59 protein-coding genes (1 of these 59 running past the window's edge) are annotated in these 56866 nt (G+C 70.1%); 40 read left to right on the forward strand and 19 right to left on the reverse strand.

The window, feature by feature from the left end:
• Nucleotides 1–307 (forward strand): hypothetical protein (locus MCBG_RS10250; RefSeq protein WP_198033289.1); only part of this gene is annotated, 307 nt, incomplete at its 5' end.
• A 12-nt stretch (nt 308–319) separates the two neighbouring features.
• Here the strand turns inward: MCBG_RS10250 and MCBG_RS10255 are convergent.
• On the reverse strand, nt 320–910 hold the full coding sequence (locus MCBG_RS10255; protein WP_223201166.1) for a hypothetical protein: 591 nt from the start codon (nt 908–910) through the stop codon (nt 320–322).
• A gap of 172 nt (nt 911–1082) precedes the next feature.
• On the opposite strand from MCBG_RS10255, the gene MCBG_RS10260 reads away from it, so the two are divergent.
• Entirely contained in the window at nt 1083–1421 is a 339-nt protein-coding gene (locus MCBG_RS10260; protein WP_043325291.1) for a hypothetical protein, read from the forward strand.
• Nucleotides 1422–1519: 98 nt separating this feature from the next.
• The gene (locus tag MCBG_RS10265) at nt 1520–1924 is read left to right on the forward strand and encodes a DoxX family protein (RefSeq protein WP_043325293.1); all 405 of its coding nucleotides are present in this window, start codon (nt 1520–1522) and stop codon (nt 1922–1924) included.
• 36 nt (nt 1925–1960) lie between these two features.
• Here the strand turns inward: MCBG_RS10265 and MCBG_RS10270 are convergent, their stop codons facing one another.
• A complete protein-coding gene (locus MCBG_RS10270) occupies nt 1961–3085 on the reverse strand; it encodes a glycoside hydrolase family 53 protein (protein ID WP_043325295.1) in 1125 nt (374 codons plus the stop codon).
• A gap of 11 nt (nt 3086–3096) precedes the next feature.
• Nucleotides 3097–4272 (reverse strand): cellulose binding domain-containing protein, encoded by a 1176-nt coding sequence (locus MCBG_RS10275; protein WP_043325296.1) that lies wholly within the window; start codon nt 4270–4272, stop codon nt 3097–3099.
• 203 nt (nt 4273–4475) lie between these two features.
• Between MCBG_RS10275 and MCBG_RS10280 the strand changes: the two genes are divergently transcribed.
• From MCBG_RS10280 to MCBG_RS10295, 4 genes are all read left to right on the forward strand, one after another.
• Entirely contained in the window at nt 4476–4754 is a 279-nt protein-coding gene (locus MCBG_RS10280) for a zinc ribbon domain-containing protein (RefSeq protein ID WP_043325298.1), read from the forward strand.
• A 21-nt stretch (nt 4755–4775) separates the two neighbouring features.
• Entirely contained in the window at nt 4776–6029 is a 1254-nt protein-coding gene (gene fmdA, locus MCBG_RS10285; protein ID WP_043325299.1) for a formamidase, read from the forward strand.
• A gap of 13 nt (nt 6030–6042) precedes the next feature.
• Complete coding sequence (locus MCBG_RS10290) at nt 6043–6372, forward strand: cupin domain-containing protein (protein ID WP_043330426.1); 330 nt, start codon at nt 6043–6045, stop codon at nt 6370–6372.
• A gap of 76 nt (nt 6373–6448) precedes the next feature.
• A complete protein-coding gene (locus tag MCBG_RS10295) occupies nt 6449–6862 on the forward strand; it encodes a nuclear transport factor 2 family protein (protein WP_043325300.1) in 414 nt (137 codons plus the stop codon).
• An 8-nt stretch (nt 6863–6870) separates the two neighbouring features.
• Here MCBG_RS10295 and MCBG_RS10300 read toward each other — a convergent pair whose 3' ends face one another.
• Nucleotides 6871–7848, reverse strand: coding sequence for a protein kinase family protein (locus tag MCBG_RS10300; RefSeq protein ID WP_043325302.1), 978 nt, complete (start codon nt 7846–7848; stop codon nt 6871–6873).
• 406 nt (nt 7849–8254) lie between these two features.
• Here MCBG_RS10300 and MCBG_RS10305 point away from each other — a divergent pair, with 406 nt between their 5' ends.
• From MCBG_RS10305 to MCBG_RS32410, 3 genes are all read left to right on the forward strand, one after another.
• Nucleotides 8255–9343 carry an epoxide hydrolase family protein gene (locus MCBG_RS10305; protein WP_043325304.1) on the forward strand — a complete coding sequence of 363 codons (1089 nt, stop codon included), beginning with the start codon at nt 8255–8257 and terminating at the stop codon, nt 9341–9343.
• A 76-nt stretch (nt 9344–9419) separates the two neighbouring features.
• Nucleotides 9420–9674 carry a hypothetical protein gene (locus MCBG_RS10310; protein WP_043325306.1) on the forward strand — a complete coding sequence of 85 codons (255 nt, stop codon included), beginning with the start codon at nt 9420–9422 and terminating at the stop codon, nt 9672–9674.
• Nucleotides 9675–10046: 372 nt separating this feature from the next.
• Nucleotides 10047–10841: a matrixin family metalloprotease gene (locus tag MCBG_RS32410; protein WP_140946253.1), complete on the forward strand. Its 795-nt coding sequence runs from the start codon at nt 10047–10049 to the stop codon at nt 10839–10841.
• A gap of 167 nt (nt 10842–11008) precedes the next feature.
• Here the strand turns inward: MCBG_RS32410 and MCBG_RS10320 are convergent, their stop codons facing one another.
• Nucleotides 11009–11905, reverse strand: a complete 897-nt coding sequence (locus MCBG_RS10320) for a hypothetical protein (RefSeq protein ID WP_043325309.1) — start codon at nt 11903–11905, stop codon at nt 11009–11011.
• Nucleotides 11902–12285, reverse strand: coding sequence for a PadR family transcriptional regulator (locus tag MCBG_RS10325; protein ID WP_043325311.1), 384 nt, complete (start codon nt 12283–12285; stop codon nt 11902–11904). The genes MCBG_RS10320 and MCBG_RS10325 overlap by 4 nt, the downstream gene beginning before the upstream one ends.
• A 91-nt stretch (nt 12286–12376) precedes the next feature.
• Here MCBG_RS10325 and MCBG_RS10330 point away from each other — a divergent pair, with 91 nt between their 5' ends.
• Nucleotides 12377–13624, forward strand: a complete 1248-nt coding sequence (locus MCBG_RS10330; RefSeq protein WP_043325312.1) for an FAD-dependent oxidoreductase — start codon at nt 12377–12379, stop codon at nt 13622–13624.
• A gap of 8 nt (nt 13625–13632) precedes the next feature.
• Entirely contained in the window at nt 13633–14109 is a 477-nt protein-coding gene (locus MCBG_RS10335) for a MarR family transcriptional regulator (protein ID WP_223201167.1), read from the forward strand.
• A 78-nt stretch (nt 14110–14187) separates the two neighbouring features.
• On the opposite strand, the gene MCBG_RS10340 is transcribed toward MCBG_RS10335, so the two are convergent.
• From MCBG_RS10340 to MCBG_RS10370, 7 genes are all read right to left on the reverse strand, one after another.
• Nucleotides 14188–14466, reverse strand: coding sequence for a phosphopantetheine-binding protein (locus MCBG_RS10340; RefSeq protein WP_051611113.1), 279 nt, complete (start codon nt 14464–14466; stop codon nt 14188–14190).
• Between the two features lie 49 nt (nt 14467–14515).
• On the reverse strand, nt 14516–15250 hold the full coding sequence (locus MCBG_RS10345) for an SDR family NAD(P)-dependent oxidoreductase (RefSeq protein WP_051611115.1): 735 nt from the start codon (nt 15248–15250) through the stop codon (nt 14516–14518).
• Nucleotides 15247–16569, reverse strand: coding sequence for an AMP-binding protein (locus MCBG_RS10350; RefSeq protein WP_223201168.1), 1323 nt, complete (start codon nt 16567–16569; stop codon nt 15247–15249). The genes MCBG_RS10345 and MCBG_RS10350 overlap by 4 nt, the downstream gene beginning before the upstream one ends.
• A gap of 11 nt (nt 16570–16580) precedes the next feature.
• Complete coding sequence (locus MCBG_RS10355) at nt 16581–17519, reverse strand: hypothetical protein (protein WP_043325317.1); 939 nt, start codon at nt 17517–17519, stop codon at nt 16581–16583.
• Between the two features lie 58 nt (nt 17520–17577).
• Nucleotides 17578–18381, reverse strand: a complete 804-nt coding sequence (locus MCBG_RS10360) for an ABC transporter permease (RefSeq protein WP_043325318.1) — start codon at nt 18379–18381, stop codon at nt 17578–17580.
• A complete protein-coding gene (locus tag MCBG_RS10365) occupies nt 18371–19129 on the reverse strand; it encodes an ABC transporter permease (protein WP_223201169.1) in 759 nt (252 codons plus the stop codon). The genes MCBG_RS10360 and MCBG_RS10365 overlap by 11 nt, the downstream gene beginning before the upstream one ends.
• A gap of 80 nt (nt 19130–19209) precedes the next feature.
• On the reverse strand, nt 19210–20298 hold the full coding sequence (locus MCBG_RS10370) for an ABC transporter ATP-binding protein (RefSeq protein ID WP_223201170.1): 1089 nt from the start codon (nt 20296–20298) through the stop codon (nt 19210–19212).
• A gap of 75 nt (nt 20299–20373) precedes the next feature.
• Between MCBG_RS10370 and MCBG_RS10375 the strand changes: the two genes are divergently transcribed.
• From MCBG_RS10375 to MCBG_RS10420, 11 genes are all read left to right on the forward strand, one after another.
• On the forward strand, nt 20374–22026 hold the full coding sequence (locus MCBG_RS10375; protein ID WP_084789477.1) for a condensation domain-containing protein: 1653 nt from the start codon (nt 20374–20376) through the stop codon (nt 22024–22026).
• Between the two features lie 525 nt (nt 22027–22551).
• A complete protein-coding gene (locus MCBG_RS10380; RefSeq protein WP_051611122.1) occupies nt 22552–23523 on the forward strand; it encodes a ParB/RepB/Spo0J family partition protein in 972 nt (323 codons plus the stop codon).
• A 215-nt stretch (nt 23524–23738) separates the two neighbouring features.
• Nucleotides 23739–23909: a hypothetical protein gene (locus MCBG_RS32415; protein WP_157539106.1), complete on the forward strand. Its 171-nt coding sequence runs from the start codon at nt 23739–23741 to the stop codon at nt 23907–23909.
• 155 nt (nt 23910–24064) lie between these two features.
• Nucleotides 24065–25219 (forward strand): nitroreductase family protein, encoded by a 1155-nt coding sequence (locus MCBG_RS10385; RefSeq protein ID WP_124778785.1) that lies wholly within the window; start codon nt 24065–24067, stop codon nt 25217–25219.
• Nucleotides 25219–26148 (forward strand): nitroreductase family protein, encoded by a 930-nt coding sequence (locus MCBG_RS10390; protein ID WP_043325326.1) that lies wholly within the window; start codon nt 25219–25221, stop codon nt 26146–26148. The genes MCBG_RS10385 and MCBG_RS10390 overlap by 1 nt, the downstream gene beginning before the upstream one ends.
• Nucleotides 26149–26158: 10 nt before the next feature.
• Nucleotides 26159–27337 (forward strand): YcaO-like family protein, encoded by a 1179-nt coding sequence (locus MCBG_RS10395; protein ID WP_043325328.1) that lies wholly within the window; start codon nt 26159–26161, stop codon nt 27335–27337.
• On the forward strand, nt 27318–28148 hold the full coding sequence (locus MCBG_RS10400) for a hypothetical protein (protein ID WP_124778786.1): 831 nt from the start codon (nt 27318–27320) through the stop codon (nt 28146–28148). Before MCBG_RS10395 ends, MCBG_RS10400 begins: the two co-directional genes overlap by 20 nt.
• Before the next feature lie 37 nt (nt 28149–28185).
• Complete coding sequence (locus MCBG_RS10405; protein ID WP_140946252.1) at nt 28186–29070, forward strand: hypothetical protein; 885 nt, start codon at nt 28186–28188, stop codon at nt 29068–29070.
• Complete coding sequence (locus MCBG_RS10410; RefSeq protein WP_043325333.1) at nt 29067–30638, forward strand: class I adenylate-forming enzyme family protein; 1572 nt, start codon at nt 29067–29069, stop codon at nt 30636–30638. The genes MCBG_RS10405 and MCBG_RS10410 overlap by 4 nt, the downstream gene beginning before the upstream one ends.
• A 10-nt stretch (nt 30639–30648) precedes the next feature.
• Nucleotides 30649–30918, forward strand: coding sequence for a phosphopantetheine-binding protein (locus tag MCBG_RS10415; protein ID WP_069087898.1), 270 nt, complete (start codon nt 30649–30651; stop codon nt 30916–30918).
• A 110-nt stretch (nt 30919–31028) separates the two neighbouring features.
• A complete protein-coding gene (locus MCBG_RS10420) occupies nt 31029–31577 on the forward strand; it encodes a flavin reductase family protein (RefSeq protein ID WP_051611124.1) in 549 nt (182 codons plus the stop codon).
• A gap of 90 nt (nt 31578–31667) precedes the next feature.
• Here the strand turns inward: MCBG_RS10420 and ileS are convergent, their stop codons facing one another.
• Nucleotides 31668–34787 (reverse strand): isoleucine--tRNA ligase, encoded by a 3120-nt coding sequence (gene ileS, locus MCBG_RS10425; RefSeq protein WP_043325338.1) that lies wholly within the window; start codon nt 34785–34787, stop codon nt 31668–31670.
• 445 nt (nt 34788–35232) lie between these two features.
• Between ileS and MCBG_RS32985 the strand changes: the two genes are divergently transcribed.
• From MCBG_RS32985 to MCBG_RS32420, 6 genes are all read left to right on the forward strand, one after another.
• Nucleotides 35233–36213: a hypothetical protein gene (locus tag MCBG_RS32985; RefSeq protein ID WP_124778788.1), complete on the forward strand. Its 981-nt coding sequence runs from the start codon at nt 35233–35235 to the stop codon at nt 36211–36213.
• A complete protein-coding gene (locus MCBG_RS10435) occupies nt 36210–37460 on the forward strand; it encodes an amidohydrolase family protein (protein WP_043325340.1) in 1251 nt (416 codons plus the stop codon). Before MCBG_RS32985 ends, MCBG_RS10435 begins: the two co-directional genes overlap by 4 nt.
• Nucleotides 37461–37537: 77 nt before the next feature.
• Nucleotides 37538–38767, forward strand: a complete 1230-nt coding sequence (locus tag MCBG_RS10440; RefSeq protein WP_198033290.1) for a nitroreductase family protein — start codon at nt 37538–37540, stop codon at nt 38765–38767.
• Between the two features lie 180 nt (nt 38768–38947).
• Nucleotides 38948–39157, forward strand: a complete 210-nt coding sequence (locus tag MCBG_RS10445) for a hypothetical protein (RefSeq protein WP_043325343.1) — start codon at nt 38948–38950, stop codon at nt 39155–39157.
• Between the two features lie 66 nt (nt 39158–39223).
• Nucleotides 39224–40003 (forward strand): aminoglycoside adenylyltransferase domain-containing protein, encoded by a 780-nt coding sequence (locus MCBG_RS10450; protein ID WP_043325344.1) that lies wholly within the window; start codon nt 39224–39226, stop codon nt 40001–40003.
• Between the two features lie 14 nt (nt 40004–40017).
• Entirely contained in the window at nt 40018–40194 is a 177-nt protein-coding gene (locus MCBG_RS32420) for a hypothetical protein (protein ID WP_157560777.1), read from the forward strand.
• A 29-nt stretch (nt 40195–40223) separates the two neighbouring features.
• On the opposite strand, the gene MCBG_RS10455 is transcribed toward MCBG_RS32420, so the two are convergent.
• The 4 genes from MCBG_RS10455 to MCBG_RS10470 all read right to left on the reverse strand — a co-directional run bounded on the left by MCBG_RS10455 (nt 40224) and on the right by MCBG_RS10470 (nt 45341).
• A complete protein-coding gene (locus MCBG_RS10455) occupies nt 40224–42155 on the reverse strand; it encodes an ABC transporter permease (RefSeq protein ID WP_223201171.1) in 1932 nt (643 codons plus the stop codon).
• Between the two features lie 535 nt (nt 42156–42690).
• Complete coding sequence (locus MCBG_RS10460; protein WP_043325346.1) at nt 42691–43440, reverse strand: ABC transporter ATP-binding protein; 750 nt, start codon at nt 43438–43440, stop codon at nt 42691–42693.
• Nucleotides 43441–43569: 129 nt separating this feature from the next.
• The gene (locus MCBG_RS10465; protein ID WP_043325347.1) at nt 43570–44253 is read right to left on the reverse strand and encodes an ABC transporter ATP-binding protein; all 684 of its coding nucleotides are present in this window, start codon (nt 44251–44253) and stop codon (nt 43570–43572) included.
• Complete coding sequence (locus tag MCBG_RS10470) at nt 44250–45341, reverse strand: ABC transporter permease (protein WP_043325348.1); 1092 nt, start codon at nt 45339–45341, stop codon at nt 44250–44252. Before MCBG_RS10470 ends, MCBG_RS10465 begins: the two co-directional genes overlap by 4 nt.
• 171 nt (nt 45342–45512) lie before the next feature.
• Here MCBG_RS10470 and MCBG_RS10475 point away from each other — a divergent pair, with 171 nt between their 5' ends.
• From MCBG_RS10475 to MCBG_RS10485, 3 genes are all read left to right on the forward strand, one after another.
• Nucleotides 45513–46727, forward strand: a complete 1215-nt coding sequence (locus tag MCBG_RS10475) for a sensor histidine kinase (RefSeq protein ID WP_043325349.1) — start codon at nt 45513–45515, stop codon at nt 46725–46727.
• A complete protein-coding gene (locus tag MCBG_RS10480) occupies nt 46724–47362 on the forward strand; it encodes a response regulator (protein WP_043325350.1) in 639 nt (212 codons plus the stop codon). The genes MCBG_RS10475 and MCBG_RS10480 overlap by 4 nt, the downstream gene beginning before the upstream one ends.
• Nucleotides 47363–47502: 140 nt before the next feature.
• Entirely contained in the window at nt 47503–48606 is a 1104-nt protein-coding gene (locus MCBG_RS10485) for an FUSC family protein (protein WP_043325352.1), read from the forward strand.
• Between the two features lie 20 nt (nt 48607–48626).
• Here the strand turns inward: MCBG_RS10485 and MCBG_RS10490 are convergent, their stop codons facing one another.
• Nucleotides 48627–49700, reverse strand: coding sequence for an XdhC family protein (locus MCBG_RS10490; protein ID WP_043325354.1), 1074 nt, complete (start codon nt 49698–49700; stop codon nt 48627–48629).
• A gap of 116 nt (nt 49701–49816) precedes the next feature.
• Here MCBG_RS10490 and MCBG_RS10495 point away from each other — a divergent pair, with 116 nt between their 5' ends.
• The 8 genes in view from MCBG_RS10495 to MCBG_RS10530 are tightly spaced (at most 11 nt apart) and all read left to right on the forward strand, a layout consistent with a single transcriptional unit that may run on beyond the window.
• Nucleotides 49817–50689, forward strand: a complete 873-nt coding sequence (locus tag MCBG_RS10495; protein ID WP_043325356.1) for an FAD binding domain-containing protein — start codon at nt 49817–49819, stop codon at nt 50687–50689.
• Between the two features lie 2 nt (nt 50690–50691).
• A complete protein-coding gene (locus MCBG_RS10500) occupies nt 50692–51240 on the forward strand; it encodes a (2Fe-2S)-binding protein (protein WP_043325358.1) in 549 nt (182 codons plus the stop codon).
• Nucleotides 51237–53627 carry an aerobic carbon-monoxide dehydrogenase large subunit gene (locus MCBG_RS10505; RefSeq protein WP_043325360.1) on the forward strand — a complete coding sequence of 797 codons (2391 nt, stop codon included), beginning with the start codon at nt 51237–51239 and terminating at the stop codon, nt 53625–53627. The genes MCBG_RS10500 and MCBG_RS10505 overlap by 4 nt, the downstream gene beginning before the upstream one ends.
• Nucleotides 53628–53638: 11 nt before the next feature.
• Nucleotides 53639–54505, forward strand: a complete 867-nt coding sequence (locus MCBG_RS10510) for an XdhC family protein (RefSeq protein WP_043325361.1) — start codon at nt 53639–53641, stop codon at nt 54503–54505.
• Nucleotides 54506–54513: 8 nt separating this feature from the next.
• Nucleotides 54514–55086, forward strand: coding sequence for a nucleotidyltransferase family protein (locus MCBG_RS10515; protein ID WP_223201172.1), 573 nt, complete (start codon nt 54514–54516; stop codon nt 55084–55086).
• Nucleotides 55083–55952, forward strand: coding sequence for an AAA family ATPase (locus tag MCBG_RS10520; protein WP_043325365.1), 870 nt, complete (start codon nt 55083–55085; stop codon nt 55950–55952). Before MCBG_RS10515 ends, MCBG_RS10520 begins: the two co-directional genes overlap by 4 nt.
• Complete coding sequence (locus tag MCBG_RS10525) at nt 55949–56746, forward strand: SRPBCC family protein (RefSeq protein ID WP_043325368.1); 798 nt, start codon at nt 55949–55951, stop codon at nt 56744–56746. The genes MCBG_RS10520 and MCBG_RS10525 overlap by 4 nt, the downstream gene beginning before the upstream one ends.
• Nucleotides 56728–56866: the 5' end (the start) of a vWA domain-containing protein gene (locus MCBG_RS10530; RefSeq protein ID WP_223201173.1), read on the forward strand. Its footprint extends 1112 nt past the window's final position; only the first 139 of its 1251 coding nucleotides appear in the window; its start codon is at nt 56728–56730; its stop codon lies off the right edge, out of view. Before MCBG_RS10525 ends, MCBG_RS10530 begins: the two co-directional genes overlap by 19 nt.

A 56866-nucleotide genomic window follows, 5' to 3' on the forward strand; every position in this document is an offset into this window, starting at 1 on the left:
TCTGGCGCCCTGGCTGCTCACCGCCGCGGTGCTGCGGCCCGCGACCGGGCAGATGCTCGCGCTCCGGTTCGACCCACGCGCGGAGCCGGTGTCCCGGTACGTCGCGGAGCTGGCCCGCCGTTTCCCCGGCGAACCCGCCACCGTCTCCGGTTACCTGGCCTGGCAGGGCGGCTCACCCGCCGGGCCGGCCCGGATGTATGCGGCGGCCGCGGTCTCGCTGCCCGGCCCGGTGGCGCACGGCGGGCACGGCCGTTCCGGCTTCCTGCCCGGCGGCACGGTGACCGCGGTGACCGGCCCGCTCGGCTGAGCCGCGACCGCGCTACCGCCCGGGCGGACTCCCGATGATCTTCGGACCGTCCTCGGCGGGCCGCCGCACGTCCTGGTGGTAGTACGCCCGCAGTCCGGCCCGGGCGGCCGCCGGGGCCCCGAGCCAGCGGAGCAGGTTGCGGCCGTCACTGCGGGGCGAACTCCCCGGAACGAGATTGCCCAGGCCGAGCAGCGCTCCGACGAACGCGGCGCTGAACAGCGCCAGGCGCGTCGACACCGTTGCCGTGTGCGTCGCCACGACGACGAGCGCCGCGGCGGCGCCCAGGTTCGCCACCGGGCCGCCGAGATGGAACAGCGCCATCCGCAGCGGCAACGCCGGCATCGACGCCGACGGCCGGACCGACACCTCGTTGCGCCATCCGGTGAAGGGCGCGATGTGGACCGCGACGACCGGCAGGCGCAGCAGCTTCGCCGCGACGAGGTGGCCGCCCTCGTGCAGGGCGAGGTGCAGCCACAACGACAGGCAGGTGAGGCCGGCGGCGGCGATCGCACCCGTCAGGGACTCGGTGACGAGCAGCGCGAGCGCCATCGTCTCCACCGCCAGCAGCAGAGACGCGGCGACGAGCCGGCGGCGCAGCTTCACCGGGCGATGGTACGGCCTGATCGACCCATTGGGCGGCCCCGGAAATCGGATGCCTGGCCCGATCCATGATCAGCAGAATGGGGGCGTCCACCGGCGACGGGAGGTGACCGGCATGCCAGAGAGGCGTTAGTCCCGCGCATGGTGCGCGGGCGGCCGGAAGGGCGGTCGTCACATGGCCCGTACCGACATCCACCGACCCGAGCGTGTGCAGCAGCGGGATCCGTACCTGCGCCGCTGGTTCACCGACATCCACCGGCACCACCTGGGCGCCTGCGATCTGGCCGAGTTCCTCGCCGCGCCCGAGTGGATCCGCACCCGCTGCCACCGCGAGGTGTCGGCGCAGGCGCCCAACCTCTGCGGCTGCCGGCTCTGCACGTTCCAGTCCTGCCGCAGGCTCGGCCGCCGCCAGGAGCGCGTCGCCTGGCGTTCGATCCGCCGGCGACTGCTCGCCGAGCACCGGGGCGGCGAGCGCGATCTCGACGTGCCCCCGATCCGCGGCAAGGCCTGGTAGCGGTCCGCCGGATCACCGATGAGTTCACATGTCCTGTCCGGTCTCAGCTGGTGCATCCGTTCGGATGCACCAGCTGATTCTTCAGGAGGACGAGAGCCATGAGCGTTGTCGACACCACTCCCCCGCCCGTCGCCCGTGGGCTGCACCGCACGCTGTGGGTGCTCCAGGGTTTCCTCGGCGTCTTCTTCATCGTCGCCTCGGCCGGCCCCAAGTTGTTCGGCGAGACGAACACCGTCCAGTCCTTCGAGGACATGGGCGCAGCGCCCTGGTTCCGCTACTTCATCGGCCTGGTGGAGCTGGCCGGTGGCATCGGGCTGCTGGTGCCGCGGCTCGCCGGCCTGGCCGCCGTCGGGCTGGCGCTGCTCATGGTCGGCGCCGCCATCACCCAGGCGTTCATCCTGGACGGCGGCGCGCTGGTCATCACCCCGGTGGTGCTGTTCTTCCTGTTCGTGTTCATCGCCTGGGGCCGGCGCGACTCGATAGGCCGCCTCTTCAGGCGATGAGCAGGCGGGTGCACCCGGGGTGCGGCCGGCGGCCGGTCACGGCGTCCAGCGCACCCCCGGGTTCACCCGCCCGGACCAGTCGAAGACGGCCATGTTGTCCCAGCCGTTCCCGGTGCCGTTGATGTTCGCCGGGTCCCAGCCGTTGCCGGGGACGGCGTACCAGGTCGGCTCCCAGTAGAAGACCCCGATGGCGCCGGCGTTGCGGGCGGTGTTCTGGACCCAGTCGAACTGCTGGGCCTGCCCGGCCCAGGTCGCGCTGATCCCGTCGCAGGTGACGTCGCCGATGACGTTCGGCTGGCCGTCCGCGTCGTCCCGGGTGAACGGGTACGCGGTCTCCACGATCACCACCGGCTTCCCGTAGCGGTTCCGCAGGTCGACGATGTTGTTGTAGAGGTTCGCCAGGCTGCCGTGCCACATGCAGTAGTACGACAGGGCGGTCATGTCCCACTGCACGCCCTGGGCGCGGATGCCGTCGTAGAACCAGCGGGCGTTGGCGTTGCTGTCGGCGTTGGCGGTGTGGATCATGACCGGGATGCCGCCGCCGCAGGCCTTCACCGCGTTGTAGCCCTGCTTCAGCAGGCCGGCCAGCGGGGCGAAGTCGTTGTTGACGACCTTCCCCTCGTTCCACAGCATCCCGACGTTGATCTCGTTGCCGATCTGCACGCTGTCCGGCAGCGTGCCCTGCCCGCGCAGGGCGGCGCAGACGTCGTACGTGAAGGCGTACACGTCGTTGCGCAGCTGGCTCAGGCTGTGGCCGGCCCAGGCGGCCGGCTTGTACTGCTTGCCGGGGTCGGCCCAGGTGTCGGAGTAGTGGAAGTCGATGAGGACCTTGAGGCCCTTCGCCTTGGCCGCTCTCGCCTGGACCAGCACCTTGCTCTTGTTGTTGTAGCCGCTGGCCGGGTTGTTCCAGACGCGCAGCCGGACGTAGTTGACGCCGGCGGACCTGAGGATGTCCAGCGGGTCACGGGCGACCCCGCCCGCGTCGTAGTACTTCGCCCCCAGGTCCAGGCTGCGCTGCAACGACGAGACGTCCGCGCCCCGCATGCTCAGCGTGTTCGCGGCGGCGACGGGCGCCGGCGTACCCCCGATCGTGGTGGTGAGGGCGAGGACGACGGCCGTGACGGCCCCGGCCAGGGCGCGGCGGCGGTGGCGTGTGGTCACAGGACTTCCTCTCAGCCGACTGTGCAGGGGGCGCCGTTGAGCGAGAAGCCGGTCGGCGGCGCGTCGCTGGCGCCCCACCGTCCCTGGAAGCCGAAGGTCGCGGATCCGTCCGGGGCGATGACGCGGTTCCAGTCGACGTTGCGGGCGGTCACCGTGGCGCCGGTCTGCCCGACCGTGGCGTTCCACGCGTTGGTGATCTGCTGGTCGCCGGGGAAGCCGAACGTGACGATCCAGCCGTCGACCGCCGCCGTCCCGGTGTTCTGGACCGTCACCGTGGCCACGAAGCCGCCGGCCCACTCGGACTGGTTCCGGTAGGTCACCCGGCAGGTCGAGGGCGGCGGTGGTGGCGGAGTGGTCGTCGTGGGCACGGTGACGGTGTTGGAGGCGATCGACACGTTGCCGGCGGCGTCCCGGGCCCGCACGTAGTACAGGGTGCGCAGCGGCGTCGACGGGGGCAGCGGCCCGGTGTACGTGGTCCCCGGCACGGTGGCGACGAGCGTCGAGGTGAACCAGCCGTCGAACCGGTAGACGTTGTACCCGAGCACGCCGACGTTGTCGGTCGACGGTGCCCAGGACAGCGTGGCGGTGGAGCCGGTCACCTCGCCGACTGTGAGGTTCTGCGGCGCGCTCGGCGGGGTGGTGTCCGGGCCGGTGTCGGTCACCGGGGTGACCACCGTCAGCGCGTCGGTGGCGGCCGAGCGGCGGCCGTCGCCGTCGCGGGCCGACACCCGGAACGAGTACTGCCGGCCCGGCTGGATGTAGTTGGTGATCGTGGTGGTGGTGACGTCGCCGAGGCTGAGGCTGTAGATCACGTCGTCGAACGCCTGGTAGTAGGTGATGTCGTACCCGACGACCGGGCAGCAGCCGCGCGTGGCGGCCGTCCAGGTGAGGGTGACCGAGGTGGTCCGCACCTGGGTGGCGGTCAGGTTCGTGGGCGGGCTCGGCGGGAACGGCGTGGTACTGGGCGTGCTGGGCGTCGACGTGGGCGGCGAGACGGTCCCGGTCGGGTCCGCGACGGGCGCCGCGGCCCCGCCGGGCGCCGGTGCGACAGCGGGGTACGCGGCGCCGGCGCCCGCCGGCGGCACCGCGGTCAGGGCGGTGCCGAGCACCGCCGTGGACACCACGACGGCCGCCGGCAGACCCGGCCGCAGACGGCGCAGAAGTGAGGACGAGGAGACGGCAGCCATACGCCGACGATGCCGCCAACGCATCGATGATCGCCAACGTATCCCACGCCTCGGTCGGGACGGCAACCCGGCGACCAAGGCACCACCTTTGCCTGATTCGTCGTTTTGCGCCGCCTATCTGAGCAATCAGCCACAATCGGAGAGACAGGGTGAGCCGCTGCGGAACGGCCACCGCACACACGAAGGCTGGACGGGAATCGGCGATGGCCACCTTCGAGTACCGCTGCCCGCAGGACGGCAGCTTCGACGTCGTGATGCCCGTCGGCACCGCGGGCCCGTCGACGAGCTGCCCCCGATGTGACGGCCCGGCGACCCGGGTGTTCTCCGCGCCCCGGCTCACCCGCACGCCGGCGGCGCTGCGCGAGGCCATCGACCGGACCGAACGCAGCGCGGAACAGCCGGCGGTGGTCGGGCAGGTGCCCGGCCGTCGCCCGGCGCGCCGCTCGACGAACCCGGCCCACGCCCGACTGCCCCGATGGTGACCACGAGAAGGGCTCAAGACCGTGCCTGAACTGCTGTTCCCCCTCGACTCCACGAAGAGGTTCACCGACCAGGAGAAGGTCGGGCACAACCGCTGGCATCCCGACATCCCGCCCGTGGCGACGGTACGGCCCGGACAGTCGTTCCGCGTCCACTGCCGCGAGTGGTTCGACGGCGCGATCCACAACGACGACTCCGCCGAGGACATCCGGGACGCTCCGCTGACCCGGGTCCACGCGCTCAGCGGCCCGTTCGCCGTCGAGGGCGCCGAGCCGGGCGACCTGCTCATGGTCGACATCCTCGACATGGGCCCGATCCCGCAGGAGTCCGGTCCGCTGGCCGGTCAGGGCTGGGGTTACACGGGCATCTTCCCCACCGGCAACGGCGGCGGCTTCCTCACCGAACAGTTCCCCGACGCGTACAAGGCGGTCTGGGACTTCACCGGCCGCAAGGCCACCTCTCGGCACATCCCCGGGGTCTCGTTCACCGGGATCGCCCACCCGGGACTGATGGGCACCGCCCCGTCCGCGTCGCTGCTCGCGACCTGGAACCAGCGGGAGGGGGCGCTGATCGCCACCGCACCCGACCGGGTGCCGCCCCTGGCCCTGCCCCCCGAGCCGCAGGACGCGATCCTCGGCAGCCTCACCGGCGCCGACTTCGACCGGGTGGCCGCGGAGGCGGCGCGAACCGCGCCGCCTCGGGAGAACGGCGGGAACCAGGACATCAAGAACTTCACCGTCGGCAGCCGGGTCTTCTACCCCGTGTACGTGCCGGGAGCCAACCTGTCCCTCGGCGACCTGCACTTCTCCCAGGGCGACGGAGAGATCACCTTCTGCGGCGCCATCGAGATGGGCGGCTTCGTCGACCTGCACGTCGACCTGATCAAGAACGGCATGCAGACGTACGGCGTCGCCGAGAACACGATCTTCATGCCGGGTGACACGCCGCCGCAGTACTCCCAGTGGCTGGCCTTCTCCGGGCTCTCGGTCACCCTCGACGGCGAACAGCGGTACCTCGACTCGCAGCTCGCCTACCAGCGCGCGTGCCTGCACGCCATCGACTACCTGACCCGCTTCGGCTACCAGCCGGAACAGGCGTACCTGCTGCTCGGCGCCGCACCGATCGAGGGCCGGCTCTCCGGCGTGGTGGACATCCCCAACTCCTGCGCGACCGTCTACCTGCCCACCGAGATCTTCGACTTCGACATCCGGCCCTCGGCCGCCGGTCCGACCCGGATCGACCCGGGCAAGGGCGCCCCGAAAGCCACCATGCCGTGAGCAGGTGACCCTCGTGCAGAAGTCATCCCTGACCGCACTGGCCCGCGAACAGCTCAAGCTCGCGCACGCCGCGCCCAACGGCCGCAGCAGCTCCAGCGTCTACGGCGGCCACGAGCACAGGCTCCGCCAGACGGTGATCGCGCTGACCGCCGGCCAGGCGCTCGGCGAGCACGAGAACCCCGGCGAGGCCACCGTCCACGTGCTGCACGGCCGGGTCCGGCTCGGCGCCGGCGAGACGTCCTGGGACGGCGCACCCGGCGATCTGCTGATCGTGCCGGACCGACGGCACACGTTGGAGGCGCTCGAGGACTCGGCGGTGCTGCTCACCGTCGCCAAGCGCTGACCGGCGAACCCGCCGTCCCCGCTGACCAGTACAGGCGGTCAGCGCTCCCGGATAATCGCTGTTACGTTTGTCGTCGATGGACACCGATGATCACCCCACGGGGAACGGCGACGCGGATCTCCCCGGCGTCGAAGCTCTACGCGCCGCCGAACGGCGTCTTCAACGTGCCCAACTGTCCTCCGACGTCGCGGCGCTGGATCGGTTGATCGATGACCGGCTCGTGTTCACCGGGCCGGACGGCCGCCTCTACTCCAAGCAGGACGACCTGCACGTGCACCGATCCGGGCAGCAGACGATCACCCGGGTGGACGAGGAGGACCTGGCGGTCCTCGTGGCCGGCGGCACCGGTGTGACGTGGTTCCTCGGCACCGTGGAGGGCACCCTCGCCGGCGAGCCGTTTCTCGCCCGGGTCCGCTACACGCGCACATGGATCCTCGACAATAACGAGGGGTGGCGGCTGCTCGCGGCACACGTCGGTCCGGCCGACTGAGGCTGCCGTCAGGTCGCGGCGAGCGCCTTGGTGATGTTCCACTCGGCCAGGTCGAGCATCCACTTCCGGTCCGGGAAGTCGGTGTCCGCGATCCGCAGTGGCCCTTCGATCAAGGACAACGTCTGCGCGTACCGGTAGAGCTCCAGCCGGTGGGGATCGAGATCGACCGGACGCAGCGCCGAATACGCTTCGCCGAAGCGCATCTGCAGCCAGGCATGATCCCATTCGACATCGAAGTACGTCAGCCCCTCGAAATCGATCATGACGGCCTCGCCGGCCGGCGTGACGAGCACGTGATCCGGGCCGAGTTCACCGTGCACCAGCCCGTACTCCACGCGCGGGGTGACCGCGCTCCTGAGACGGCGTACGTGGGCGGCGATCCGGTGATGGGCGTCGGCCAGCCGGGCGTCGCGGGCCGCTGCCGCGTCGAGGTGGCCGAGCGCTCGGTCGACGACAACGTCCTCCGTGCGCCGCGTCTGGGACGCCTCACCTCGCGCGACGGCCGCGACCTTGCCGTAGTGCGGTCCGAAGGCGGTGTGCATCCGGCGCAGGGCGTCACCGAGCGCGGCCAGCGGGGCGGCGGCGGTGGCCGGATCGTGTTCCAGCAACGTCTCCAGCCGCAGCGCGCCGGCGTCCTCGACGAGCGCGACGTCGGCGTCGAGGTAGCGGCCGTCCCGGTCGATCATCATCAGATGCGGGACACGCACACCCGCCGCGGTGAGCGCCGCGTGGCTGGCGGCGAAGAGATCCGCGCCCGACGCATCGGTGAACGGGTCGTCCGGGACGGTCGGTGACGGGGGCCAGTAGTTCTCGTCCGCGGCCCACACGTACAGCATCACGGTTGTCCGGTCGTCCAGCCGGAGCCGGTAGACGCCCTTCTTGGTGCCGCCCGTCAGCCGGTCCAGGGCAGCGAGCCGCCGGTCGGAGCCGAACTGGTCCGACACGAGGTCGTGCAGATCGTCCGGCTGCAGGAAGGTCCGCGTCATGGCCGCCTCTCGTCAGATCGAGGCAGCCAGGCTGCCAGGCCGGGGCAGCGGCACACAACCGAGTTGACGCAGCGGACTTCGCGGACCGGCCCGCCCCGGCGCTGACCGTGTTCGCGCTGCTGATGCAGGTCGGCTTCATCGGTGGTGCCACCGAGCAGCCGGCGCTTCCGCAGATGTTGGAGCCGTCCGGCGGCAGGCCAGGCGGTGGCTGCGGGGATCCGCCCCGGCCGGCAGCTGGTGGACAGGACATGCCCAGGGTGTAGGCCGTCATGGACAACGAGCCGTAGGCGTAGCCGTCGACGAGGACCTCGGTGTCGGGGATGTCTCGCCCGGATCGGAGATCGAGTCTGCAGCCTGCCCATTCGGGCGGCTGCCGAGTGACTCCTTGCGATGGAATCATGATCAGGTGACGCCCTTCCACATCGATGTGCCCGAAGCCGTCCTGGACGACCTGCGGGCTCGGCTCTCGCGGACAAGGCTCGCGCCGGCCGCCCCAGGAGAGCCGTGGGCCGCCGGCACCGACCCTGGGTACCTGGCAGGTCTGGTGCGGTACTGGCTCGACGGATTCGACTGGCGTGCGGTCGAGCGTGCCCTCAATCGGCACCCTCAGTTCGTCACCACGGTCCGGGGCACGCCGGTCCACTTCGTTCATGTCCGCTCGGCATCGCCCGACGCCACGGCGCTGATCCTGACCCATGGCTGGCCCAGCACGTACACGGAGATGCTGCCCCTGGTGTCCCGGCTCGCAGACTTCGACCTCGTCATACCGAGCCTGCCGGGCTTCGTCTTCTCCGGACCACTCGCCGAGGGCCCGACGACCGAGGCGGCTGTCGCGGACGTGTGGGCTGAGCTGATGACCCGTCTGGGCTACGACCGCTTCGGCGCCTACGGTGGCGACATCGGGTCCGGCGTGTCGACGTGGCTCGGCGCCCGCCACGCAGATCGGGTCATCGGGGTCTTCTCGCAGCACATCAAGTTCCCGCCGGCGGACCGCAGGGGCGACCTCAGCCCAGCCGAGGAGGCGTTCGTCGCCATGCTCGACGCGAAGGCCCAGGATGACTGGGGCTACGGAATCATCCAGGAGACACGGCCCGACACCCTTGCGGCCGCGCTGAGCGACTCGCCGTCCGGACTGGCCGCATGGATCATCGAGAAGTACCAGCGCTGGAGCGACTGCGGCGGCGACATCTCCCGCCGGTTCGGCTTCGACGAACTGCTGACCACCGTGATGCTGTACTGGGTCACCAACTGCATCGGCACGTCCTTCCGGCCCTACCGTGACGACCGCCTGGCCCCACCACTGCCGATCGTCGCCGTGCCCGCCGGTATCACGGTCAGCGTGGAGGACGCTGGCCTGCCCCGGTCGTTCGCCGAACGCACCTACGCCAACCTCACCCACTGGCGCGAGCCCACCGTCGGCGGCCACTTCTTCGCCCAGGAAGAGCCCGACCTGCTCGCTGCCGACCTGCGCGCCTTCTTCAGCGCGCTGCGGTGATCCAGTAGCTCAACCGGCGGCACCGCCGACCCGGACCGGTACCTGGTGGTGCCAGCTGGCGCGCCGCAGGAGCCGGGTGGCCGCGATCGTCGCCGCCCACGTCGACCAGCTACGCGCCCGCCGCTCGGAGATGGCGCGCGGGCATGCTGCGGTAACCGGCGCGGAAACGACGAAAGAGGCCGCCGCCTCCGTCCGCCCGAAGGCAGGTGGAGGCGGCGGCCTCATCGCGTACGGGGTTATCAGGAGCGTCACGCTGAACAGCCCTCTGTCGCTCGTGCCGCCGAAGCTCCTGCGTAGACACATGATCGACCAGACGCAATTTCCGCACTGAGGAGCTTCCTGCTGCCTCGTCCTGTCCAGTTGTCGCGCACGGGCGAAGGACCTGAATCTTGACTAAGGGAACCCGGCCTCGTACAGTGTCCATACATCCAAAAATTTAAGACTATGTCTCTCAACGGGGGTTGGGTGTTCCATGGCTCGAAAAGAAGGCCGTAGTAGGTCAGTTGGCACCGTAATCGCATTAACCGCTTTGATGCCTGCGGTCGCTTTGATGCCGACGACGCCGTCGTTCGCTGCCGAGATTCCATGCAGCTCAACCTTGTCACCAAGCGAGATCAAGTCGGTCGGCACTTCTTGCCAATTGGCTTCGGACACCGTCGTCCGAGTCGCCGAGGGTCTCGAGGTTGCAGTTCCGGAGCCAGGCATGGTCGCCATCGTGCAGGTTCTGCGGACGCCCGGCTCGACGGGCCCGAGCGCTGCTTCTGTCTATCGGGCGACCGACGGTCAGCTGGCGTTGCAGATCGACGAGACGCCCGCGCTTGGATCCACTGCCACAGCGGGCGCTCTCAAGCGCATCCTCGCCAAACGCGCAGAACCAGCCACCAAGCACCCAGAATCAGCCGGGGCAGCGAAGACTCAGCCATCTGGGCTCGCAGCTGTGCCTGCGTACTGCGGAAGCTCCTACGAATACAACTTCAGCGGCGGCGTATGGCAGCAATCTGTGTTTCCGTGGACCTACAACAGCCGGTCGCAGCCGGCCTCGGACGCGCTTCAAGCCATCAAGTACGGCTTCCAATTCATAACTGACACTTCTTCCGCATGCGGCACGTACTACACGTTCGCCTTCGCCGACTATCGAGGGTCAACCACCCGCTACACGTGGGGAACGAGGGACAACGGAAATGTAGTCGGATGGGCCGGATTTGATCCGGACATCTTGGGAGCCACCTACTCGTGGGTCGACGGCTCCGGCCTCAGGGTGGAGGTCGACATAGCATTCAACAACCGGGTCACGAACTGGTTCACCGGCCTTTCCGGGACTGTCCCTGCGGGGCGTTTCGACCTCATCTCCGTTGCCACGCATGAGGCTGGGCACGGCTTTGGCTTGGCGCACTACACGGGCAGCTCTTATCCGGTGATGTTCCCGACGCTCGGCACGGGAGTGAATAAGCGAGTCAAGCGAAGCGGTGATCTTACCGGGATGGGCACCTTGTACTGACAGGCAAGCCGTAGTACTCCGGCGTCGCTCGACTTCGGCGTTGGGTGTGGCGAGCCATGAGGACGGCCACCGCACGTTCATCGATGGTCTGAGGACCGCCGATGAACGTGCGGTGGCCGTGTGCCACAGTCGGCTACAGATCCCTGCCGGCCGCCGTTGTGGACCGGTCAGGCTCGGGTGCGCTGCCGCTGCCGGGTCGACACGACCGCGACGACAGCCATCAGGACCGCGACGACCAGGGACGGCAGGGCGTCCGGCCGGCGCAGCAACTCCCCCGTCAACCCGCTGTTGTCCAACTGGTGGAGCGTACCCAGCAGGAGGGTGGGGACGACGGCGATCAGCAGCCGCTGGTCGGCCGTGGCCACCCACAGGAAGGCGGCAATCCCGGCGACGACCATGACGGCGACGACGATCCGCGGACCGGCGTCGGCCATGCGGAGGCCGCCCGCGGGGATGAGATGCAGGGCGAGGATGCCGGCGGTGACCAGGACGGCGTTGGCCCGGGGCGCCGGCGGCACGTCCGCCGGGCGCCGCAGCCCCAGCACGATCAGCGGCGCGGCGACGACCGGCGCCCACCACTGCGGCAGGCCGTTGAGGAACAGGTACTGCGAGATCACGGTCGGCACCACCGCCGCGGTCACCGCCAGAACGGCGGCGGTACGGGCGCGGCCCGCGACGAGCGCCACCAGCGCGGCGATCAGCACGATCTCGTGGATGCCCTGATTCCGCAGGACGGTCAGAGGGTCCGAGAGTCCGCCGAACTGGAACGCCTCGACGATGTCGTCCAGGCCGATGAGGACACCCAGCGCCAGCACCGCGATGGCGCCGAGGTGGATGCCCTGCCAGAACAGCACGGCGGTGGGCCGGGGCGCGGTGCCGCCGCCGTACACCCGCAGGCCGCCCCGGACGAGCGAGGCAGCCTCCCGGGCGCTGGGCCAGCGGCGGGTGGTGGGTTCGTCGCCGATCAGCGTGTCGATCAGCTCGTCGGCGCGTTCGCGGCGGTAGTCGGCGGGGTAGGCCCGCAGCAGCATCCGGTAGCGCTTCTCCAGGACATCGGAACTCATGCTGGTCTGATCCTCGCGGTAGAAGGGTGACGGGCACTTGCCTGCGATTGGACCCGGCGCGGCAGGCGGTCCATGACCACCCGGGCGGCCTGGGCGAGCCGGTCGGCCTCTTCGGTGAGTACGAGACAGCCCTCGTCGGTGAGCCGGTAGTAGCGACGGGCACGCCCGTTGACGATCTCCTCACCGTCGGCGGTGACGAGGCCCTCGCCGAGCAGCCGGTCGATCACGGAGTACAGCGATCCGGCGGCGAGGGTCACCCGCCCGTCGGACAGCTCTTTGACCCGCTTGATCACGGCATAGCCGTGGAGCGGCCCGCCGAGCAGAGCGGCGAGGACGAAGTACGACGGTTCCCGTAGCGCGGGACGCGAAGCCGATCCCATGAGCCGAATATACAACCAACTTGAGTATCCGTCCAAGGTGACTGTTCACAGTGACACTTGCCCAAATTATCTTAATTATTAAGGTAATTGCATGAGCACATCGACGGACTTCTCGGTGGCGATCGCCGGCGCCGGCCTCTCCGGCCTCTGCCTCGCCCAGTACCTGACGCGCGCCGGCATCGACGTGCACGTCTACGAGCGGGACCCGGGCCCCTTCATCCGGCGGCAGGGTTACCGGATCATTCTCGACCGGTACGGGCTGGAGGCGCTTCGCGAGAGCCTGCCCCGCTCGCTCTACCACCTGGCGCTGGCCACCGGCGACGAGCCCGGCGGTCACCTGCGCTTCACCAACAGCCGGCTGCGGGACGCCTTCACCATCACGTTCAAGGACGAGCCGGGCGCGACCCGCCAGGTCGACCGGCTGACCCTGCGGTCGATCCTGCAGTCCGGGTTGAACGGGCGCATCCACTACGGCAAGGACGCCGTCGCGGTGGAGAGCGGCGGCCCGGCAGGGCTTCGACTGCGGTTCTCCGACGGCGAGGCCGCCGCGGCAACCGTCGTGGTGGGCGCGGACGGCGTCGGCTCGGCCCTGCGACCGCAGCTCATGCCGGACGCGGACCCGGCGAACACCTCGATGGCGGGGATCTACGGCCGCTCTCCCCTGCTGCGTAACGGCGAGAGCGTCATCCCCGACGCACTGCGTACCAGCGGGGTCCTTGCCATCGCCGACCGGCCCGGCAGCGCCTTCTTCTTCACCTCCATGCGGTTCGGCGAGAGCCCGCAGGCGGCGTTCGCACGCCTGGCCCCGGGCAACTACGCGCCCAGCGGCGACGACTACGTCATGTGGGGCCTGCTGCTCCGGCAGGAGGAACTGCCGGCCGACGTCCGCGGGAACCTGCTGGCGCTGTGGAAACTGGCCGACCGATTGAGTACGGACTTCCATCCGCTCATCCGGCGCCTGGTCGACACCGCCGAGCTGGACGCCACGGTGCTCAACCTCTTCGCCACCGGCCGACGGCCGCACCGGTGGGCGGTGCCACGGGCCACGATGATGGGTGACGCCGTACACGTCATGCCACCGTTCGGCGCCCACGGCGGCAACACCGCGCTCCGCGACGCCGCCCTGCTCGGCCGCCGGCTGGTCGAGGCGCGGGCGGGCGCCACCTCGGCGGAGGAGGCGATCGCCGCCTACCAGGACGAGATGACGGACTACGCCTTCCGCGCCGTCGACACCGCCTCCGGACTGATGCGCCGCCTCACCGGGGGCGCGGCCGCGCCACACTGGGTGCTGACCCGCGTGCTACCTCGGCTGCACCGGGTCACCGTGCCGGAGGCATGATTGCCCGCATGTCCCACGATCCGGCCCGCGCCTCCGCGATCACCGACCTCATGCGCGCCGGACGGGAGACGTCGCGGCTGTCCATGGTGTTCCGGTACGCCATCGCGGAGCGGCTGGGCCTCGCCGTGAGCGACCTGGAGTGCCTGGACTACCTGGCGGACATCGGCTCCGCCACCGCGGGGCAGATCGCCGAGCGGACCAGCCTCACCACCGGTGCGGTCACCAGCATGCTCCGCCGGCTCCAGCAGGCCGGTTACGTGACGGCCGAGCGCGACCCGGCAGACCGGCGGCGTGTCGTCGTCACCATACGGCCGGAGCGGATCGCCGACCTGGAGCGGCCGTACGAGCGTTTCGCCGAGCGGGCGGAACGGCTCGTCGAGGGCTACAGCGCCGAGGAGGTCCGGCTGCTGGTCCGGCACCACGACCGCCTGCAGGCGATGTACCTCGCCGAGTTGGACCACCTCCGCGACGGCGACACCGCGTAGCCCGGCCGTCGCCCGTGACGACGGCGCGCCGATGGGCGCCCTTGGGAAGTCGTCCAACCTGCCGGGGAGCGGCAGTCATCACCTGTGAGGTGGGACGCTCTCCATTTGATTGCCGACGTAGACCTCCACCAACTCCCCCACCGTCCGGGGGAAGATCTCGTCCTCCAACGCGAGGAAGGGATCAAATCCCATCGACTGTTCGAGCCGCGTAACGAGGACGGCGAAGGCGAGACTGTCCAAGCCGCTGTCGGCCAGGCCGCTCTGCAGGCTGACCTCGCCGTCCTCGCCCCCTTCCTCTTTGATCAGCTTGACCACTTCACGAAGAACGATCTCCGCTACACGTTCCCGCTCGAGCACTGCGCCACCTTCCCTACGTGTTTGTCCGTCCACATTTCCGGTCCGGGCCTCATGCGGTGGAGCCGCCGTCCACGGTGATCAGCGTTCCGGTCACACCGGCGGCATCCGGGGAAAGAAGGTAGGTCACTGCGGCGGCCACTTCGTCGAGACGTGCGAACCGGCCGATCGGACTGCGCCCCTTGATGCGCGCCTGGCTCTCCGCCCCCAGGGCGCCGGTCATCTCGGTGTCAAGGAAGCCCGGCGCCACCGCATTGACCGTCACGCCGCGCCGCCCTACGTCACGGGCCAGCGAACGGGTGAACCCCTCCAAACCCGCTTTCGCCGCCCCGTAGACGGACAGACCGCGGAATCCCGTCGAGGCAACGATCGAGGAGACGTTGACGACGCGTCCCCGGCCCGCTGAGATCATCGAGCGGACAAGATGCTTCGTCAGAACCATCGGCGACACAAGGTCGAGTTGCACTGTTTCCCAGATGGTTCTGTCCTTCACCAGCGGCAGGAGACCGTCGGTGCCGCGAGCGGCGTTGTTCACCAGCGCGTAGGGGGTGCCGTGCGCCTCCACGATTGCGCGTGCCAGGCCGGGCAAGGACTCCAGATCACTCAGGTCGGCACGGACGTGGACATAGCCCGGACCCACCTCCTCCGGCTCGACCTCGCGGCGGGCCAGGCCCACCACCCGGTATCCGTCGCTGCCGAGCCGCCGGGCCACCGCCCGCCCCAGGCCACTGCTGGTTCCGGTCACTACCGCGTACGGACAGTCGCCGCGGGATTCCGCCTCGTTCACGCTCTGCTGACCTTTCCGGTGGGCGACAAGAAGAACTCGGTTACCGCGGTGATCGAGGCAGGAGTATGCGACCGGGGCAGATGGTCGGCGACGAATGACCGCAGGGCCGACTGCAGTTCGTCGGGGTCGAGCCCACTGCCGAGAGGCGAAGGCACAACCCGGGCGGTCAGGATCCAGCCCGTGATCGGGCTGCGCCTGGGCGTCACCACGGCATCATGTACTGCGGGATGCCGCCGGATCAGCTCCTCGACCCGCTCCGGCGAGACCTTGTCCCCTCCGACGTTCACCGTCTGCGACTTCCGGCCGACGAAGTAGACCCGGTCACCGCGAGGCTCGACGAGGTCGCCCGTGCAGACGAATCCGTCCGGCTGCGCCGTGCTGCTTCCCGGCGCCCGGACGAACAGGACGCCGTCGCGGATCTCCAGTGCCACACGGCCGGGAGCCGGCTCGAGAAGATGCCGGGGGAAACCTTCCCTGCCGTCGCTCACCGAGAAGGCGGCACCGGCCTCGGTGGACGCGTAGACATGCGTGACGCGCGCATCGAACCGCCGCCGCAACGCATTGATCAGCGACTGTGTCGCAATCTCACCACCCAGCGTGATCTGTTGCAGCCGGAGGTCGTCACAGGCCCTGCTGCGCAGAATCATCCGCCACATCGTCGGAGTCGCGGACAGTGCGTCGACGCCGGCTCCGGCGAACAGCTGGAGGCGCTCGTCGAGCCCGGCGGCGTGGTGGGCGTCCACCAGGGTGTCGCCGTGGATCGCCTGGAGGACGACCTGGATGCCCGCCATCCGGGTAGGAGAGAACAGGAGACCCCACCGCCGCTGCTCGCGGTCGCCGGGATTCCGCGCCGGGCGTACCGGGCGAATCCGCCGCGTCAGCGAGTCGAGACTGTGGTCGGTCGGGGTGGGCGTCCCCGTCGTGCCTGAGGAGAAGACACGCCAGAGCGTACGCACGTCGGTGCTCGCGTCGCCGGCCGACAGTTCGCCGTGGGATGCGTAGGCGGCAGCTGGGGCATCATCCCCGGCCTCGCGCAGGACCACCGCCTCCGCCGAGCCTACGGTCGGACTCAGGTCACCCACGAACTCGACCCGGGCGGCCCAGCCCTCGAGTGCGACGATGGTTGAGGCGACCAGGCGGGAACTCTGCCCCACCAGGGCCACGGTCGCACCCCGGGGTACGCGACGTCGCAGGCCGAGAACGTCAGCGTGCAGGTCGTGCGAGGTGAGCGGCGGAGACCGGCCGTCGATGACGACCGGACGACCGACGGCAGCGGCCCCCGCTCGGCCGTGCGTCCCGTCATGGTCTGCGACTTCCACCTCAGGACCGTTCATCCTGCTCCCTCACTGCACCGCGGGCCCGGCGCCCGACCGGGACGGATCGACCGGAGCGTGAACTCGTAGAAGATCCTGCCGTCTTCGGTGACGCACGGATGAGCCGCGAACATGCCCTCGCGACTCGCGCGACGTAGCACCCGGTTACTGCCGGACCCGCAGCAGAACGCCTTGTACTCGGGCGTGAAGAAGAGGTCGGACAACAGGGCCATGGCCGGGTCGAGAATCTTGACCTCCCCGTCGGTGTCCACGAGCCGTACCCAGGAATGCAGGCCCAGGCGTGCGCCTCCGAAGATGTAACCCGATTCCTGCTCGGCCGCCACACCACGGTCCAGCAGTTCAGACATCAGTACCTGGCACAGCGAGTCGCAGTCGCCGACGCCCCGGTGCCTGGTGCCGGCGACATCGGAGGACAGGGTCATGGGTGTGAAGTGGAAGCGGTACCGCCGCAGCAGGTCGTCCCAGACCTCCCGCACCCTCGGGTCTCGCACCGTGGCGGTGTTCCCGGTCAGTTCGACCCTGCCGCGCCACTCCGCCCTGCCGGCCTGGATCTCTTCATGCTGCCACTGCACGTCCGGTAGGACAGGCGCGCTCCACTCGGACGACGGGCAGTGCTCCGCGCGGGGACACTGGGCCCAGCCGACGATCTCGTAGGCCCGCGCGGAGACCCAGTCCGCGCCGTACGACTTCAGCATCCTCGCGAAGAAGATCATGATCCGCTCCGGACTGCTGCGTCCGGTGCCGCTGAGCAGGCCCACGTTCCACACGTCGCAGTAGTCGTGTCGGCCGTCCTCCTCCACGAGGCCGGCGGCAACCAGTTGCGCCAGTTCCTCGGGCGTACACCGCAAGGTGTCCAGCGCCTCGGCCCTGCTGATCCACACCCGGTGCTCGGGTGGAGTCGGCACGACGTCCCGCAGCCCTCCGACGAGACTCATCCGAGGGCTCCGAGAGACTGGACGACGGAATCGGCGTGGCGGCCGATGTGTTCGCACATCAGTGACCGGAGCTTTCATATCGTGAGAGCCCGTGCCGGAAGACGGTCGTCCCGATCCACAGGCAGTAGATGGCGACGACCGGCGTCAGCAGCCCCAGCCAACGAGCCGGCCCGTGCGCGAGGACAGCCGCGGCGGGGAAGAAGCTCATGAACGCATAGGGCAGGACGACGGTAAGGGTGATCCGGACCCCAAGGCCGTAGATGGTGACCGGAAAACGAGCCAGTTCCCCGAAGCTGTGCATGGAGAACGCGAACATGGAGTACGGGGAACGCAACCAGAAGGCGGCGCAGTTCGTGAGGAGGTTGAGCCCGATCTTCACACCGGCCGCCGCAACCACGAGCAGCAGCCCGAGCGCGACGCGACCGACGTTCCAACTGACGTCGACGTGCCGCACCGCGGCGATCAGCAGACCGGTGCCGAGGACGAGATTGCCCAGTCCGTTCATTCCCACCGCGGAGCTGAGCACCTGGAGAACCGGTGGATAGGGCCGCAACAGCATCGCGTCCAGCTGTCCGAAGTTGACAGTCACCGCGAGAGTCCAGGCTCCCTGCGCGACCAGCACGCTCAGCCCTTCCGCGACGACCACCAGCGCGTAGATGAGCACGACTTCCCAGAACTGCCAGCCGTTGATCTCCGGGATGCTCCGGAAGATCGCCCACAGGAAGACCACGCCGACGGCCTGCACGAGAACTGCCGACAGGCTCATGATCCAGAAGTCGGCCTCGTACTGGAGAGTGGCGCGCACCTGGGCACCGAGCAGACGGCGGTAGAGCCACAGCGCTCGTCGTGCTTCAGCCACCATGGACCGTCAGCTTCCGAGCGGCGGCCGACCACATCAACCGCGCCAACCACCACAGCGCGACCGCCCAGGCCGCCTGCACCAGCACGGCGGTCGTCGCGTCGCTGCCGTCCAGTGAGCCGGTGTAGAGCAGCGCCGGGGTCGACGCCATTCCGACGAACGGCAGGTACGTGGCGATGACCCGCATCCACTCGGGCAGGAAGGCCAGCGGTACGAGTGCCCCGGAGAACAGCGTGATCACGGCGATCCGGGCGGCCTGCACACCCACGTAGTTCTGCGTCCAGAAGACGAGCAGACCGCTCAGGTACACGATTCCGAACCGCAGGGGCAGCACCAGCAAGGCGGACAGGATGAACAGCGGCACGGTGGCCCGGTCCGGCGGCGGCATGCCGCCGAAGATCGCGGCGGCTGCCAGGACGACCACGGTCGCCGTGCCGGCTTCGTAGACGGCGAACCCGACGCTCTCGGCCAGGCGCGACCACTGGTAGTCGACCGGCCGAACCAGGTCCATGGCCACGTCGCCCTGCTGGATGCGGTTGGCCATTCGATAGTCGGTATAGCTGGACACCAGCGAACCGACGACGAACGCCACCAGCAGGTACGCCTTCATCTGCGGCCAGTCGAATCCTTGCCGAGGGCCGGCGGCGAGTGCCGAGCGCCACAGGTACAGCATGGACAGGACCCCGAACGCCGAGGCCAGCATGCCGAAGAGGAAGCTCGTCTGATAGGCGAGAAGGCTCTTCAGCGCCATCCGGGCCATGCTCCGATAGGCACGTATCCGGCGTGATCGGGTATCAGCCGGCAACGGCACCGCACCGGCGGTCACGAATGTCATGACACGGTCTCCCGATCGACCCCGCCGCCGGGCTCGGGCCGCAACTGCCCCGCGTACACCTTCCGGACGACCGTCTCGATGGCCGGCTCGTCGATGTGCATGTCGACGATCTCCGCCTCGGCGAGCACTGCCGCCAGCACCTCTCGCGCGCCGAGCGTCATCCGGTCGAAGGTGACCGTGAGCTCGCGGTCGTCCGACCCCGCGCGGACCTGAGCGCCCGGCAGTCGCGCGGCGATCCGATCGACGCCCGGCAAGCCGGCGGCCAGCTCGAAGGACATCGACCGCTCGCGGACATGGGTGTCCTTCACCGACTGCAGGTCACCGTCGTACACCACACGTCCCGCGTCGATGATCACGATGCGCCGGCAGATGTCCTCGATGTCGGCGAGGTCGTGGGTGGTGAGCATGACCGTCGTCCCGTCCGCCACCAGCCGACGCACGAAGGAACGCACCCGGTCCTTCACCGCGATGTCCAAGCCGATCGTCGGCTCGTCCAGGTAGACGATCCGCGGTTCGTGGAGCAGCGCCGCGGCGAGGTCGGCCCGCATGCGTTGCCCCAGCGACAACTTACGGGCGACCACCGGGAGAAGGTCGGCCAAGCCGAGGACGTCGTCGAGGCGGGCCAGTGTCTCCCGGTACCGCGCGGCGCCCAGACCGTGCATGTCCCGCAGCAGTTCGAGCGAGTCACGTACGGGCAGGTCCCACCACAGCTGCGTTCGCTGCCCGAAGACGACGCCGACGCGTCGCGCGTTCTCCACCCTCGCCCGGTACGGCACCAAGCCGTCGACGAGGACCTGTCCAGCCGTCGGGACCAGGATCCCGGAAAGCATCTTCACCGTGGTGGACTTGCCGGCGCCGTTCGGACCGACGTAGGCCACCGCCTCGCCCTGTGCCACAGACAGATCGATGCCGTCCACAGCGACGTGCTCGGAGAATCTACGCTGGAGCAGGTGCCGGAGGGAACCGCGTAGCCCCGGCGCCTTCTCCGGCTTGCGGAAGACCTTACGCAGTCCTGCGACTTGGATCAATGCCACCGGACGAGCATGCACCATTTCCATCGCCGCGCCAACCACCTTGCCCCGCACGGATGCCAGCGATAGCCTTCGACGCAAGCCTCTCTCTGAATCGAATTGTTTTCGGTGTCCTGTTCAACGGAGAAGATGTCACTGCGGGACGGAGAAAAATTGGAAATTCGTTTTCGTGCGCCGTCCGGGCGAACCGCCGATCTGACCTGGGGACAGCAGAGGATGGCGCAACTGATGGCGGATCTCCAGCCGAACAACGCCTCACTCAACCTCAAGTTCGCTCACCGGATCAAGCCGGGTCTGAAAGCCGACGAGGTCGCGTCCGCCATCAGAGGAATGGTCGAGGCCTGCGAGTCCGCGCGAACCCTGTTCGAGCCGGACGCGCCCTCCGCACAGCAAAGGGTCACAACCGAGGGAGTCCTGCACGTCGCGGTGATCACCGCCGTGACAGCCACCTTCACATCGGCTCTCGAATCGGCAGCCGAGCTGGCGGGCACCCCGTTCGGGGCCGACGACCTCCCCGTTCGCGTGGGCATCCTGACCGATCGGAGTGGCCCGGCCTTCGTCCTGCTGGCCATCAACCATCTCGCGTCGGACTACCTCGGCGCTCACTGGATGACCTGGCACCTCCGCCACGTCCTCCAGGCTGACGTCTCCGACGGCGAGCCGTCGGCGATCCACCCCGTCGATGTCAGCCACTGGGAGAGCAGTGAGGCCGGCCGGCGGGAAGGGGCCCGTGCGCTGCTCCGGCACGAACGGAGCCTTGCACGCATGCCTCAGAGCATGCTGCCCCGGCTCCCGGTCGAGCCGTTGCATCCCCGCTATCGGTACGTGGTGATGCAGACGTCAGCCGGCGCGTGGTGCCTGAGTCACCTGGCCAAGCGGCACGGGGTCAGCGAGACGGCGGTCGGCCACGCGGCCCTCTCCCTCGTGCTGGCCCACGTCAGCGGGCTGAGCCGGGCCCACCTCCAGGTGTGCGTCAGCAACCGGGCCGGTCGGGACACGGCTGCCGTGGTGGGTTGCCTCACCCAGGACGTTCCCACCTGCGTGGCGATCGACGACGCCGACTTCGACGCACTGCTGCGGCGATCCGCCGGCGCCATCCACCACGCGACACTGACCGGGCGCTTCCCGCACCGAGGCCTGATGGAGGTGCGCGAGCGCGTCGAGAAGCGGCGCGGCTTCCCGCTGGATCTCTCCTACTGGCTCAACAGCCGACTGTTCGTGCCGCTCCCCGCGGAGGCACCGAACGCCGCGCGGATACGGGAGGAAGCGGCCAGGACCTCCGTCCGGTGGCTGGGCGGCGACCAGTGCAGCACGAGCACCCTCTTCTGCTACCTGGACCGCCGCGACGACATACTCGAAGTGCTGATGCTCGTCGACACCGCCTATGTCGCTCCCGCCGAGGCGGAGCAGTGGTTGCGCGCGTTCGAGTCGATTCTCGTCACCGCGGTCCTGCGACCGGAGCTCAGCGCGGACGCTCTCGTCGCGGAGACCGGCGTCGTGTCGTTCCGCGCGACGGACGACTGGGTCAAGATCGACCACAGCTGGATCCACCTACCCACCACGGCGGCACGCCTGCATGCGGCGCTTCCGGGCATGACCCTACGACTTGCGGTTGAGACTCCCGGTGGTGAGGCTTCCCTGGTGGCGATGGTGGCCAGTCCTCGGAGCGGCCGCGAGACCAGCGCTCCTTCCGACACCGTTGTCGTCGAGGCGCTTCGTGGCTGCCGGGTCGGCATGCGCCCGCACCGGTTCGTCTCGAGGGCAGGGGATGTACAGGACTGATCGGCGACGTGGACCACCTCGCGGCCCAGGTGCCCGGGCACGCGACGACAGCAGGCCGCAGTCGCTCTCGAACCGGTAGGCGGCGCCCAGGTCGCCATGGCCCTCTCACTCCCGGAAGTTACGGAAAGGCACCGAGAATCCCGGCGCGGCAGTGATGCGGTTCCGTAGCTGCGCACGCGACACCGGGTCGCACGGCATGCCACCCGCGACCGCGTAGGTGACCCCCTGCCCTACACCACAGCGAGACCGACCGCCAAGCAGGGAAAAGAGCGTCGACGCATTGAATCCGAGAAATTTCCGGGTGCCACGGGGCACCTGTGCAAGCGGTCAGAAGCTACAGTTGCACATGCCGCGGGCCGCCAGAGCACTCAGGATCGGCCCACTACCAGCGGCATCACCGGAGCCCGAAATTTCCGACAAGTTGTTCTCTGATTTATCGGACCGGTTCCACTCACGAGAGGCGACGACTGAGCCCACGAAGAGCCGGTCAGCGAGGCATCAGCAGCTGTTCACGGGGAGGACAGGTTGATCGACGCCAACGATCCGCTGCAGGTTGTGGAGAGCTGGACCGAAGGAAGCCAGCAGGAGGCCGTATCGGTACCGATCCGGTCGCTCCTGCCCGGTCAGGGCCCCCGCCGGCACGGGGTCGACGAGACGCACGTACAGCTGTTGGCCCAGTCCGAACTCCAGCACCCGCCGATCCTGGTGCAGCGCAGCACCATGCGCGTCATCGACGGGATGCATCGTCTGCAGGCGGCACTGCTCCGTGGTGCGGACTCGATTCACGCGCTGATGCTCGACGACGACGACCAGATGGCCTTCCTGCGCAGCGTCACGAGCAACATCAAGCACGGCCTGCCGCTGACCCTGGCCGACCGCCGGGCGGCGGCCGAACGTCTGCTGGAGATGTTCGCGCATTGGTCGGACCGGTCACTCGGCCGCGCCACCGGGCTGTCGGCCAAGACGATCAGCACATTGAGGCAGCGCAGCGGCCAGCCGATGCCGGCCGAGCGGACCGGCCGGGACGGACGGGTCCGGCCGACAGACGCCGACGCCGGCCGGAAAGCTGTCGTCGCGCTCCTGACCGAACGACCTGATGCTTCGCTGCGGGAAATCGCCCGGTTGGCCGGCGTCTCACCGAACACGGTCCGCACCATACGCCGCAAACAGAACGACGGTGCGGCGGGTTCACCGTCGCCGGCACGGGCACTGTCCGCGGTCAAGGAGGCGCCCGGCGCGCCCGAGCCGAGCCGGGACGTCACCGCGTTGGCGCTGGAGAACCTCGCCAAGGATCCGTCCGTGCGCTACACCGAGGCCGGGCGCACCCTGCTGCGCATGCTGCATCAACAACTCAGCCTGGTCTCCGACCACGACATCATCAACGCTCTTCCACCGCACTGCCTCCCGCTGGTGGCCCGCCTCAGTCGCGGACTGTCGCAGCAGTGGGAGCAACTCTCCGCGCGAGCGGCGATCCGCGTCCAGACCGAGGTGGGTTGAGCGGCCAAACCCGCCGACCGTCCACACGCTGCGATCGTCCGCCCCACCGCACCTCAGCCTTGGCACTTCTTCGGCCACCGCCCGGCGCCGGGCGGTGGCCGGACGCTCGCTCGTCGCGTCGACGTCGAGGCGCAAATATGTCCGGAAGAGCCAGGACTCCGCCCGCCGCAGCTGCACTCATTGACATAGCTAAATAGCCCTGTAATGCTTTTTGCATGATGACAACCACCGCGCAGGAAATGTCCGCGCAAAACGCAGAGGTCTCCCTCAACGAGACCGCCGAGGAATCGTCCATCGACAACATCGAGGGTCTCTTCGAGGAGGTCGACCTCTTCTCGACGGCCCTCATCCAGGGCGGCTGCACCGGCGGCTTCACGTCCCTGTGATCCAACTGTCGCGTGCTAACCGGCCGTCTTTCGGCCGGTTAGCACGCGCTTTCCTGTCATCGGGCAGCCGTATCCGGGAACGCCGACAGGATGTCAATCATTCAGGTTGTCCAGAAAGTCAACCGGTCGGAGCGTACAAGAGATAGGACCCTGCTTTGGAGACGCTAGCTGAGGCTGCCGCAGAAAACGGCACCGACGCCCGTTCCGCAACGTATCGCGCGCACCCTCTTGTGCGCATCGAGCCGGCGGCCAGTGACCTGTGGCTCATCAGCCGAGACGACAGGTTGAACGGACACAAGGTTCCCGCGTCGGCTGCGGGTCTGCTCGTTGCCGCCTTCGCTCCGGGAACCATCTATTCCCTGTCGGAGCCGATCATGGCGGCGATCGGCTCCGTGCGCAGGGCCGAGCTGATCGCCGAGTGGCTGGTCGCCCACGAGTACCTGGTGCGCGATGACGACGCCGAGGCGATCAAGACGCGGCGGTGGCTGGAGTCGTGGGCCGAGAATGGATGGCGGGCCGCCTCCCGCTATCACGCGCGTACTTACGGATACCCCTTCGAGTTCTACGAGGCTGACGGCAACTCCGCGGAGGACGTACGCCGGATGGTCGCGTACAACGCGCAGCAACCCGACGTCGATCGGGCCCGGCCCCGGCTGCACGACCAGGAGAAGGTGTACGCACTGCCGGACCCCGCCCCGGAGTTGTTCCCCGCGACCGCTTCGGCGGCGACGAACCTTGCGGTAGCGGCGCAGCCGCTGGACTACGACCGCCTTGCGTCGCTGCTCTCCCTGCTGACCCGACCGATTCGTCAGGCCAGGATGCCGTTCGCGGAATCGGCCAACCTGCTGCGGAAGACGAGCCCTTCCGGCGGTAGTCGTCATCCGACGGAGTTCTCCGTCGTCACGCATGCCGTCGACGGGATCGACGACGGTGTCTACCAAGTCGCGACCGTCGACGGTGCGCTGGACCGCATGGATCACCTCGACGCCTCGTCACGCGACCTGGCGGACCTGTCGGGTATCGCCGACGACAACCGCCCCTACGCACTCATATTCTTCAACTCCTATTTCGCCCGGAACCGCTACCGCTACCGGGAACCAAGGACCTTCCGGACGGTGCACATGGATGTGGGCCACCTCATGGGTACTGCCGAGTACCTGAGCCGCGCGAACGGTTGGGCGGTCCGGCATGCCCAGCACCTCGACGGTAAAAAGGTCGCGGACGCGCTCGGCACCGACCACCGCGTCGAGGCGACAATCGCAGCGACTCTCGTACACGCAGCCGATCAGCCTGCAGAAAGCCGGGATTGATGTCCACGACATGGTCGCCACTCCTCGTCATCCGACCCGACCGTGACGCCGCCGTTCTCGAAGACTCCCAGTCGGCGCAGTCGGTCCGCTTCGACGCCGCCGAACTCGCCCGGAAACTCGTGTCGGACGCCCCCGAGGTCGGGGCACGCGAACTGTCTCCGTCCGACGACCTCGATTCGATCTCGACCGATTGGGTCACGAACGGGTGGCGTCCGAGCCTCGACTACTTCAACTGGTCCGAGCAGATCTCGGAGAGCAGGCGGGAGGCCCGGTATCCGGCCCGCGGCAGTCAGGCTCAGCCGACGCGTCCAGCGACGTCGACGCCGCAGTGGAACTGGGCAGAAGAAGGCACTACGGCCGGCACCGGCGGGTTCAGCGTCGGTGAACTGCTGGTACGACGACGCACGGCCCGCCAATTCGAGCCGGAGCCCTTGTCGCGGGAGACCGTCGCCGCCATCTTCCGCTGCTTCTCCGCGCTCATGGCACCCTTCGAGCCGTCCGGCTCGCTGGCAGGCGTGCGTATGGGCGCCGTCGTGTACGCGATCAACGGCGTCGATTCGGGCATCTGGGCTCTCGACCTCGCCGGCGAGCGAGCCGATCAGCTGACCTCCGGCAGCTTCCGCCAGGAGATGGCCGATCTGATGTGCGGCATGCAGGCACCCATGACGGCAAGTGCCACGATCGTGCTGATCGTCGACTTCCCCCGCCGCCAGGAAATGTTCCCCTACGAGAGGGCCTTGCGCGAACTGTACGTCGAGGTAGGTCGAGTCGCGCAGAAATTCATCATCGCGGCGGAGTCGTACGACTGCGGCGCGCTGATCACCCCGGCGACAAATGACAACGTGCTGGCGGAGTTGCTCGGGCTCTCGGATGACGAGGCACCGGTCTACACCATCACCTTCGGTCGGAAGACCAGCAGGAAAGGCTGACCCACAAAAAATGGCACTCACCGCTGCGGTCGTCCGCGATGATTGGAAATGCGTCCGATTCACGAGCCCTTTCGACGGGCTCTTCGGCTCTGTCGTCGAGGCGGACGACGACGTGCTCGGCGTCGCGTGGGATCTTGACCCCGCACGGGCGGACGAGAGAGCACTGGGTGAGGCTGTCGAGCGCGCCGCGCTGCACGAGCCAGCCCTCGCACCTGTGCGTGCGTCCGCGAACGAGCTCGGCTCGAAGGCCATCCGTCTCGACGACCGGGCGACCTTCAGCCCGGAACAGTGCTCGCAAGAGCCGCTGCTCCGCCCGTTCGCATGGAACGCGCACTCCCAGAACACCTGGGTGACGATGCAGTCTCCGGACGGCGAGGTGTTCGTACCCGCCGACGTCGAGCGGATGCGGGTCCACGACTCGGATCCGACCCGCGTCAAACCGATGACCTCGATCGGCGCCGCGTGCGGGGTCGACTGGGACACGGCCCTCACCCGCGCGCTCACTGAGGTCGTGGAACGGCACGCCGTTGCGGCGGCCGTCTACTCCGGGCGCCGCGCGGCCCGAGTCCGTCCCGGCGACGACCGGTACTCCGTTCACGACATCGCGGAAATTCTCGGCGGTGCGGCTGACGTGGTCGTCGGGCTGCTGCCCGGCAGCCATTTCGGATTGCAGGTCGCGCTGGCCGCCATCGTCGGCACCCGCGACGGACTGCCGGAGGTGGCCTTCGGGTCGGCCGCCCATGCGGACGCGGCGGATGCGATCCGCTCAGCGGCGATCGAAGCGGTGCACATCTTTCACCTCGGCTGGCGTCTGCACCGCCGGGGAGACCCCGAGGAGCGGCCGGTGGGCATCAACACCCGGGCGCTGTGGTGGGCGAGGCACGGGCGCGCCCACCTGGGCGACTACTTCGTCGACCAGGTGGCCGAAGCCCAGGGCACGACCTCGGGCGGACGTACCTGGACCGAGATCGGCGATGCCATCTCCGCAGAGGGGTTCCGCTGGGCGTACAGCGACATCACCCCGGCATGGGCCGCCGGCGCCGTGGTCGCTCGCGCGGTGGTCCCTGCCCTGCTCCATCTCCAGATCAATCCGTTCCCGCTGCTTTACGCTCCGCGCTTCCCTTCCGAGGTAGAGGCGTTCCTCCGTCGCTCGGGTGGCGGGGTGAACAATGACCATCCGTTTGTCTAGTCCAGGAACTCCGGCGGAACCGGTGCCCCCGGTCGTCGAGGAGCGCCAGATCGCCGACGCGCCGTTCACCCGCGGCGGGGTGCCTGGCGCGTCGCGGCATGGCGGAGGCCCGCCGGTGCTGCCGACCGATCAGGCCGTCGTCGTCTTCGAGTCGGGTGGGTGGCGGTCATATCCCACGTCCGGCAGTGATCGGGCACCGTGGCAGCAGCACGGATGGGGCGCCGCCTTCGACCTCGTCAGCGACGCGATGAGGAACGGCTCGTCGCCGCGCACGCTGTCGATGCCCGAGGCGCTTCCCGACCCGTCGAACATGGGAGCGGTGGTCGAGCACTACCCGCCCGTCGTGAGCGGGGCACGTCTGTCGCCCGCAGAACTCTTCGGCGCGGTGGGTCGGTGCCGCCGGCGGTATGCGGCGAAGGGGGTCGGGTTCCACGTCGCGGTTGTCGACGCCGGCGAACTGGGTCCCGGGTGGTACAGCCCGGACGGGACCCTGCTGATCCCGAGAAGCCGGCACGACCTCGGCGAGGAGTTGTCCTCCCTTCTTCCGGTCGCGTACGGCCGGGCGGAGTTCGACGTCGGCGCATCGGTCGTCGTATCAGTGTCCGTCGACGCCGAGCGGGACGCTGCCGACGAGTACATGGAGCAACTCTGGATCGGAGGACTCGCGATAGGCGAGCTCGAAGGGTACGGCTCGGACCTGGGATGGGCGACGCGCGGCAACTATGCGGTGCTCGCCGGATTCCATGACGTCGTCGGGCTGGACTCCGGCAGACAGTTGGCTGTCGGTGCTGTCTGCTGGGCAGGGCTGTGACATGGGAGCCGCGTACACGTGGGCTGCGGGAACGACCATGGAGAACGAGGGCTCCGACACCATCCGGATCAGCGCACCGGCGCTGGGCCGGTCGTGGCGCCTGGGCGCGGGCCGCGTCGAGCGGCTTCTGCACCAGGTCGTCGCCGAGGAGTTCGATGACCCGGCCGTACAGCAGTTGATCCGCCTCGGTCTCCTGGTCGAACGCGAAGGTGCCGACGGCACGTCGTGGGGGCCGGTGCGCCGCTACCACGCCTGGAGCGGAATCGATCATTTTCGCGACGGAGCGGATTCGACTGGTGGCCTCCGGGCATCGGCGCTGCGGCTGTTCTCGCAAGACGACCTCGATGCCCTGCGCGAGCCGGCGGTCCCCGAGGGTCGCCGGGAGCGGATTCCCGAACCGTGGGCGGCGGTGGTCTGGACCGCTCTCACCCGGGTGCGCGCCAATCGCCGGCGGTTGCGCGAGGCGGTGCACCCGGCCGAGCTGCTCTACAGCTACGGAGCGGCCCACGGGCTACTGATCGTGTCGCGCGTGGACGGTCGCGTCCTGGTCACTGTGGCCGACCCCGCCTCGTACGGTTCAGGAGTCCGCCTGGCGTCCATGGACGCCGCGGCGGATCCGCGACTTGACGTCCTGGCTCCCCTCGCCATCGGGGTCTTCGGCGATCTCGCCGCCTACCGGAGACGCTATCGCCACGAAAAGGCGTTCCGCGGCTTCCTCGTCGACGGCGGACGGCTGAGCGCGGAAGTCGCTCGCGCTCTTCGCGCGAAGGGCGTCAGCTCGACCACCCGCACGGGCTTCACCGACCCCGCTCTTCTGTCAGCGCTCGGCCTCCAGCCGTTCGTCCATCACCTCGCGGCTGCCTACGTCGCGGACGAGGTGGGCGTCGACCACCGATACGTCGCGACCCGGGTGGCACCGTGACGACGAGAGGGGCAGGCGGCGCGACGGACCGTTGCACGGGGACGTTCGGGCTGCTCGAGCGCGTAGCCGGGGAGGTTCCCGACCGCCTCGCGCTGGTCGAACCGTTCGTGCGTGGTCTCACCTTCGCGGAGTGGTTGCACGACTCGGTGGCGCTGGCCGCGCGCCTTTCCGAGGCAGGGATCACCAGTGGCATGCGTGTCGGTCTGCTGTTCGACCGCAGGCACTGGATCGATCTGTGCGTCGCCTACTTCGCGGTGCAACGGCTGGGCGCGGTCACTGTCACCGTCTCGGCGGGAGCTCCGGCGTCCGTCCGCGACTTCATCACCCAGGACGCCGGCATCTCCGCATGGATCGCTGCGGACCCGTCGCCGGTGGGGAACGGCCCGGGCGGCGATCCGTATCAGGTTCTTCCGGTCGAGCCTCCGCGCTGTGGGGACCGGGTTCCCCCGCCGGCGACGACCCGCCCCGAGCAGACGGCCGACATTCTCTACACGTCCGGCACGACCGGCCTGCCCAAGGCGGTCGTGACGCCGCACGCGCTCTTCACGGAGGTCTACGCCCGCCCGCCGTCCGCTCACGGCGGCATCGGCCCACCGATCCTGCACGCCTTCCCGATCGGTACGGCGGCCGCGCTCATGATGTTGTACGCCCCGTTCCAGGGCATCGACGGGCCCGGGCTCACGCATCCCATCACCAGGGCGGTCGCGGCGCTGCCGGAGTTCAACACCAATGACGTGTGCAAGGCGGTCGCCGACTGTCAGGTCACCCTGTTGTTCCTGACGCCTGCCATGCTGGCACATCTCACGACGCTCACCTCGTCGCAACGTGAGATGCTCGCGTCTCTGGAGGTAATCCACTGCGGTTCGGCGCCGCTGAATCCGGCTCATGTGAAACGAATCCGCCGGATGCTGCCGTCCGTTCGGGTGGTCAACGCGTACGGAACCACCGAGGCTTGGCCCGCGATGGTGGAGATGCCGTCAGCGGGCGCGGATCCCGATGTCGTCGGGAGACCGGCACGAGGCACCCGGATCCGCATCAGGAGCCTGGAGACGGGGCTCGTCGTCGGCCCGGGCGTCCACGGCCGCGTGGAGATGTCCTGTCCGCGGTTCCGCGGACGCCGCTCCTACCTGCACGACTCAGTGCCCTCGAAAACCTTCCTTCCGGACGGCTGGACGGCGACCGGAGACATCGGTCATCTCGACGAGGAGGGCAACCTGCATCTGAGCGACCGCGTCTCTGACGTCCTCAACGTCGGCGGGGAGAAGCTCTCGGCACGCCCGGTCGAGATCGCCCTCCTCTCGCACCCGATGGTCGAGGTCGCGGCCGTGCTCGGACTCCCGCATCCCCGGCTGGGTGAGTACGTCGCCGCGGTCGTGGTGCTCCGGCCGGGCCGGACGAGCCTGGACGACATTCGCGTGCACCTGCTCGAGCGTCTGCCACCGAAGCAGATACCGCGCCGCGTGTTCGCTGTCGGATCGATGCCCGTGACCGAGAACGGCAAGATCCTGAAGAACGATTTAAAGAATTCGATTGCGCGCGGCGAGGGCACGCTTTCGGAGCTTCGCTGAGGAGAGCGACGTGGATTCGTCTGAGGTACTCGAAACAGTTAGCGGATTCTGGCGGGAACTGCTGGAGACGGATGCGGTGGACGTCGACCACGATTTCATCGCGGCGGGTGGAGACTCCCTCCTCGCAGTGGAGCTGTTGGCGCGGCTGGAAGGAACCTTCCCCGACGCCGGCTTCGACGACCCCGCGAACGTCGGCTGGCTGACGATACGAGCGACCGCCGAGCAGATAGTGGCGAGGAGTTCCACCCGGTCGGCGATCGATGCCGGCTCCGGCGACTGAGCCGAGGCCGGTGCGCGCATGCCGCCGACCACTCACCTGACGGGGAAGGGAGCGCTGTGGATGATGCGCGACGTGCTGACGGCCCCGGTGGCTGACGGAAGAGGTGAACGGTGACAGCCGCGAAGCAGAAGCCCGTGTCCCGCGACCGCTGCGGCGGTGACCGTCACGTCGACATGCGGGCGGTGATGGGTGCGTTCGCCACGGGCGTCACGGTGGTGACGTCCGGGCGGGAACTCCCGCACGGCATGACCGCCAACGCGTTCACGTCGGTCTCGCTCGACCCGGCGATGGTGTTGGTGTGCGTGAAGCAGTCCGCCGCAATGCACAGCACAATTCTGGCGAACGGGATGTTCGCGGTGTCGATCCTCGCCGCAGGACAGGAAGAACTGGCGCGCTACTTCGCCAGTCCCAGCCGGCCGCGCGACGAGCGGGAGTTCCGTACCGTCGATTTCCGGCCCGGCGAGCACACCGGCTCCCCCATCATCGAGGGCAACCTCGGCTGGGTGGAGTGCGAGCTCGCCGCCGTGTACGAGGGCGGCGACCACTCCATATTCCTCGGCTCGGTGCTGGACATCGGCCACGGCGACCGCACCGACGCACTGGTGTTCCACACCGGGCGGTTCAGTGTTCTGGCCACGGACGTCCACGGGGTTCGCTGACCCGCCGCTCGGCCCACCGCCGGCCGATACGAAGGGCCGGGGCCACGACGCACGGCCGAACGGGCGGCGTGCTCGTGGCCCCGGCGCTCCTCATGCCTTACGCAGCCAGAACGTCAGGCCGAGCGTCTCGTCGGTGAAGGACGTCGCGTCTGCCCACGTCGGCCGCCCGAGGGTGAAGTCCGTCGCAAGCACCTCGTCGGCCACCAGCTTCTGATGCTCCGTCAACGCCGTCAGGGTGTCAGCGGTCGCCTCGTAGCGGAGTTCGATGCGATCGGCGACCTCCAGGCCGGTGGCCTTGCGGGCCTCCTGGATCTGGCGGATCACGTCCCGCGCGATCCCGGCGAGGCGGAGTTCCGGCGTGATGTCCAGATCCAGCGCCACCGTCGCACCTGCGTCGTTGGCGACCGCCCATCCGGCACGTGGAGTCTCGGTGATGACGACCTCGTCCACCGTGACGACCACCGCCTCACCGTCCACGTCGACGGTCGCCTCACCTCTCGTACGGAGGGCGTTGGCGAGGGCGGTCGGCTCGGCCGCCATAATCGCCGCGGCGACGCCTTGGACCGCCTTGCCGAACCTCTTGCCCAGGGGGCGGAAGTTCGCCTTCACCGTCGTGTCCACGAGTGAACCGCTGGTGGCCGTGATGGGTGCCACCGAGACGACATTGAGCTCCGACGCGATCTCGGCGAGGAGTTCCGCCGGCAGGTCGGCGAAACCTGCCGCGGACACGACCGCGCGGGACAGCGGCTGGCGCGTCCTGATGCCGGAGTCGGCGCGGGCGGAGCGGCCGAGTTCGACGAGCCGACGCACGAGAAGCATCTGCGCCGACAGTTCCGGGTCGATCAGGGACAGGTCGCCGGTGGGGTATGCGGCGAGGTGCACGGACTCCGCCGCACCGGGCGTGACCGGAACCACCAGGTCCTGCCACACCCGCTCGGTCACAAACGGTGTGATCGGCGCGAGGAGGAGCGTCAGGGTGGACAACGTCTCGTGGAGCGTGGCCAGGGCGGCCGGGTCGCCGTGCCAGAAACGCCGGCGGCTGCGGCGAACGTACCAGTTGGAAAGATCGTCGATGAACGTGGACAGCAGCCGGCCGGCCTCGTGGGTGTCGAAGCGCTCCATCGCGGCGTCCACGTCGCGTACCAGGCTGTTGAGCTCCGACAACAGCCATCGGTCCAGCAGCGGGCGGCTACGGGGCGCGGGATCTGCCGCCGACGGCGACCAGCCGGCGGCACGGCCGTACAGCGCCCCGAAGGACACGGTGTTCCAGTAGGTCAGAAGAGTCTTGCGGACGACCTCCTGAAGCGTGTTGTGCCCGACGCGCCGGGCCGACCACGGGGAACCGACAGCGGCCATGAACCAGCGCACCGCGTCGGCACCGTGCTCGTCCATCAGCGGGATGGGTTCGAGGATGTTCCCCAGGTGTTTCGACATCTTGCGGCCGTCCTCGGCGAGGATGTGGCCCAGGCAGACGACCGTTTCGTAGGCCGACTTGTCGAAGATGAGGGTGCCCACCGCCATGAGGGTGTAGAACCATCCCCTGGTCTGGTCGATCGCCTCCGAGATGAAGTTCGCCGGGTACCGCTTCTCGAAGAGTTCGACGTTCTTGTGCGGATACCCGAATTGCGCGAAAGGCATCGAGCCCGAGTCGTACCACGCGTCGATGACTTCGGGCACCCGGCGCGCGGTGGCGCCGCATCGGCAGTCGAAGGTGACGTCATCGATATAGGGACGGTGGGGATCCAGCTCGGACAGGTCGGTCCCGGCCAGCTCGCTCAGCTCGGCCAGCGAGCCGACGCAGGTCAGGTGGTTGTCCGGGCAGCGCCAGATAGGCAACGGCGTGCCCCAGTACCGACTGCGGGACAACGCCCAGTCGACGTTGTTGTTCAGCCAGTCCCCGTAGCGGCCGTACTTGATGTTCTGCGGCTGCCAGGTCGTCGCCTCGTTCTCGCGCAGCAGCGCTTCCCGGATGGCCGTGGTGCGGATGTACCAGGACGGCTGCGCGTAGTACAACAGCGCCGTGTGACAACGCCAGCAGTGCGGGTAGCTGTGCTCGTACGCCTCCTCGCGGAAGAGCAGTCCCCGCTCGGCGAGATCCGCCACCAGGACCGCGTCGGCACTCTTGAAGAACGTGCCGCCGACGAGCGCGAGGTCGGACTGGAACGTGCCGTCCGGACGGACGGGGTTGACCATCGGAAGACCATACGCACGGCACGCGGCGAGGTCGTCAGCGCCGAATGCCGGCGCCTGGTGCACCAGGCCGGTGCCGTCCTCGGTCGTCACGTACGTCCCGAGGATGACGAAGTTCGCGTCCTCGACCTGGACCAGGTCGAATGGCCGCCGGTAGGTCCAGCGTTCCATGTCCTTGCCACTGAAGGAGTCGCCGACGACGGTCCATCCCTCACCGAGTGCGCTGCCCGCCAGCGCCTCCGCGACAACGAGCTGCTCCTGGCCGTCGGTCATTACGACGTAGGTGACGTCGGGATTGACCGCGACCGCGACGTTGGAGACCAGCGTCCATGGGGTCGTGGTCCACACGAGCAGGGAAGCCTGGCCCGCCAGGGGGCCCGAGGTGAGTGGGAACCGCACGAACACCGACGGGTCGGTGACCACCTCGTACCCCTGGGCGAGCTCGTGATCGGACAGCCCCGTCCCGCAACGAGGACACCAGGGCGCCACGCGGAAGTCCTCGACGAGCAGCCCTTTTTCGAAGATCTGCTTCAGCGACCACCACACCGACTCGATGTATTCCGGGTCCATCGTCCGGTAGGCGTCGTCCATATCGACCCAGTAGCCCATGCGTTCGGTCAGCCGGGCGAACTCGTCGGTATGCCGGGTCACCGACTCGCGGCACCGGGCGTTGAACTCCGCGATACCGAAGGCCTCGATGTCGCGCTTACCGGAAAAGCCGAGTTCGCGCTCGACAGCCAGTTCCACCGGAAGTCCGTGGCAGTCCCAGCCGGCCTTCCGCGCGACATGGAAGCCCTTCATCGTCTTGTACCGGGGAAAGACGTCCTTGAACACTCTGGCTTCGATGTGGTGCGCCCCTGGCATACCGTTCGCCGTTGGGGGACCCTCGTAGAAGACCCATTCCGGCCGCCCCTGCGATCTTTCCAGGCTGAGGGCGAAGACCTTACGATCACTCCAGAATTTGAGGATGCCGTGATCGATATCGGGAAAGCTCGCCTGCGCGGGCACAGCGCGGTACATGGATCCTCCAACGAAGCGGTTACCGAACTTCGGTGGAGGGACGAGGCCCGGGCCCCGCGGTACCACCCTCCTTGGCCACAGCGCGCGGCCCTCTCGTTAAGTTGTGGTCGGGTCTACTCGGCGTGACGCCTTTCTTCCGACGGCTCCAGGGTGATCTTCCCGCTGCGCACACCCCCGGGCTTCCACCATCCCCGGGTCTCTGCTGGCTGCGTGCAGTGGTACTCGTCCCTATCGACGCCTTTCCGGGCCAGTGTAGCCCATCGCGCCGTTCGGCCGATGGCGGCGGCAAGGAGGATGACGGACGCGAAAGTGGGTGGTGAACGTGCCTCACAGGCACGGCGCGCATCAACTGCCGACAGGTCGCACACCCTCGTGAACAAGCCACCCGAACGCTACGATCGGCGTCAATCTCAGCAATCAGTCGACGACGTCGAGGTGACCGCCCTTGTTCACGCCAGCTCAGCTAGGTCTGGACGATCCCGCTCGCTACGTCGAGGCAGAGGAACGGTTTTCCCGGACCGCTTCGGAATGCGCCGCTTCCGCGAATGCCGCCGGAGAGGGGCGAGCACTGCTCAACACGGCGTGGGCGGTGGAGAAGCAGGGCAGAGGGGCGGAGGCAATCAAGCTGGCGGAGACAGCGAGACATCTTCTCCGTGATTCGGAGGCCCTGTCGGCTCTCGCCGAATGTTGCCACTCCATCGGCGTATGGCGGTTTCACCACTTCGACGACGATCCGCCCGTGAACGACTTCCGCGAGGCGATCCAGGTGCGCCTCGGCACCGGAGATCTGATGGCTGCCGCCCAGTCGTGGCACAACATGGGATACGTCCAGTTGGCATCCGGTGACGTCGCGGGCGCCTGGTCCTCGTACGAGCACGCGACAGATCTCCTCCGTCAGGTTCGCGACGGCGGCGACACCGAACTCGCCTCGAAGGCGTTCCGCCAGTTCGGTTTCATCCTGTCGCACCAGGCGTTCGCTGCCGCACGTCACGACTCGGCCCGCGCCGCCCTTCAAGCGACAGGACGATACTTCGACCACGTCCGGCTTACCGGCGCCCACCGTGAGCCGGTCTACGCCTACCTCGCGCCGGGAATCGCCCTAGCCGCTTCCCGCGAGGTGCCCGAGGACGAGGCGAACGCGCTCGAGGCGCTGGTGGGCATCGCTCCAGACCCGGAGTCATGGCTGCTCGCTGCCGTCCGTCAGGCGACCGACGCCATGACGTCGCCTGTGGATACGGGCACCGGCCGGCACGCCTACCTGGGCGCCCGGATCCTCGCGCTGGCAGAGCTGGCGCGCTGGCACCACATGGCCGGGCGCGGCCGGGAGGCGGACGAACTGGTGGACTTGGCCGTGAATCTGTCGCGCGCGCGGGGATGGCACGGAGAGGCAGTGCGCGCTGCCCGCGTCTCCGAAGGATCGTCGTGACGGCCACGCCGACCGCGGATTTCACCATTGCCGGCTGCACCGTCATCGATCCGGATTCCGGCACCACCACCCTCGGCTCATTGTCGATCATCTCCGGTTCAGTCAGCACACGCACCACCGCAGATGCCGACCTCCCACACCTCGACGGCACCGGTTTGTTCGCCGTTCCCGGGCTCATCGACATGCACGTCCACGCGACCAGCGATCCTCATGGCCGGACCGCGTCGAGCTGGTCGGACATCTCGGCCACCACCATGACGCTGACGGCTGTCGCGAATCTGGCGACCGCGCTGCGCAGTGGGATCACGACGGTCCGCGACCTGGGTGCTCCGCGTGACCTCGGGTACTCCATCCGCAACGCCTGGGCCCGGGACTTGTTCGTCGGGGCCAGGCCGTTCGTCGCCGGTCCGGTCATCACCGCAGTCGGCGGGCACGGAAGCTGGCTCGGTGTCGAATCCGAAGGAGCCGGATCCATCGGCGCGCTCGTGCGTCGAAACGCCGCCGACGGCGCGGATGTGATCAAGCTGGTGATGCGCAGCGCGGCGCGCCGGATGGAACTCCGGCCGGAGGAACTGAGGGAGGCGGTCGCCGAGGCCCGTTGGCTGGACATCCCCGTAGCCGTACACGCGAACTTCTCGGAACGTTCGATCGACGCGGCCGTGGAAGCCGGCTGCGACACCTTGGAGCACGGCTTCGCGATATCGGAGGCCGCTGCCGGTGCGATGTCGAAACAAGGCACCGCCCTCTGCTCCACCGCTGTAGCGCTCCAATCGATAGTGAGGCGTCCGCAGCTCTGGATCCGGCAGGGAGGCAAAAGTCTGGTGGAGATGGCCGTCAGTCAACTCCCGGAGGCACGACGCAGCTTCGAGCGAGCTCTGGCGGCCGGCGTCACCCTCATCGCGGGGACGGACGCCGGAGCCGCCGGTGTGGGTTTCGACTCCCTGCCGTCCGAGCTGGAGGCCATGGTTGACTGGGGCGCCTCCCCGCACGAAGCGCTCGCGGCGGCGACGTGCAGGGCAGCCGAGGCCCTCCGTCGTCCGGATCTGGGCTCCCTGAGCGACGGCACGGTGGCAGACGTCGTTCTGCTCCGCGCGAATCCGCTCGTCGACATATCCGCGTGCAGAGAGGTCGAAGCCGTGATCCAGGCCGGGCGTCTCGTTCGCCTGGACACACTGTCGCGGCTACACGGAATGGCGGTGTCCTCCGCTCCGGGCACAGTCCTTCCGCCCATCGGGTCGACCTCATGAGGCGCTGGGCCCCGGCAGCGGGGTGGAGCATCGAACCGGACGCCGACGGCCTCGCGTTGACCCACAGCGGCCGCCGGATGACCGTCCGCATGCCGCCCGAGGTCGGCAGGGAGATCGTCGCGGCCGTCGGCGGGCTGTCGTCCGCCCGGGAGCTCACCTCGCGAGGTGGCGAGGAGCTGGCCAAACTCGACGCCCGCGGCGTCCTCGGCGTAGAAGTCGTCCATGAACAGCACGTACTCGCGCGACATGAACCGGGCGCCCGCCGGGTCCGCCACTCCCCGCCGTCGCCGTACGTGCGGCCGGTTCGCGCCCTTCCGTCGGCCCACATGCGCTTCGGTCCCGACGGACCGGAACTGGCCGGCGGGAACTCGGCAGATCGCGTCGTCCTGACCTCGACATGGGCCGTCGAGTTCGCCGCACGTCTGATCGCACGGGCGGATGTCGAGGTCGACTCTGCCCCGGAGAGTGAACTGCTCGACCTGCTGAGCCGGGCCGGCCTGTTGGTCACCGGGCGGAACCAGCATTCGGAGGAGTGGGAGTTTCACGATTCACTCTTCCACGGGGCGACGCGCCTGGACACGAGCTTCGGGCTGTACGGTGCCAAGATCGGAACAACTCACTGGGAGATCGACAACCCGGTCAGGCGCCCGATGACAGCGGAGCGCATCGCTCTCGGCCACGACGACCGCTCACAGGAGGGCATGACGCTCCAGGAGGCGATTTCCGCCAGGTCATCGCTGCGCGACCATGGCGGTCCGCCCATCGGGAGCGCGGAGATCAGCGCCGTCCTCGATGCGTCACTTCGGATTCGCCGCTTGGAGCGTACCGTCGCGAGCGAGCGAGCGTGGCGTTCGATGCCGACCGGCGGGGCGCTGTCGGGGCTGTCCGCCGTCGTCATCGCGGCTTCGGCCCATGACCTGGAACGCGGGGCATATGAATACGACGCCGTGAGCCACGAACTCGCGCCGGCGTCAGGACCCGCGCCGGCGATCGACCGGTGGCTGGGCCTCGCCCATCGATTGACGGGCATCCCGCACACGTCGATTCAGGCGATGGTGCTGTTCGTGCTCGACTACGCCCGCCCCGCCCGTTCCTACGACTCCATAGTCTATGCGACCGCGTTGAAAGAGGTAGGTGCCGCGCTCCAGGCCATGGCCCTGGTGAGCGCCGATCGAGGGCTGTCCTTCTGCCCGATGGGTGGCGGCTTCGCGACGACCGCGGGACTGGGAGAGGGCATCCGAACCGGCGCCGTCATCGGTGAGGCAGTGCTGGGACGGCCAAAAGGGACCGAACGAGCCGGCGAATGACGCCCCGGGAAGACCAGGCGTTCATTCGCCGGGCCGGGAGTCGGTCATCGGCGGAACGGCCCGGCTTCCCTGCGCGACGTCATCGATCACGACACGTGAGCCTGCCGTCCTGCGGCGAACGCAGCAGCCCTCCGACCGTCACCACGGCGGAGGTGGCGCGTACGCCGTAGCGTCGACGGCATGAGAACGATGCTGGTGTCGCTCGCGGTGATCGTGGTGGTGGTGCTCGCGCTCGTCGTCTTCGTCGCCCGCCGCGACCGGACGAGGCGCCCGTCGGACGAGGATCCGGCCGCGGTTCGCCAGGCCGGCGCCGACCAGCACCGGCACGACGCGCAGCGGCAGATCGCGTCGGGCCTCGCCGAGCGGCACCGCAACCCGCCGAGCACGTAGGCACGACCGGCGGTGCGGGCCGGTTTATCGGTGGCCCCGCGGCGACCCACCGTGCAGGATCACCCGGTGGTCCCACCCGACACGGTTCTCTCCGACCTCCGCGAGGCGTGGCGCCGCACGCTGACGGACGACCTTCTCGGCCTGTACCTGCACGGGTCGCTCGTGGCAGGCGACTTCGACATGAACCGCAGCGACCTCGACCTGCTCGCGGTGCTCGCGAGTGACCCGGACGAGAAGCTCCTCGGCGTCCTCGCCGAACTGCACGCGGACCTCGACCGGCGGCACCCGCTGTGGGCCGGCCGGATCGAGGTGGAATACGTGTCACTGGACGCGGTACGCCTCGTTCCCGGCCGGGACCACGTGATCGCCCGGATCAGTCCCGGGGAGTCGTTGCACCTGCTGCCCGCCACCACCCACCGCGTCGTGACCTGGGCCGCCGTGCACGACTACGGCCGTACGCTGCTGGGACCGCCGGCCGGCGAGCTGCTGCCCGCCGTCGAACCCGGCCTCGTGCGCGCCGCCCTGCGGGACCACGTGCGCGACTGGCCGGACTGGGTGCTCGACATGACCCCACCCGGAGCCCAGTCGTACGCGGTACTCACGCTCTGCCGCGCCTACCAGCGCCTGTGCGACGGGCGGCAACTGTCCAAGCGGCAGGCCGCCCAGCAGACCGCCGGCGACCTGCCGCGATGGGCGGACCTGATCGTCTGGGCGCGCGACTGGTGGTACGACTCCGGCCACGACAGCGATCCCGGCCAGTTCGACGAGGTCCGGGCGTTCGTGCACGAGGTCAGCGCCACCGTCCTGGCCGAGGAACGCAAGGCGGAAGCAGCCTCCCCACGATGACGGCGAGTTCGGCGATGGCTGTCTTGCTGCCGGGCATGACCGAGGCGTCGTGGGCCGTCGAACGGGCCTTCACCGAGATCCGCTTGAACTACGACCTCTTCGTACCGGACGCCGACGACTGGGTGCTGGTCTGGGGCAGCCGGCTGCTGTTCGACCCGTACGACGCGGACACCTGCAGTTCGACGCCCTGACGATCAGGCTGCCGCACGTCCCGATGGACCTACTCCTTCAGGCCGATGTTGTCGATCGGCGGAGCGCCGAGCAGCCGCCGGACGGGCCACACCGTGCTCACCAGCGCCAGCAGTGCCGTACCGCCGAGCACCGCCGCCCACCCGAGCGGCGGCACGTACGGGATCGGGCTGCCGGTCAGTCCGTTGACGATCGCGGCCAACGTCAGCACCGCGATCGTCGCGCCGATCAGCACCGCGGTGCCGAGCAACCCGGCCTGTTCGGCCCGGACCATCCCGCGGATCTGACGGCGGGTGACCCCGACGAGTTGCAGCAACGCCAGCTCGCGGCGGCGGGCCAGCGCCGCCATCACCATCGTGGTGGCCGCCGCCAGCGCCGCGTACCCGACCATCACGCCGATCAGCAGCCGGTTCAGCCAGGCGCCGAGCGCCAGATCGGTGCTGAGCAGGCGCGTACGGGTGGCGGCGTCGAGAATCTCGGCGCCGGGCCGCGCCGCCGCCCACGTGGCCAACGCGGTGCCGGCGTCCGGGCCGCCGCGGACCAGCACCTCGTCGACGGTGTTCGCCGCGGTGTGCCCGGCGACCGTCTCGGCGGCCACTGTGACGTCGCCGAAGCCGAGGCCACGGTCGTAGATCGCGATCACGTCCAACGTGACCGGGGCGCCGTCGCCCAGCCAGAGTTCCGCCTTGTCGCCGACGTCCCAGCCGGACGAGGACGCCTGCATCGTGGACAGTGCGACGGTACCGGCGCGCAGCTCGGCCAGGGCGCCCTTGCGCACGGTGAGGTCCATCGTCGACGTGAGGCCCTCCGGGTCGACCGCTTGCGCGCCGACCGGCTCGATGCCGCCGAGCGCCCGCACCACGACCTGGGTGCGGCGTACCCCGGTGGCAGCCTGCACCCCGGCCAGCTCGCGGATCTCCCGGGCCGCGTCGGCCGGCAGTCCGCCCGGAGCGGTGAGCACCCGCTCGGCGAGCGTTCCGGCGCTGCTCTGCGTGGCGGTCTGCCGTTCCAGGTTGTCCTGCAGGAACCAGACCGAGCCGCCGAACCCGACGGACAGCACGAGGGCCGTCAGGACGGTGGCCATGCCCTGCGCGTTGGCCCGCAGGTTGGCTGCGGCCAGGTAGCCGCCGGCCCGCCAGATGCGCGGCAGCACCGGGGTGAGCAGGCGTGCCGCGTAGGCGTTGATCATCGGTGCGAGCAGCGCCACCGCGATGACGAACAGGTAGAGCATGCCGACCGCACCGGCCAGCGCCCCGGCCGACCCGGCGCCGCCGAGCGTGAACGCCCCGGCGCTGCCGGCCGCCATCAGCGTCAGCACGCCGGCGATCATCCGTGCCGGGCCGCTGCGCCGGGGCTCGACGGCGATCTCGCCGAGCGCCTCGATCGGCTTGATGGCGGTGACCCGGCGCGCGGCGATCAGCGCGGCGACCACCGCCACCAGGACGGCCGTACCGATGGCGGCCGGCACCGCGAACAGACCGCCCGCCATCGGGAAGCCGGCCGGCACGAACCCGCGCCCGACCAGTTCGCCGTGCACCCAGCGGGCCGCCAGCAGGCCGACCGGGCCGCCGATCGCGGAGCCGGCCAGGGCGAGCAGCGCGGCCTCGGCGACAAGCATGCGGCGCACCTGCCCCGGCGTGGCGGCGACCGCGCGCAGCAACGCCAGGTCACGTCGACGGTGCCGGACGGACAGCCCGATGGTGCCGGCCACCACGAACACGATCAACAGGACGACGTACCCGCCGAAGGCCGCCCCGGCCCCGACCAGCAGGCTCTGGGCGGCCAGGTTCTCCGACTGCTCGGCTTTCCCGCGGTCCTTTCCGGCGTACGTCGTGGCGCCGGCCGCCGACGCGATCTCGCGCACCGCGCCGAGGTCGGCGCCGGGCGCCATCCGTACGCCGATCGCGTCCACCCGGCCCGGGTGGGCGGACAGGCGCGCGGCCTGCGCGTCGGTGAAGAACACCGCCGCCGTATCGGTCTCGGCGGTTCCGCTCCCCGGTACGACCGGTTGATTCCGCCGACGACCAGCTCGATGGGGTCGCCGGGCGACACCCCGAGCCGGGTGTCGGCCACCACCTCGTCGTCGGTCCGGGGCGCGGCGCCCGCGGCGAGGCGACGACCGGTGAAGACGTACGTGTCCCAGCCGTGTCCCACGGCTGCGGGTGAGCCGATCGGCACCCGGTCGTCGCCGGTGACGGCCACGACGCCCGGCACCCGGCGGATCCGGTCCACCAGGTCGGCGTCCACGGTGCCGCCCTCGGGCAGCGCCACGGTGCTCGTGGTGGTGTCACCGTCGAACTCCCGGAACGTGTGGCTGATCGTGCGGTTGGCGACGACCACGTCGGCACTCGCCCAGAGCCGCGGCTCCGGGCGGAACCGCAGCCCCGATTCGACGAGCGTGCCCATCGCCACCAGGATCAGCACGCCGACGATCAGGGCCAGCAGGGTCGCGGCGGCGGGGCCGGTGCGGTGCCGCAGCAGGCGGGCGGCGAGGCCGGTCATCGGAGGACCCGCCGGTCCAGCGACGCCAGGTGCTCGGCGATCCGGACGGCGCCGAGCTGCGGGAGGTCGGCGACCATCGCGCCGTCGGCCAGTACGAGGACCCGGTCCGCGTACGACGCGGCGATCGGATCGTGGGTCACCATCACCACCGTCTGCCCGTGTTCGTCCACGACCGCGCGCAACAGCGTCAGCACCTCCGTCGCGGTCCGCGAGTCGAGGGCGCCGGTGGGCTCGTCCGAGAAGATGACCTCGGGGCGGGTGGCCAGCGCCCGGGCGATCGCCACCCGCTGCTGCTGGCCGCCGGAGAGCGCCGCCGGCCGGTGGTGCAGCCGGTCGGCGAGGCCGACCCGCTCGACCACGTGGGTCAGCCAGGCCCGGTCCGGACGGACGCCGGCCAGACGCAGGGGCAGCACGATGTTCTCCTCGACGGTGAGCGCGCCGATCAGGTTGAACGCCTGGAAGACGAACCCGATCCGGGTACGCCGCAGCTCGGTCAGGCGCGTCTCGGACAGCCCGGACAGGTCGGTGCCGCCGACGACCACCCGGCCGTTCGTGGGGCGGTCGAGCCCGGCCGCGATCTGCAGCAGCGTGCTCTTGCCGGAGCCCGACGGTCCCATCACCGCGGTGAAGGTTCCCCGGCCGAAGCTGACGTCGACGCCCGCGAGCGCGGTCACCTGGTTGCGGCCGGCGCCGTACACGCGGGTGAGTTGTTCGACGCGTACCGCCGGTTCGACGGTCTGTCCCATTCTGGTGGCCTCTCTCCGTGTGCTCGGCAGGAACTGCGCGCACCAGAAACGCTATTGAGCTGGGGGAACGGCGACCATCCAGCGGGCTGCCCAGTCCGGGTACAGCAGGCACCACCTCCGACCCGTATCTCAGCGGGCCGGTGCCGGAAGGTGGAGGCGGCCGTCGTGGACTTCGGCGATCTGGTCGACGGTGGTGAGGTTCGTGCGGTCGTGGGTGACCAGGACGGTGGCGGTGGTCTGCTGGTGGGTGAGGCGGGTGATCAGCTCGATGACGGCGGCGCCGCGTTCGTGGTCGAGGGCGCTGGTGGGTTCGTCGACGAGCAGGACTGTGGGGTCGTTCATCAGGGCGCGGGCGATGTTGACGCGCTGGCGCTGGCCGCCGGAGAGCTGGTGCGGCCGGCGGTCGGCCTGACCGGCGAGGCCGACCGCGTCGAGGATTTCCACGGCGCGGGTACGGGCTCCGGCCGGTGGACGGCCGTCGATCTGGGCCATCACCTGGAGCTGCTCGGCGGCGGTGAGGGAGGGCAGCAGGTTGGGCTGCTGGAAGACGATGCCGATCTTGTGGCGGCGCAGGTCGGCGAGTTCGCCCCGCGTCATTCCGGTGGTGGGGGTGCCGTCGATGGTGACGGTGCCGGAGTCGGGGGTGATGAGGGTCGCGGCGACCGCGAGGAGGCTGGACTTGCCGGAGCCGGAGGGGCCGATCACGGCGGTCAGGCTGCCCTTGGGTACGTCCAGGGTGACGCGGTCGAGGGCGGTCAGGCGGCCCTCGCCGTCGGGGTAGGTGAGGGTGACGTCGGTCAGGTTCAGGCTCATCGGGCGCTCCCCAGGGCGGTCAGCGGGTCGACGGAGGTGATGCGGCGGATGGCCAGAGCGGCGCCGAGGGCGCCGAGGACGACGATCACGGCCGCGGGAAGGAGGACGGTCACCGGGGTGAGGAGGAACGGCACCGTGGACCCGGCGACGAGGGCGCCGAGCGCGGCGGCGATGCCGGTGCCGAGCAGGGTGCCGCCGGTGAGCAGGACGACGGCTTGTCCGAGGGCGTCCTTGAGGAGGTTGGCGGTGGGGGCGCCGAGTGCCTTGAGCACTGCGACGTCGCCGCTGCGCTGGATGGTCCAGACGGTGAAGAAGGCACCGATGACGAGGGCGGAGATGGCGAACAGGAAGCCGCGCATCAGCTGCAGGGAGCCGTTCTCGGAGGTGTAGGAGCCGATCGCGGACAGCGAGTCGGCCACGGAGACCGTCCTGGTGCCCGCCTGCCGGTCGGTGGCTCCCAGGTCGGCGTCCGCGGTGGTGGTGAGGGCGACGACGGTGGCCGTCTGGCTGCCGTCGCCGGTGCCGGTGGGAGGCGCGCTCTTCTGCCACACGTCCAGGCTGATCCACACCACGGGGGTGTGGCTGAAGGAGGCGTCGCCGCGTACGGCCGCCACTGTCAGTTGCTGCCCGGCCAGGGTGACGGAGTCGCCGGCCCGCACACCGAGGTCGGCGGCGGCCTTGGTGGACAGCACCGCCGAGCGGTCGTCGATCCGGCCGCTGTCGGGGGCCAGGCGGGAGCCGGGCCGGACGCCGAAGGCGGAGACCCCGACGCTCCGGTTTCCGGCGGTGGCCCTGGTCGTGGTGATGCCCAGCGGTTCGGCGCCGGTCACGCCGGGGGCCTCGGCCCACTGCTGCCACTGCCGCTCGGTGACAGTGGAGTTGGAGTAGGACACGTCCTGGCCGTCGCCGGGCGCCTGGAAGGCGATCCTGTCGGCGGGCAGGCCGGTGATGGCGGAAATGTTCTGCCGGCCCAGTCCGGCCGTCAGCCCGGACAGCAGCCCGACCAGCAGGGTGATCAGCACGATGACGGTCCCCATCAGGGCGAAGCGCCCCTTGGCGAACTTCAGGTCTCTCCAGGCGACGAACACGGCAGTGGCCTGTCCTTTCGGGCGGTGGAACGGTATGCATCCACGATCGCGGCCGGCGCCGGTGTGCGCGTCTGGCGTGGGACAGCACTTCGCGGGCCGAAAGGCGACGCCCGGGTTCTAACTTTCGATAGAGGCCCCCGGGGCGCCGGCGTCGGTAACGTGGGACGCACTGTGAGCACCGCTGCCCTGACCCCGACCACCCGAGCCCTGGCCTGGTGCCTGCACCTGCTGATCATCGGCCTGCTCGTCCTGGCCGCGGGCCGGGCGGTGGCCGACGACCGGCCGCACGCCGGATCGATCGTGGCGGTGGCGGTGGCGTGCGGTCTGGCGTACGCCGTCGGGCCGCTCCTCCCCCGCATCCGGCGCTCGCGGCGGGCCGCCGCGTGGTGGCTGGCCGCCGTCGGCGCCGTGTGGCTGGTGTTGCTGGGCCTGTCCCCCGACGCGATCTGGGTGGCGTTCCCGCTGTACTTCCTCCAGCTCCACCTGTTGCCGCGCCGCGCCGGCCTGGCCGCCGTGATCGTCACCGCCGTGGCGGCCGTCGCCGGGTTCGGCGCCCACACCGGCTCCTTCACCCCGGCCACGGTGATCGGTCCCGCGCTCGGCGCCGCCGTCGCCGTCGGGGTGGTGTGGGGATACCAGGCCCTGTACCGGGAGAGCGAACAGCGCCGGCAGCTGATCGAGGAACTCACCGCCACCCGGGCCGACCTGGCCCGGGCCGAGCACACCGCCGGCGTACTCGCCGAGCGCGAGCGTCTGGCCCGCGAGATCCACGACACCCTCGCCCAGGGCCTGTCCAGCATCCAGCTGCTGCTGCGCGCCGCCGAGCGCGCCCTGCCCGGCCGGCCCGACGCCGCCTCCGGTCACGTCGACGCGGCCCGTCAGGTCGCCGTGGACAACCTCGCCGAGGCCCGCCGCTTCGTCGCCGCGCTCACCCCGCCCACCCTGGAAGGCACCACCCTGGCCGGGGCCCTGGAACGCCTGTGCAGCACCACCAGCGCCCGCCACCGCCTCACCGCCCGCTTCCACCTCACCGGCGACCCCGTGTCGCTGCCGACCGCCCACGAGGTGGCGCTCCTGCGTATCGCCCAGTCCACAGTCGCGAACACGGTCCGCCACGCCCGGGCCACGACGGCCGAGGTCACCCTCAGCTATCTCGGCGACCGCATCGCCCTGCACGTCGTCGACGACGGGCGCGGCTTCGACCCGGAACAGCTGCCCGCTCCCGACGTCGACGGCGGCGGCTTCGGCCTGGCGGCCATGCGCGCCCGCATGGCCGCCCTCGGCGGCACCCTGGCCGTCGCGTCCGCGCCCGGCCGGGGCACCGCCCTGACCGCCGAGCTTCCCCTCGCCCCGACCACCAGGACCGAGCCCGAGGGCCGACCGTGACCGACGACGTTCCCATCCGCCTCCTCCTGGCCGACGACCACCCGGTCGTACGGGCCGGACTGCGCGCCGTGCTGGAAACCGAACCCGACCTGGTCGTCGTGGCCGAAGCCGCCACCGCCGAGGAGGCCGTCACCCGCGCCGCCGCGGGCGACATCGACGTCGTGCTGATGGACCTGCAGTTCGGCAAGGGCATGGGCGGCGCCGAGGCGACCGCCCGGATCACCGCCGGCCCGGAAGCGCCGCGCGTGCTGATCGTCACCACGTACGACTCCGACGCCGACACCCTGCCCGCCATCGAGGCGGGCGCCACCGGCTACCTCCTGAAGGACGCCCCGCCCGAGGACCTGGCCGCCGCTGTCCGCACCGCCGCCGCCGGACGCACCACGCTGGCGCCCACCGTCGCGAACCGGTTGATGAACCGCCTGCGTACGCCGGGCACCGCCCTGACCCGACGCGAGACCGAGGTCCTCGCCCTGGTCGCCGACGGTCTGTCGAACCACAGCATCGGCGCCCGCCTGCACCTGACCGAGGGCACCGTCAAGTCCCATCTGGCCCGCATCTACGCCAAGCTCGGCGTCGAGTCGCGTACCGCTGCCGTCGCCACCGCCACCGAACTCGGCCTCATCCGCCGCTGACCCCGGGCAGGTGCGGGTCGTCGGCCGCGCCGGCTGCCGGCGTCAGCGATTGAGCAGGTCACAGCCGGGGTAGTGGGCCTCCTCGCGGAAGATCAATCGGCGGCCGGGTCCCGGCCTGTCCGGCGAGAGGGGTACGACCGGTGCGGAGCTGGGTACGCGACGCCGTCGCGCGGTTACGCGGCGACGGGATGACAGTGGTCGAGCTGACCGCCGCCGCTGTGGTCGCGTGGATCGTGGCGGCGGTGGTGATCCGTCACCCGGATCCGTTCTTCGCGCCGACCGCCGCGCTCGTCGTGCTCGGCGAGTCCCGCGGGCGACGGCTGCGGCAGACCGTCGAGATCCTGCTCGCCGTGGCAGCCGCCGTGCTCGTCGCCGAACTGCTGGTGTACGCGCTGGGCCCGGGCACCGAGACGGTCCTGCTGGTGCTGCTGCTGACCACCACGACGCTCGTGGTGATCGGGGCCCGCCGTGCCCTGGTCGTGCAGGCCACCGTCTCGGCCATGTACCTGGTCGTGGTCTCCGCGCCGAACGGGACGCTGATGCCGTTCCGCTTCGTCGACGCGCTCATCGGCGGCGCCGTGGCGCTCGCCGCCAGCCAGCTGATGGCCGCCCGTGACCCGCTGGCACCACTGGTGGCCCAGGCCCGGCGCAGCTACACCGACCTGGCCGACCTGCTCGACCAGGTCAACGCGGCGCTGCGTGGCTGCGACGAGGACGCCGCCCGCGCCGCGCTGGACCGGGCGCGGCAGGTGGACGACTGCGTCGCCGAGATGCAGGCCGCCGTGCTCGCCACCGGCGAGACGCTGCGGCTGGGACTGCGCCGCCGGCACCTGGGCAAGCTCGTCGAGGTGGAGGCCACGCTGCGGCAGCTCGACTACGCCGCCCGCAACATCCGGGTGCTGGCCCGGGCCGGCGTGACCCTGACCCGCCGGCACACCGCCACGCCGCCGGAGCTGGCCGCCGCGATCGGCGCGCTGACCTCCGCCGTACGGTCGGCTGGTGAGGCCATGGCCCACGACCTCACCGGCGCCGACGCCGACCGGCACGCGCAGCGGGCCGACGCGGCGGCGCTGGAGGCGGTCCGGATCGCCGCGGGCCTGCTGCGGACCGATCCGCCGCTGCCGGTCACCATGATCGTTGGGCAGATCCGGGCGACCGCGATCGACCTGCTGCGCGGTGTCGGCCACGACGACGTGACGGTGCTGGACCGGGTGGACGAGGCGCTCGGCCTGAGCCGTGGGTGACACGTTCGCCGCTGGTCCGCTCAGTGGTGGTGGATCGGGGTGTCGAGGTCCGTCAGCCGCCGGCCGGACCCTCCGGCGGCCAGGGCGACGAACTCGGCGGCGATCGCCACGGCGGTCTCCTCCGGCGTCCGCGCCCCCAGGTCGAGTCCGATCGGTGAGGAGAGCCGGGCGAGGGCGGCCTCGTCCACGCCCGCCTCGCGCAGGCGGCGCAGCCGGTCGGTATGGGTGCGGCGGCTGCCCATCGCGCCGATGTAGCGGGCCCGGGTGCGCAGGGCGACCTCCAGCAGCGGGACGTCGAACTTCGGGTCGTGGGTGAGGACGCAGAGCACGGTGCGCTCGTCGACGGCTGTCGACTCCAGGTATCTGTGCGGCCACTGCACGACGAGGTCGTCGGCGTCGGGGAAGCGCTTGCGGGTGGCGAACACCGGCCGGGCGTCGCACACCGTGACGTGGTATCCGAGGAAGCGGCCGATCCGGGCCACCGCGACGGCGAAGTCGATCGCGCCGAACACGATCATCCGTGGTGGCGGCAGGTACGACTGGACGAACACGGACACCTCGTCGTGCCGTTGCTGCCCGCGCGTACCGAGTCGCACGGTTCCGGTGGTGCCGAGGGCCAGCATCCCCTCGGCCTGCTGCGTCACCGCGCGGTCCAGGTCGGCGTCGCCGAGGGTGCCGGCCACCCGGTCGGGCCAGACCACCATCTGGGCCATTCCGGCGGACGCCGTCGCCACCGGCGTACCCGTGCGGATCGCGGCGAGCACCGCGTCGGGCTCGGTCAGCACGACGTCCGGCTGCACCAGGACCTCGATGGTGCCGCCGCAGGTCAGGCCCACCTCGAAGGCGTCGTCGTCGCCGACGCCGTACGTCTCGGTGCGCACCTGTCCGGTCCGTATCGCCTCCCGGCACAGCTCGTACACAGCGCCCTCGACGCAACCTCCGGAGATGCTGCCGACGACCTCACCGTCGGCGCAGACCGCCATGGCCGCGCCCGGCGGTCTGGGCGCCGACTTCCAGGTCCGCACCACTGTCGCGACGGCGAACCGGACGCCGGCGGCGCGCCACGCGCTCAACCCGTCGACGATGTCTCGCATTGCCGCACGATCCGTGAGCAGCCGCGGCACCGTCAACGCCGACCTAAGGACTTGCTTAGGTCGGCGTTGACTTCCGCGGGCACCGGCACCACATTGACGACTTCCGGAGGTGCGATATGCAGGTGCCGGCCCCGTTCGAGTACGAACGAGCAACCAGTGTGGACCACGCCATCAGCCTGATGGAACGGCTGGGCAGCACGTCACGGCTGATCGCCGGCGGGCACAGCCTGCTGCCGATGATGAAGCTGCGGCTGGCCAGTTTCGACTATCTCATCGACATCAACGATCTCCACGACGAGCTCGGCTACATCGAGGCGGGCCCGGACGAGCTACGCATCGGTGCGCTGACCCGGCATCGGGAGCTGCTGGAGTCCGCCACCCTGACGGCGGCCTTCCCGATCTTCGCCGACGCCGAACGGGTGATCGCCGATCCGATCGTGCGCAACCGGGGCACACTGGGCGGCTCCCTGTGCCAGGCGGACCCGTCGGAGGACCTGTCCGCGGTCTGCACCGCCCTGGACGCGAGCTGCGTGATCCGCGGGCCGGGCGGCGCCGAACGGGTGGTGTCCATGGAGGAGTTCCACGTCGGGCCGTACGAGACGGCCGTCGGCGACGGGGAGATCCTGGTCGAGGTCCGGCTGCCGGTGCGGCCCGGCTGCGGCAGCGCGTACGAGAAGGTGGAACGCCGGGCCGGCGACTGGGCGGTGGTCTCGGCCGGCGCCGCGGTCTGGCTCGACGGCGGCGTGATCTCCGACGCCCGGGTCGGGCTGGCCGCCGTGGGCCCGAACACCACAGGTATCCCGGAGATCTCGGCGGCGCTGCGCGGGCAGACACCCAGCGAGAGCCTCTTCGCGCAGGCCGGTGCGATCGCCGCGCGCAGCTGCGATCCGGCCACCGATCAGCGGGGCAGCGCGGACTACAAGCGGCACCTGGCCGACGAGCTGACCAGACGGACCCTGCGCCGGGCCGTGGAACGGGCGAGGAGCTGAGCATGCAGGTCACCATGACCGTCAACGACGTCGAGGTCACCCGGGAGATCGAGGGTCGGCTGCTGCTTGTGCACTTCCTGCGCGACGTGCTGGGCCTGACCGGCACGCACTCGGGCTGCGACACCAGCAACTGCGGCACCTGCGTCGTCTGGCTCGACGGCGAACCGGTGAAGTCGTGCACCGTGCTGGCCGCGATGGCCGGCGGCCACCAGGTGCGTACCGTCGAGGGCCTGGCCAAGGGCGCGGAGCTCGACCCGGTCCAGCAGGGCTTCATGCAGTGCCACGGCCTGCAGTGCGGCTTCTGCACGCCCGGCATGATGATGACCGCTCGGGCGCTGCTCAACCGCAACCCGGACCCGACCGAGGCGGAGATCCGCGAAGCGATCTCCGGCCAGATCTGCCGCTGCACCGGCTACGCCACCATCGTGCGCTCGGTGCGCTGGGCCGCCGTGCACGAGGCGAACGCGGCCGCCGCGGTCACCGAGACCACCGAATCACCCGAAGCCGGCGAGATCGACAACGCCGGCCGGCCCGCCGGGAGCGTCGTATGACGACTGTGCACGAGCGCGTGGACACCTTCCACGACAACGACCAGAAGCCGGTGGGCTACGGCCGGATGCTGCGGAAGGAGGATCCGCGCTTCGTGCGCGGCCGGGGCCGGTTCGTCGACGACGTCCGGCTGCCCGGGCTGCTGCACCTGGCCATCCTCCGCTCGCCGGTGGCCCACGCGCGGATCCTGAGCATCGACACGAGCGCCGCCGAGGCATCCCCCGGCGTCAAGGCGGTAGTGACCGGGGCGATGCTGGCCGAGCAGGGTCTGGCCTGGATGCCGACGCTCTCCAACGACGTGCAGGCCGTGCTCGCCACCGACAAGGTGCGCTTCCAGGGTCAGGAGGTGGCGTTCGTCGTCGCCGAGGACCCGTACGCGGCGCGGGACGCGCTGGAGCTGATCGACGTCGAGTACGACGTCCTCGATCCGGTCGTCGACGCCCGCCGCGCGCTGGAGCCGGACGCCCCGGTGATCCGCGACGACCTGGAGGGCAAGACCGACAACCACTGCTTCGACTGGGAGACCGGCGACGAGGCGGCCACCGCGGCGGTGTTCGCCCGGGCGGACGTCGTGGTCAGCCAGGACCTGGTCTATCCGCGGGTGCACCCGGCGCCGATGGAGACGTGCGGCGCGGTCGCCGACTTCGACGCCGTCGAGGGCAAGCTGCGTCTCTGGTCCACCACGCAGGCGCCGCACGCGCACCGCACTCTCTACGCCCTGGTGGCGGGCATCCCCGAGCACAAGATCCAGGTGATCTCGCCGGACATCGGCGGTGGCTTCGGCAACAAGGTGCCGATCTATCCGGGGTACGTCTGCGCGATCGTCGCGTCGATCGTCACCGGCAAGCCGGTGAAGTGGATGGAGGACCGCTTCGAGAACCTGATCAGCACCGGCTTCGCCCGCGACTACATCATGCGTGGTGAGATCGCGGCGACCCGTGACGGCCGGATCCTGGCCATCCGCACCAACGTCCTCGCCGACCACGGCGCCTTCAACGGCACCGCCGCGCCGGTGAAGTACCCGGCCGGTTTCTTCGGCGTCTTCACCGGCAGCTACGACATCGAGGCCGCGTACTGCAAGATGACGGCGGTCTTCACCAACAAGGCGCCCGGCGGCGTGGCGTACGCCTGTTCGTTCCGCATCACCGAGGCCGTCTACCTCGTCGAGCGGATCGTCGACTGCCTCGCCGACGAACTGGGCATGGACCCGGCCGAGCTGCGGCTGAAGAACTTCATCCGGCCGGAGCAGTTCCCGTACACGACGAAGACCGGCTGGGTGTACGACTCCGGCGACTACGAGCCGACGATGCGGCTGGCGATGGAGATGGCCGGCTACGCCGACCTGCGGCGCGAGCAGCAGGAGAAGCGGGCCCGGGGCGAGCTGATGGGCATCGGCATCGCGTTCTTCACCGAGGCCGTCGGCGCCGGGCCGCGCAAGAACATGGACATCCTCGGCCTGGGCATGGCCGACGGTTGCGAGTTGCGCGTGCACCCGACCGGCAAGGCCGTGGTCCGGCTCAGCGTGCAGTCCCAGGGTCAGGGGCACGAGACGACGTTCGCGCAGATCGTCGCGGAGGAGATCGGCATTCCGCCGGACGACATCGACGTGCTGCACGGCGACACCGACAACACGCCGTTCGGCCTCGGCACGTACGGCAGCCGGTCCACCCCGGTCTCCGGCGCCGCGGCGGCCCTGGTGGCCCGCAAGGTCCGCGACAAGGCCCGGATCATCGCCTCCGGCATGCTGGAGGTCTCGGTCGCCGACCTGGAGTGGGACAAGGGTTCCTTCCGGGTCAAGGGCGATCCGGGTAAGAGCGTGACGATCCAGGACATCGCGATGCGGGCCCACGGCGCCGGTGACCTGCCCGAGGGCGTCGAGGGCGGGTTGGAGGCGCAGATCTGCTACAACCCGTCGAACCTGACGTATCCGCACGGGGCGTACATCTGCGTGGTGGACATCGACCCCGGCACCGCGCAGGTCAAGGTGCGGCGGTTCATCGCCGTCGACGACTGCGGCACCCGGATCAACCCGATGATCATCGAGGGGCAGGTGCACGGCGGGCTGGCCGACGGGGTCGGCATGGCCCTGATGGAGATGATCGCGTTCGACGAGGACGGCAACTGCCTCGGCGCGTCGCTGATGGACTACCTGCTGCCCACCGCGCTGGAGGTGCCCGACTGGGAGACCGGCTTCACCGTCACCCCGTCCCCGCACCACCCGATCGGCGCGAAGGGCGTGGGCGAGTCCGCCACCGTCGGCTCCCCGCCCGCGATCGTGAACGCGATCGTCGACGCGCTCGAACCCTTCGGCGTACGGCATGCCGACATGCCGTTGACGCCGTCGCGCGTCTGGGACGCGATGCGCGGCAACGCCCGCCCGCCGATCTAGGGGAGGTGGCCATGACGACTATCGCCCGCCGTACGCAGGATCTGACCGCCTCGCGCGCGCCGTTCGTGCACGCCACGGTGGTCCGGGCGCAGGACCCGACGTCGGCCCGGCCCGGCGACGACGCGGTGATCCTGCCCGACGGCACCATCGAGGGTTTCGTCGGCGGGGTGTGCGCCGAGAACTCGGTGCGGGCGGCCGCCCTGGACACCCTCCGCGACGGCAAGGCGCTGCTGCTGCGGGTCCTGCCGGACGGCACGCCCGCCTTTCCCGACACGCCGGGGGCACGGGTCGTGGTCAACCCGTGCCACTCGGGCGGGGCGCTGGAGATCTTCCTGCGCCCGGTGCTACCGGTACCCGTGCTGGGTCTGGTGGGCGACACGCCGATCAGCGCGGCGGTGGCCACCCTGGCGGCCTTCCTCGACTTCGAGGTGGCGACGTCCGGCGACTACGCCGGCGCGACAGCGGTCGTGGTGGCCGGCCTCGGCAAGGGCGAGCAGGACGCCATCCGCGCCGCCCTGGACGCCGGGGTGGGGCACATCGCGCTGGTCGCCAGCCGAAAGCGCGGGGCGGCGGTGCTCGACGAACTGGCGCTGTCCGACGCGGAGCGCGCCCGGGTCCGGACCCCGGCCGGGCTGGAGATCGGGGCGCGCTCACCACAGGAGATCGCACTGTCGATCATGGCCGAGGTGGTGCGGGCGCTGCGGGTGGACGGCCTCGCCTCCTCCCCCGCACCACCCGCGGCGCTCCCCCAGCAAGCAGTCGACCCGGTGTGCGGGATGACGGTCCTGATCGGACCGGACACCCCGCACGTGCGGATCGACGGCACCGACCACTGGTTCTGCTGCCCCGGCTGCCTCGACCGGCACGTGGCGGCGTAGCCGTGTTCGTGACCGGCCTGGTTCTGGCCGCCGGGGCCTCGGTACGCCTCGGCGAGGCCAAGCAGCTGCTGCCGTACCGCGGGCGGACGCTGCTCGACGCCACCCTCGACCTGGCCCGCTCGTGCGCCTTCGACCAGTTGCTGGTGACCCTCGGCGGCGCCGCCGACCTGATCCGCGATCGGGTGGATCTGACCGGGGTCCAGGTCGTCGAGAACGCCGAGTTCAGCACTGGTTGCGGATCGTCGGTCCGCGCCGCGACGCAGGCGGTGGACCCGCGCGCCGACGGGCTCGTGCTCCTGCTCGGCGACCAACCAGGCGTACGGGCCGCCGACGTACGCCGGGTCGCGGCGGCGACCACCCCGCTCGCGGTGTGCCGGTACGCCGACGGCCTGGGACACCCGTTCTGGTTCGCCCGCGACGTCCTGCCGGAGCTGCGTGTCCTGCACGGCGACAAGGCGGTGTGGAAGCTGCTGCACTCCGGCCGCCACCCGGTCACGGAGATACCTGTGGACGGGCCGGTGCCGATCGACGTGGACACCCGCGCGGACTACCGGCGGCTGCTCTCGGGCGAGGCGCGGTGAAGGACCCCCTGGCCGTGCGGCGCCGGCTCGACGCCGTCGACTACCTGGCCGACGACGGCATGGCGATGGCCGTCTTCCTCGCGCTCAAGCTGGGCAAGCCGCTGCTGCTCGAGGGCGAGCCCGGCGTCGGCAAGACCGCGGCCGCCAAGGCGCTGGCGCGGGCGCTGGACACGACACTGATCCGGCTGCAGTGCTACGAGGGCCTGACCCCCGGCGAGGCGCTGTACGAATGGAACTACCAGCGGCAGTTGCTCGCCATCCGGCTGGCCGAGGCCCGGCACGCCTCGCTCACCGACGCCGACCTGTTCGCCGCGGAGTTTCTGCAGGAACGGCCGATCCTGCGGGCGGTACGCCACCCGGGGCCGGTCCCGCCGGTGCTGCTGATCGACGAGATCGACCGGGCCGACGACGAGTTCGAGGCGCTGCTGTTCGAGTTCCTCGGCGAGTCCGGGATCACCATCCCCGAGCTGGGCACGTTCACCGCGACCACGCCGCCGGTCGTGGTGCTCACCTCCAACCGCAGCCGCGACCTGCACGACGCGCTGCGCCGCCGCTGCCTGTACCACTGGATCGACTTTCCGCAGATGGACCGGGCCACCGAGATCGTCCGGCGGGCCGTGCCGGGCGCCACCGAAGGGCTGATCCGCACGGCGACCGCCTTCGTCGGCGACGTACGTGCCCTCGGCCTGGACAAGGCGCCCGGCATGGCCGAGGCCATCGACTGGGTCGCCGCGCTGTCAGTGCTCGGCGCCGCCGACCTCTCCGCCGACGACGTCGTCCGGACCATCGGCACCATCGCCAAGACCCCCGACGACCGCGCCGCCGTCGCCGCCGCGCTCGGCGCACACCAGGAGAGGCCGGCATGAAGATCACCAACGAGTTCACCGTCGACATTCCGATCGCGCAGGCGTGGGCGATCCTCACCGACCTGGAGGGCGTCGCGCCGTGCCTGCCGGGCGCCCAGTTGACCGGCGTCGACGGCGACGTCCACCAGGGCACGGTGAAGGTCAAGGTCGGCCCGGTCGTCTCCGAGTTCGCCGGCACCGCACGTTTCGTCGAGAAGGACGAGGAGCGCTACCGGGGGGTGATCGAGGCGAAGGGCCGCGACCGGCGGTCGGCGGCGAACGCGTCCGCCCTGGTCACCGCCGAGCTGCGGCCGGACGGTCAGCGCACAGTCGTCAACGTGGACACCGATCTGAAGATCTCGGGGCGGCTGGCCCAGTTCGGCAGCGGCATGATCAAGGAGGTGTCCGGCAAGCTGCTCGCCCAGTTCGTCGCCAACCTCGAAGCGAGGCTGGCGGCGGAGGAGACCGGCGACCCGCACGCGGCCACCGCGCCTGACGCATCCGAGCCCGCGCCGGCCGTCGCCGCCACGCCCGACCGCGCCACGTCCGCCGCGACCGGGCCCGACGCCTCCACGGCCCTGCCCCGTACCCTCGCGGCCGACGCGGACGCCACCCCGTCCGGGACCACCGTGGCCGGCACCCCCGTGGCCGTCTCGGCGCCCACCGGTCGACCGGATGCCGACGCCGACGCCGAACCGGAGACGCTGGACCTGCTCGACATCGCCGGTGGGGCCGTCGTCAAGCGCCTCGTGCCGGTGCTCGTCGGGATCGTCGTCGTCGGTGGGATGATCGCCTGGTGGGTCGCCCGCCGGTGAGCGGCGGTGTGCTGCGCGGCGTCGACCGCGCGGCGTTCGCGACGGCGTTCGCCGACCGGTTGCGGCGGGCCGGCGTACCCGCCGGGCTCACCGAGGCCGGTGACTTCGTCCGGGCGCTCG

The sequence above is a fragment of the Micromonospora sp. M42 genome (genome assembly GCF_000568915.1).
GTDB classification, from domain to species: Bacteria; Actinomycetota; Actinomycetes; order Mycobacteriales; family Micromonosporaceae; genus Micromonospora; species Micromonospora chalcea.

Coding starts and splice junctions, on each gene's coding strand:
- MCBG_RS10460 (WP_043325346.1), bottom strand. CDS start 43,440: ATGGGACAGACCGTCGAACCGGCGGTACGCGTCGAACAACTCACCCGC.
- MCBG_RS10320 (WP_043325309.1), bottom strand. CDS start 11,905: ATGAGTTCCGATGTCCTGGAGAAGCGCTACCGGATGCTGCTGCGGGCC.
- MCBG_RS32410 (WP_140946253.1), top strand. CDS start 10,047: ATGGTCGCCATCGTGCAGGTTCTGCGGACGCCCGGCTCGACGGGCCCG.
- MCBG_RS10510 (WP_043325361.1), top strand. CDS start 53,639: ATGACGACTATCGCCCGCCGTACGCAGGATCTGACCGCCTCGCGCGCG.
- MCBG_RS10295 (WP_043325300.1), top strand. CDS start 6,449: ATGGACACCGATGATCACCCCACGGGGAACGGCGACGCGGATCTCCCC.
- MCBG_RS10490 (WP_043325354.1), bottom strand. CDS start 49,700: ATGCGAGACATCGTCGACGGGTTGAGCGCGTGGCGCGCCGCCGGCGTC.
- MCBG_RS10335 (WP_223201167.1), top strand. CDS start 13,633: ATGTCCCACGATCCGGCCCGCGCCTCCGCGATCACCGACCTCATGCGC.
- MCBG_RS32420 (WP_157560777.1), top strand. CDS start 40,018: ATGGCTGTCTTGCTGCCGGGCATGACCGAGGCGTCGTGGGCCGTCGAA.
- MCBG_RS10325 (WP_043325311.1), bottom strand. CDS start 12,285: ATGGGATCGGCTTCGCGTCCCGCGCTACGGGAACCGTCGTACTTCGTC.
- MCBG_RS10265 (WP_043325293.1), top strand. CDS start 1,520: ATGAGCGTTGTCGACACCACTCCCCCGCCCGTCGCCCGTGGGCTGCAC.
- MCBG_RS10375 (WP_084789477.1), top strand. CDS start 20,374: ATGTCACTGCGGGACGGAGAAAAATTGGAAATTCGTTTTCGTGCGCCG.
- MCBG_RS10355 (WP_043325317.1), bottom strand. CDS start 17,519: ATGAGTCTCGTCGGAGGGCTGCGGGACGTCGTGCCGACTCCACCCGAG.
- MCBG_RS10505 (WP_043325360.1), top strand. CDS start 51,237: ATGACGACTGTGCACGAGCGCGTGGACACCTTCCACGACAACGACCAG.
- MCBG_RS10495 (WP_043325356.1), top strand. CDS start 49,817: ATGCAGGTGCCGGCCCCGTTCGAGTACGAACGAGCAACCAGTGTGGAC.
- MCBG_RS10390 (WP_043325326.1), top strand. CDS start 25,219: ATGTCCACGACATGGTCGCCACTCCTCGTCATCCGACCCGACCGTGAC.
- MCBG_RS10445 (WP_043325343.1), top strand. CDS start 38,948: ATGAGAACGATGCTGGTGTCGCTCGCGGTGATCGTGGTGGTGGTGCTC.
- MCBG_RS10400 (WP_124778786.1), top strand. CDS start 27,318: ATGACCATCCGTTTGTCTAGTCCAGGAACTCCGGCGGAACCGGTGCCC.
- MCBG_RS10440 (WP_198033290.1), top strand. CDS start 37,538: ATGACCGTCCGCATGCCGCCCGAGGTCGGCAGGGAGATCGTCGCGGCC.
- ileS (WP_043325338.1), bottom strand. CDS start 34,787: ATGTACCGCGCTGTGCCCGCGCAGGCGAGCTTTCCCGATATCGATCAC.
- MCBG_RS10280 (WP_043325298.1), top strand. CDS start 4,476: ATGGCCACCTTCGAGTACCGCTGCCCGCAGGACGGCAGCTTCGACGTC.
- MCBG_RS10525 (WP_043325368.1), top strand. CDS start 55,949: ATGAAGATCACCAACGAGTTCACCGTCGACATTCCGATCGCGCAGGCG.
- MCBG_RS10260 (WP_043325291.1), top strand. CDS start 1,083: ATGGCCCGTACCGACATCCACCGACCCGAGCGTGTGCAGCAGCGGGAT.
- MCBG_RS10330 (WP_043325312.1), top strand. CDS start 12,377: ATGAGCACATCGACGGACTTCTCGGTGGCGATCGCCGGCGCCGGCCTC.
- MCBG_RS10500 (WP_043325358.1), top strand. CDS start 50,692: ATGCAGGTCACCATGACCGTCAACGACGTCGAGGTCACCCGGGAGATC.
- MCBG_RS10300 (WP_043325302.1), bottom strand. CDS start 7,848: ATGACGCGGACCTTCCTGCAGCCGGACGATCTGCACGACCTCGTGTCG.
- MCBG_RS10395 (WP_043325328.1), top strand. CDS start 26,159: ATGGCACTCACCGCTGCGGTCGTCCGCGATGATTGGAAATGCGTCCGA.
- MCBG_RS10405 (WP_140946252.1), top strand. CDS start 28,186: ATGGAGAACGAGGGCTCCGACACCATCCGGATCAGCGCACCGGCGCTG.
- MCBG_RS10465 (WP_043325347.1), bottom strand. CDS start 44,253: ATGAGCCTGAACCTGACCGACGTCACCCTCACCTACCCCGACGGCGAG.
- MCBG_RS10365 (WP_223201169.1), bottom strand. CDS start 19,129: ATGGCGCTGAAGAGCCTTCTCGCCTATCAGACGAGCTTCCTCTTCGGC.
- MCBG_RS32415 (WP_157539106.1), top strand. CDS start 23,739: ATGATGACAACCACCGCGCAGGAAATGTCCGCGCAAAACGCAGAGGTC.
- MCBG_RS10360 (WP_043325318.1), bottom strand. CDS start 18,381: ATGGTGGCTGAAGCACGACGAGCGCTGTGGCTCTACCGCCGTCTGCTC.
- MCBG_RS10275 (WP_043325296.1), bottom strand. CDS start 4,272: ATGGCTGCCGTCTCCTCGTCCTCACTTCTGCGCCGTCTGCGGCCGGGT.